The sequence below is a fragment of the Azospirillum sp. genome, assembly GCF_035628975.1.
Classification (GTDB): domain Bacteria; phylum Pseudomonadota; class Alphaproteobacteria; order Azospirillales; family Azospirillaceae; genus Azospirillum.
Window position 1 is genome coordinate 1 of record NZ_DASPIS010000077.1, and the last position, 57,512, is coordinate 57,512.

General features: G+C 63.7%; 51 protein-coding genes and 2 pseudogenes. 26 read left to right on the forward strand and 27 right to left on the reverse strand.

From position 1 onward, the window contains the following. The coding region (locus tag VD964_RS16580) for a transposase (RefSeq protein WP_324869626.1) at positions 1–490 on the reverse strand (490 nt) is incomplete at its 3' end. 399 nt (positions 491–889) lie between these two features. Here VD964_RS16580 and VD964_RS16585 point away from each other — a divergent pair. Both VD964_RS16585 and VD964_RS16590 read left to right on the forward strand, forming a co-directional pair. Then, entirely contained in the window at positions 890–1,513 is a 624-nt protein-coding gene (locus tag VD964_RS16585; protein ID WP_324869627.1) for a hypothetical protein, read from the forward strand. A gap of 601 nt (positions 1,514–2,114) precedes the next feature. Continuing rightward, a complete protein-coding gene (locus VD964_RS16590; protein WP_324869628.1) occupies positions 2,115–2,477 on the forward strand; it encodes a hypothetical protein in 363 nt (120 codons plus the stop codon). Positions 2,478–2,650: 173 nt separating this feature from the next. Here VD964_RS16590 and VD964_RS16595 read toward each other — a convergent pair whose 3' ends face one another. From VD964_RS16595 to VD964_RS16660, 14 genes and pseudogenes are all read right to left on the reverse strand, one after another. Then, complete coding sequence (locus tag VD964_RS16595; protein WP_324869629.1) at positions 2,651–4,870, reverse strand: xanthine dehydrogenase family protein molybdopterin-binding subunit; 2,220 nt, start codon at positions 4,868–4,870, stop codon at positions 2,651–2,653. Beyond that, positions 4,867–5,844 carry a xanthine dehydrogenase family protein subunit M gene (locus VD964_RS16600; protein WP_324869630.1) on the reverse strand — a complete coding sequence of 326 codons (978 nt, stop codon included), beginning with the start codon at positions 5,842–5,844 and terminating at the stop codon, positions 4,867–4,869. Before VD964_RS16600 ends, VD964_RS16595 begins: the two co-directional genes overlap by 4 nt. A gap of 2 nt (positions 5,845–5,846) precedes the next feature. Next, positions 5,847–6,491 carry a (2Fe-2S)-binding protein gene (locus VD964_RS16605; RefSeq protein WP_414637173.1) on the reverse strand — a complete coding sequence of 215 codons (645 nt, stop codon included), beginning with the start codon at positions 6,489–6,491 and terminating at the stop codon, positions 5,847–5,849. Between the two features lie 245 nt (positions 6,492–6,736). After that, entirely contained in the window at positions 6,737–6,862 is a 126-nt protein-coding gene (locus tag VD964_RS16610) for a hypothetical protein (protein ID WP_324869631.1), read from the reverse strand. 109 nt (positions 6,863–6,971) lie between these two features. Next, the gene (locus VD964_RS16615; protein ID WP_324869632.1) at positions 6,972–7,385 is read right to left on the reverse strand and encodes a heme-binding protein; all 414 of its coding nucleotides are present in this window, start codon (positions 7,383–7,385) and stop codon (positions 6,972–6,974) included. Positions 7,386–7,534: 149 nt separating this feature from the next. Then, positions 7,535–10,441, reverse strand: a complete 2,907-nt coding sequence (locus tag VD964_RS16620) for an ATP-binding protein (RefSeq protein WP_324869633.1) — start codon at positions 10,439–10,441, stop codon at positions 7,535–7,537. A gap of 171 nt (positions 10,442–10,612) precedes the next feature. Continuing rightward, complete coding sequence (locus tag VD964_RS16625; RefSeq protein WP_414637174.1) at positions 10,613–11,020, reverse strand: transposase; 408 nt, start codon at positions 11,018–11,020, stop codon at positions 10,613–10,615. A gap of 194 nt (positions 11,021–11,214) precedes the next feature. Then, positions 11,215–11,570 (reverse strand): annotated as a pseudogene (locus VD964_RS16630) (DDE-type integrase/transposase/recombinase); the annotation flags it as partial. A 203-nt stretch (positions 11,571–11,773) separates the two neighbouring features. Then, the gene (locus tag VD964_RS16635) at positions 11,774–12,034 is read right to left on the reverse strand and encodes a hypothetical protein (protein WP_324869634.1); all 261 of its coding nucleotides are present in this window, start codon (positions 12,032–12,034) and stop codon (positions 11,774–11,776) included. Positions 12,035–12,413: 379 nt separating this feature from the next. Beyond that, a complete protein-coding gene (locus VD964_RS16640; RefSeq protein WP_324869635.1) occupies positions 12,414–13,217 on the reverse strand; it encodes an enoyl-CoA hydratase/isomerase family protein in 804 nt (267 codons plus the stop codon). A 13-nt stretch (positions 13,218–13,230) separates the two neighbouring features. Then, positions 13,231–13,977, reverse strand: coding sequence for an SDR family NAD(P)-dependent oxidoreductase (locus VD964_RS16645; protein WP_324869636.1), 747 nt, complete (start codon positions 13,975–13,977; stop codon positions 13,231–13,233). Positions 13,978–13,980: 3 nt separating this feature from the next. Then, entirely contained in the window at positions 13,981–15,126 is a 1,146-nt protein-coding gene (locus VD964_RS16650; RefSeq protein WP_324869637.1) for a thiolase family protein, read from the reverse strand. After that, positions 15,123–15,527, reverse strand: a complete 405-nt coding sequence (locus tag VD964_RS16655; protein WP_324869638.1) for an OB-fold domain-containing protein — start codon at positions 15,525–15,527, stop codon at positions 15,123–15,125. Before VD964_RS16655 ends, VD964_RS16650 begins: the two co-directional genes overlap by 4 nt. 232 nt (positions 15,528–15,759) lie before the next feature. After that, positions 15,760–16,587 carry an oxidoreductase gene (locus VD964_RS16660; RefSeq protein WP_324869639.1) on the reverse strand — a complete coding sequence of 276 codons (828 nt, stop codon included), beginning with the start codon at positions 16,585–16,587 and terminating at the stop codon, positions 15,760–15,762. A gap of 246 nt (positions 16,588–16,833) precedes the next feature. On the opposite strand from VD964_RS16660, the gene gcvA reads away from it, so the two are divergent. Continuing rightward, on the forward strand, positions 16,834–17,718 hold the full coding sequence (gene gcvA, locus VD964_RS16665) for a transcriptional regulator GcvA (RefSeq protein WP_324869640.1): 885 nt from the start codon (positions 16,834–16,836) through the stop codon (positions 17,716–17,718). A gap of 72 nt (positions 17,719–17,790) precedes the next feature. Here gcvA and VD964_RS16670 read toward each other — a convergent pair whose 3' ends face one another. Beyond that, the gene (locus VD964_RS16670) at positions 17,791–19,134 is read right to left on the reverse strand and encodes an MFS transporter (protein ID WP_324869641.1); all 1,344 of its coding nucleotides are present in this window, start codon (positions 19,132–19,134) and stop codon (positions 17,791–17,793) included. A gap of 270 nt (positions 19,135–19,404) precedes the next feature. Here VD964_RS16670 and VD964_RS16675 point away from each other — a divergent pair, with 270 nt between their 5' ends. The 8 genes and pseudogenes from VD964_RS16675 to VD964_RS16715 all read left to right on the forward strand — a co-directional run bounded on the left by VD964_RS16675 (position 19,405) and on the right by VD964_RS16715 (position 26,492). After that, complete coding sequence (locus tag VD964_RS16675) at positions 19,405–20,295, forward strand: NAD(P)-dependent oxidoreductase (RefSeq protein ID WP_324869642.1); 891 nt, start codon at positions 19,405–19,407, stop codon at positions 20,293–20,295. A 47-nt stretch (positions 20,296–20,342) separates the two neighbouring features. After that, complete coding sequence (locus VD964_RS16680; protein ID WP_324869643.1) at positions 20,343–21,557, forward strand: CoA transferase; 1,215 nt, start codon at positions 20,343–20,345, stop codon at positions 21,555–21,557. Positions 21,558–21,586: 29 nt separating this feature from the next. Next, positions 21,587–23,023, forward strand: a complete 1,437-nt coding sequence (locus VD964_RS16685; RefSeq protein ID WP_324869644.1) for an aldehyde dehydrogenase family protein — start codon at positions 21,587–21,589, stop codon at positions 23,021–23,023. Positions 23,024–23,045: 22 nt separating this feature from the next. Beyond that, on the forward strand, positions 23,046–23,441 hold the full coding sequence (locus VD964_RS16690; RefSeq protein ID WP_324869645.1) for a PaaI family thioesterase: 396 nt from the start codon (positions 23,046–23,048) through the stop codon (positions 23,439–23,441). Between the two features lie 74 nt (positions 23,442–23,515). Further along, positions 23,516–24,400: a LysR family transcriptional regulator gene (locus VD964_RS16695; protein ID WP_324869647.1), complete on the forward strand. Its 885-nt coding sequence runs from the start codon at positions 23,516–23,518 to the stop codon at positions 24,398–24,400. Between the two features lie 210 nt (positions 24,401–24,610). After that, on the forward strand, positions 24,611–25,042 hold the full coding sequence (locus VD964_RS16700; RefSeq protein ID WP_324869648.1) for a hypothetical protein: 432 nt from the start codon (positions 24,611–24,613) through the stop codon (positions 25,040–25,042). 525 nt (positions 25,043–25,567) lie between these two features. Then, a pseudogene (locus VD964_RS16710) lies at positions 25,568–25,942 on the forward strand (IS5/IS1182 family transposase); the annotation flags it as partial. Between the two features lie 334 nt (positions 25,943–26,276). Beyond that, the gene (locus tag VD964_RS16715) at positions 26,277–26,492 is read left to right on the forward strand and encodes a DDE-type integrase/transposase/recombinase (protein WP_414637177.1); all 216 of its coding nucleotides are present in this window, start codon (positions 26,277–26,279) and stop codon (positions 26,490–26,492) included. Positions 26,493–26,621: 129 nt separating this feature from the next. Here VD964_RS16715 and VD964_RS16720 read toward each other — a convergent pair whose 3' ends face one another. The 4 genes from VD964_RS16720 to VD964_RS16735 form a co-directional block, all read right to left on the reverse strand. After that, entirely contained in the window at positions 26,622–27,428 is an 807-nt protein-coding gene (locus tag VD964_RS16720) for an SDR family oxidoreductase (RefSeq protein WP_324869649.1), read from the reverse strand. Positions 27,429–27,938: 510 nt separating this feature from the next. Continuing rightward, the gene (locus tag VD964_RS16725) at positions 27,939–28,592 is read right to left on the reverse strand and encodes a hypothetical protein (RefSeq protein ID WP_324869650.1); all 654 of its coding nucleotides are present in this window, start codon (positions 28,590–28,592) and stop codon (positions 27,939–27,941) included. Between the two features lie 2 nt (positions 28,593–28,594). Beyond that, positions 28,595–30,751 (reverse strand): xanthine dehydrogenase family protein molybdopterin-binding subunit, encoded by a 2,157-nt coding sequence (locus VD964_RS16730; RefSeq protein WP_324869651.1) that lies wholly within the window; start codon positions 30,749–30,751, stop codon positions 28,595–28,597. 1 nt (position 30,752) lies between these two features. After that, on the reverse strand, positions 30,753–31,229 hold the full coding sequence (locus VD964_RS16735; protein WP_324869652.1) for a (2Fe-2S)-binding protein: 477 nt from the start codon (positions 31,227–31,229) through the stop codon (positions 30,753–30,755). A 446-nt stretch (positions 31,230–31,675) separates the two neighbouring features. Between VD964_RS16735 and VD964_RS16740 the strand changes: the two genes are divergently transcribed. Continuing rightward, positions 31,676–33,019: an MFS transporter gene (locus VD964_RS16740; RefSeq protein ID WP_324869653.1), complete on the forward strand. Its 1,344-nt coding sequence runs from the start codon at positions 31,676–31,678 to the stop codon at positions 33,017–33,019. A gap of 160 nt (positions 33,020–33,179) precedes the next feature. Here the strand turns inward: VD964_RS16740 and VD964_RS16745 are convergent, their stop codons facing one another. Then, on the reverse strand, positions 33,180–36,173 hold the full coding sequence (locus VD964_RS16745) for an ATP-binding protein (protein WP_324869654.1): 2,994 nt from the start codon (positions 36,171–36,173) through the stop codon (positions 33,180–33,182). Between the two features lie 280 nt (positions 36,174–36,453). Between VD964_RS16745 and VD964_RS16750 the strand changes: the two genes are divergently transcribed. The 12 genes from VD964_RS16750 to VD964_RS16805 all read left to right on the forward strand — a co-directional run bounded on the left by VD964_RS16750 (position 36,454) and on the right by VD964_RS16805 (position 48,742). Beyond that, positions 36,454–37,257 (forward strand): SDR family oxidoreductase, encoded by an 804-nt coding sequence (locus VD964_RS16750; protein WP_324869655.1) that lies wholly within the window; start codon positions 36,454–36,456, stop codon positions 37,255–37,257. A 496-nt stretch (positions 37,258–37,753) separates the two neighbouring features. After that, positions 37,754–38,365 carry an AraC family transcriptional regulator gene (locus VD964_RS16755; RefSeq protein WP_324869656.1) on the forward strand — a complete coding sequence of 204 codons (612 nt, stop codon included), beginning with the start codon at positions 37,754–37,756 and terminating at the stop codon, positions 38,363–38,365. A 302-nt stretch (positions 38,366–38,667) separates the two neighbouring features. Further along, a complete protein-coding gene (locus tag VD964_RS16760) occupies positions 38,668–38,940 on the forward strand; it encodes a hypothetical protein (RefSeq protein WP_324869657.1) in 273 nt (90 codons plus the stop codon). 2 nt (positions 38,941–38,942) lie between these two features. Continuing rightward, positions 38,943–39,788, forward strand: a complete 846-nt coding sequence (locus VD964_RS16765) for an oxidoreductase (protein ID WP_324869658.1) — start codon at positions 38,943–38,945, stop codon at positions 39,786–39,788. Positions 39,789–39,802: 14 nt separating this feature from the next. Further along, positions 39,803–41,254, forward strand: coding sequence for an aldehyde dehydrogenase family protein (locus VD964_RS16770; protein WP_324869659.1), 1,452 nt, complete (start codon positions 39,803–39,805; stop codon positions 41,252–41,254). Between the two features lie 2 nt (positions 41,255–41,256). After that, positions 41,257–42,222: a DMT family transporter gene (locus VD964_RS16775; RefSeq protein WP_324869660.1), complete on the forward strand. Its 966-nt coding sequence runs from the start codon at positions 41,257–41,259 to the stop codon at positions 42,220–42,222. Positions 42,223–42,541: 319 nt separating this feature from the next. Next, entirely contained in the window at positions 42,542–42,793 is a 252-nt protein-coding gene (locus VD964_RS16780; RefSeq protein ID WP_324869661.1) for a hypothetical protein, read from the forward strand. A 150-nt stretch (positions 42,794–42,943) separates the two neighbouring features. Next, positions 42,944–44,728, forward strand: coding sequence for an ATP-dependent nuclease (locus tag VD964_RS16785; protein ID WP_324869662.1), 1,785 nt, complete (start codon positions 42,944–42,946; stop codon positions 44,726–44,728). Continuing rightward, entirely contained in the window at positions 44,725–45,981 is a 1,257-nt protein-coding gene (locus VD964_RS16790; protein ID WP_324869663.1) for an ATP-dependent helicase, read from the forward strand. Before VD964_RS16785 ends, VD964_RS16790 begins: the two co-directional genes overlap by 4 nt. Before the next feature lie 656 nt (positions 45,982–46,637). Next, positions 46,638–47,174 carry a hypothetical protein gene (locus VD964_RS16795; protein WP_324869664.1) on the forward strand — a complete coding sequence of 179 codons (537 nt, stop codon included), beginning with the start codon at positions 46,638–46,640 and terminating at the stop codon, positions 47,172–47,174. Next, positions 47,164–47,349 (forward strand): hypothetical protein, encoded by a 186-nt coding sequence (locus tag VD964_RS16800; RefSeq protein WP_324869665.1) that lies wholly within the window; start codon positions 47,164–47,166, stop codon positions 47,347–47,349. Before VD964_RS16795 ends, VD964_RS16800 begins: the two co-directional genes overlap by 11 nt. Positions 47,350–47,626: 277 nt before the next feature. Further along, positions 47,627–48,742 carry a tyrosine-type recombinase/integrase gene (locus VD964_RS16805; protein WP_324869666.1) on the forward strand — a complete coding sequence of 372 codons (1,116 nt, stop codon included), beginning with the start codon at positions 47,627–47,629 and terminating at the stop codon, positions 48,740–48,742. Positions 48,743–48,777: 35 nt separating this feature from the next. Here VD964_RS16805 and VD964_RS16810 read toward each other — a convergent pair whose 3' ends face one another. Continuing rightward, a complete protein-coding gene (locus VD964_RS16810; protein WP_324869667.1) occupies positions 48,778–49,545 on the reverse strand; it encodes a hypothetical protein in 768 nt (255 codons plus the stop codon). 143 nt (positions 49,546–49,688) lie between these two features. On the opposite strand from VD964_RS16810, the gene VD964_RS16815 reads away from it, so the two are divergent. Further along, entirely contained in the window at positions 49,689–50,687 is a 999-nt protein-coding gene (locus VD964_RS16815) for an IS1595 family transposase (RefSeq protein ID WP_414637178.1), read from the forward strand. On the opposite strand, the gene VD964_RS16820 is transcribed toward VD964_RS16815, so the two are convergent. The 5 genes from VD964_RS16820 to VD964_RS16840 form a co-directional block, all read right to left on the reverse strand. Further along, the gene (locus VD964_RS16820; RefSeq protein ID WP_324869668.1) at positions 50,675–51,136 is read right to left on the reverse strand and encodes a hypothetical protein; all 462 of its coding nucleotides are present in this window, start codon (positions 51,134–51,136) and stop codon (positions 50,675–50,677) included. The two genes, VD964_RS16815 and VD964_RS16820, sit on opposite strands and share 13 nt — an antisense overlap. A 447-nt stretch (positions 51,137–51,583) precedes the next feature. Further along, positions 51,584–53,551, reverse strand: a complete 1,968-nt coding sequence (locus VD964_RS16825; protein WP_324869669.1) for a methyl-accepting chemotaxis protein — start codon at positions 53,549–53,551, stop codon at positions 51,584–51,586. 349 nt (positions 53,552–53,900) lie between these two features. After that, positions 53,901–54,932, reverse strand: coding sequence for a tyrosine-type recombinase/integrase (locus tag VD964_RS16830; RefSeq protein WP_324869670.1), 1,032 nt, complete (start codon positions 54,930–54,932; stop codon positions 53,901–53,903). 614 nt (positions 54,933–55,546) lie between these two features. Next, positions 55,547–55,960 (reverse strand): response regulator, encoded by a 414-nt coding sequence (locus tag VD964_RS16835; protein ID WP_324869671.1) that lies wholly within the window; start codon positions 55,958–55,960, stop codon positions 55,547–55,549. A 483-nt stretch (positions 55,961–56,443) separates the two neighbouring features. Continuing rightward, complete coding sequence (locus VD964_RS16840; protein ID WP_414637179.1) at positions 56,444–56,806, reverse strand: recombinase family protein; 363 nt, start codon at positions 56,804–56,806, stop codon at positions 56,444–56,446. Between the two features lie 127 nt (positions 56,807–56,933). Here VD964_RS16840 and VD964_RS16845 point away from each other — a divergent pair, with 127 nt between their 5' ends. Continuing rightward, positions 56,934–57,200, forward strand: a complete 267-nt coding sequence (locus tag VD964_RS16845; protein ID WP_324869672.1) for a DUF1403 family protein — start codon at positions 56,934–56,936, stop codon at positions 57,198–57,200. The last annotated feature ends 312 nt before the right edge of the window (positions 57,201–57,512 follow it).

Genomic DNA, 57,512 nt, shown 5'->3' on the forward strand with positions numbered 1-57,512 from the left:
CGGCCAGGTGCAGCTTGCGCCAGGTCCGGCGCGCTTTGCCGCCATGCTTCTCCAGGTGCCACTCGCCACCCCCGAACACCTTCAACCCAGTGGAGTCGATGATCACGGTGACTGGCCCATCCGTCGCCGCCAGGGCCGACGCCATCTCCAGGTCGGCGCTGCGCCGGGAAAACGTCGTATGATCGGGAACCGGTAGTTCCAGGCCGAGCAAGCGCATGGGCGAGCCCAGCAAACCCTCGATCTGGCGCCAAGGCCGACCGAACGCCAGCCGCAGCATCAGCCCGGTCTCGATGGCGATGTCGGAGTAGCGCGCTGGCCGACCAGCCTGTCCCGTGGCGGGTGGCGTCCACGCGGCGATCGCCTCCGGCGTCACCCAGATCGTCAGGTCTCCCCGACGGCGCCGCGCCGCATCGTAGGCCGCCCAGTTCTCCACACGGTACCAAGCCTTCGGGATCTTGTGGCGGCGCGGCTCGTTGACCTTGAGGGGCATCGGGGTCTCGGATTCAGTGGGCCGCTTCTATACCCGCTCGCCCTCCCGACAGCCTCCAGGCCGGTCCTTTTGCTCCAACGTCCCTCGGCAGGGAACCGGTAGCTGGAGTAGATCGGATTGGGGCGCGTTGTCATGTCGGCGCTATAACGTCACACCGGCGTCCCTGGCCAGGCCAAACTTGACGGTGCCGTCGCCGCTTATCCATGGCTGCGTCTCGGCACCAGAACCGGCCGAGACCGTCGCCATGCGTGTTCTGCGCAAGTTCGGCCGTTCAGATGCCCAGAAGCACGTGAAAATTAACCAGATAGCCAATTGATGGCAGTGCCCAACTCGCCCTGAAACACTGTAAACTGGAGGGACTTCAGGGCAGGCACCGCCCCCAGGAGGTAAGGAGAGGGAATGTTTGTCGTGAGTGAGGACGAGCGGTCTGCCATTCGTCAGGCGTTTGAAGCCGGGGGCGAGTGGGCTGCTGTGGCCGAACTGCGTCGGTACTTTCCGCTCCAGCGCAATGAGGATGCTCTGTCAGCTGTGCGGGCGATCGTGCGTTGGCCCTCAGAGGCGTCATTGTCCAACCGCAACACCCGCCGCAGGTCGGATCCGCCAAGCCTTCGGGCGACCGCCCCCGAGACCACGATGATCAAGCCCCCGAAGGTCGCTGGGCGCAACGCTGATCTTGTTGGGAACGGGCAGTGGACACCAGCGACCTACGAGGCAGTCGCCGCCGATCCCGCTGGGGGCGACGGTATAATGACCATCATGCTTTCCGGCGACGTGTGCGGTGCCTTTGGGATCGACCAACGTGTGGCCGAGGATAAGGCAACGGTTTGGGTGGTCACGCATCTGTTAACTGGACAACGTCTGCCCCGCGAGTTCCTGACGCGGGAAGCTGCGACCGCCTGTGTGGAGAAGCTCCAGGGGCTGCGCTGCTGGAACAGCGGGGATGCTGCGGCAATGCTGAGCCATCCCGATACACCACTTGCCCAACGTACTTTGCTGATGGCACCGGACAGCCGCGAGGCGTGAGAGGATCCCGTTACCTTCGCTGTTGGAGTAATGGTAGGGGACATTAGTAGTTTTATCGAATGTAACTCAGGCAGTTTCATTATACATACAGCATCGTCGATTGGATATCTTCGGCTTTAGCGGGCGGTGCGATTCCGGTCCGGTGATAATTTGCGCTATCGCCAGCAGGGGAGGGCGGCTATTGTCGTTTGTCGTCGTTGTAAGGCAGTTGATGCAAAATGTCGGCTGTCGAAATAACCTTTACTGAAGCCGGTTCAGCCGGAATCCTGGTCGTAATAACGTGAACTGGCGCGTGCCGCCGGTGCCCCTTCGACCTCAAAAACCTTTCCGGCTCTCTCAATATCCTTGACTGGAACCCGGCCGTAGGTCCACCTTCGGGAGGCACGAGCCGCCGTTTGGCCATGCTGTCGCCCGCCTGAGCGTCGGCTTGACCGCTGTCGGGATGCACTCGGTCCAACAAACGATGTGGTCCTCCGGGGCAGTCTGTCGACATCACGGCGCTCCGGTTAACCTTATTGAGCTCAGGCTGGTGCTTCAGTTTGCGTTATTGGTATCCAGTTAACGATATTGCGACTGGGACAAGTGCTTGGTTCTATGATATTTGCGAGTAAAGGTAATTGAGATCGCTGACACCGGCACCGGGGCCGGTGCGACGCCCTGGACGCGCAACGTACTGAGTCGTATCACCCGCTGCCTCGCCAGCGACGGCTTCATCCCGGCCGCGGCGCTTGTCCCGACCCCGAAGAAGCGCGACAGCGACAGCCTGCTGGTGCTGATCTCCGGCATCATGGCCGGCATGCAGCGCCGGGGCGAGACGGCAACGCGGGCCGCCATCGGCAAGGGGCTGGAGGATCTGCGGCAACGCACGCCACGCGGCGGCACGCGCTGGAGTCGATCCTCCGTGCAGAACCTGCTCGAGCGCGCCAAAGCGCAGGGGCTGGTGGCGGACACTAAAGCGGTGTAAACGCTGTTGCCTCGGTTAGTCCGGTAGGCTGCGGCAAGCAGATCACAGAGCGCGCGGCGTAGCAGGACAGTGACCCGAAGGACGGGTGCGCTTTGAAGCATCGTTCGTCCCAATCCCAAGAGCAGGCCGGCTGTACCCAGAACCCATCGATCACCGACCGCGGCCGTCCCGCCTCATGCGGTGAGGACGTCCTCGATGCGGATCGGCAGGTGACGCACACGCCTACCCGTCGCATGGTGGATCGCGTTGGCGATCGCAGGAGCCATTCCGACGAGGGCGATCTCGCCCAAGCCTTTGACCCCGAGCGTGTTGACGTGCGGATCGTCCTCGTCGACGAACAGCGCCTCGAGTTGCCCGATGTCCAGGTTTACCGGCATGAGGTAATCGGCCATGTGGGCATTGACCGGACGTCCATCGCGTGCATCGAGGGCCGTCTGCTCCATCAGGGCCATCCCGATCCCGCCAATCATGCCACCGGTGCACTGGCTCGAGGCCAGGAGCGGATTGACTATGCGGCCCGCCCCATAGGCGCCAAGGGCCCGCCGCACCCGGATCGTGCCGACGTCCGGGTCGATCGCAACCTCCGCGAACACCGCTCCGAACGAGTGCATAGAGTAGCGCTGGGCGGCTTCCGGATCACGGGAGTTGGAAGCATGAGCTTCGATTGGCTGCCCGCTGCTAGCGAGGATGTCGCGATAAGGTTGTCCTGTCGAGGCATCCCCAAGCCGACGTACGTTCCCGCCGATCCACTCCACCCCTTCCAGGGCTGCGCCGAACACAGGTGAGCGCTGGTCGGCGATCGCACGCCGCGTCACCTCGTCCCGCGCCGCAAGGCAGGCGGCGCGGACCGCCGAGCCGACCGAGGCCATCGTCATCGAGCCGCCATGCGGGGGTGCTGGTGGAAAGTCAGAGCGCCCGATGCTGACGCGGACCCGTTCGATGGGGATTCCGAGCGTCTCGGCGGCCACCTGCGTCATCGAGGTGTAGGTGCCGGGCCCCATGTCGCTGGCCGCCACCTCGACCGCGGCGGTGCCGTCCGCAAAAAGCCGGACGCGTGCGCTCGTGGGCAAATACCAGACGGGGTAGGTGGCGGACGCAACACCCATGCCCACCAGCAGCCGACCGTCGCGCATGGAACGGGGTGCCGAACTGCGCCGGGACCAGCCGAAGCGCTCGGCTCCGCGTTCGTAGCACTGCACCAGCGAGCGGCTGGAGAACGGCTTGTTCTCGCCCTCGTCGACGATCGGCTCGTTGAGGCGGCGCAGTTCGATCGGGTCGATGCCCAGTGCGTAGGAGAGTTCGTCGATTGCGGACTCGAGGGCGAACATCCCGCTCGACTCACCTGGCCCCCGCATGTGGTTGGGCGTCCCAATATCGAGCGGCGTCAGCCGGTAGCTCGTACGCACGTTGGGGCACGAGTACATGTAGCTCGTGGCGGAAAGCAGCGCCTCGGTGAACTCCTCGTAGCGGCTCGTCTCGCCGTTGCCCTCGTGGATGATGCCGGTGATCCTGCCGTCCCGGTTCGCGCCGATGGCGACGCGTTGCAGGGTGCGCGGCCGATGTCCGGTGGTGAAGAACATCTGCCTGCGGGTCAGGACAAGTTTGACGGGGCGTCCGACCTGCCGCGCCGCCATGGCCGCGAGCGTCACGTGCGGCCATGTCCGCAGGGACGTGCCGAAGGCTCCACCGATGAAGGGGCAGTTCACCTGCACGTTCTGGACCGGCAGGCCGAAGATCGCCGCGATCTCCGACTGCTCGTTCACCACGAACTGACTTTTGCTCCACAGGGTCAGCCTGTCGCCGTTCCAGGCGGCGACGACCGCGTGCGGCTCCATGGGGTTGTGGTTCTCGCGTGCCATGTCGTAGGTCGCGTCGACCTTCACGGGAGCTTCCGCCAGCGCCCGATCTGCGTCTCCGCGGGCCGTGTGGGAATGCCCTCTCGAACCGGATGGCTCAATGGCCCGCGCCTTTGGATCGTGCGGATCGACGACGGGCCGCTCGGCCGCATAGCTGACGCGCAGCGCGTTGGCAGCCCGCTCGGCATGATCAAGTGTGTCCGCCACCACCACCGCGATGGGCTGGCCGTAAAACCGGACCTGATCGTCCTGGAGCACATGCAGCCGTTCCCCAACCTCAGGATCGATGAACGACTTGTGAGGGCCATAGGCCAAGCGCGGGGCGTTGAGGTGACTGATGATCTCCACGACGCCCGGCATGGCCCTCACAGGAGCGTCGTCCAGCACCGTCACCCGGCCAAGGCCGGCGGTCGCGCTGACGATGACGGCATGGAGTTGGGCGCGCTGGTTGAAGTCGGCCGCATAGCGCGCGGCGCCCGTGACCTTGGCCCGTCCGTCGACGCGGGTCACCGGTTTCCCGATCAAGGTGATGGTCATGCTCTCCCTCCCGCCATCTCAAGCGCGCGGACGATCGTCCGCGGCAGCAAATCGACCTTGTAGTGGTTGTGCGAAAGCGGCCGGGTTCCCTCCAGTGCAAGGTGGGCCGCCGCCTCGAAGGCATCGCGGTTCGTGGACTTGCCCTTGAGAGCCTCCTCCACAGTACGCATGCGCCACGGGCGCGTGCCCACGCCGCCCACCGCAACACGGGCCTGGCGGATGGTGTCGCCTTCTATCTCCATGGCCACGGCGGCCGAGACGAGCGCGAACTCATAGGAGGCACGGTCGCGGACCTTAAGATAGCGGGCCTGCCGGGCGTAGGGCCCGCCCGGTACCCGGATCTCGACGATCAACTCGCCCGGACGCAGGGTGTGCTCGAGATGCGGCGTGTCGCCGGGAAGCCGGAAGAGTTCCTCGACCGGGAAGGTGCGCTCGCCGCCGGGTCCTCGCACCCGCATCGTGGCGCCGAGGGCGACTAGGGCGACGGCAACATCCGATGGATGCGTGGCGACGCAGTGGTCGCTGGTCCCGAGAATGGCATGGCCGGCATTGAGGCCGTCGATCGCGGAGCAGCCCGACCCGGGTTCGCGCTTGTTGCAGGCCGCGTCCAACATCCGGAAGTACGGGCAGCGCACCCGCTGCAACAGGTTGCCGCCCATCGAGGCCATGTTGCGCAGTTGCGGCGAGGCTCCCTCGATCAGCGCCTCGGCGATCAGGGGCTGGAGGCGCTTCGTCTCCGGGTGGGCCGCGACATCGCTCATGCGGGCAAGAGCCCCAATCACGAGGTCGGCACCATCCGCACGGATTTCGGCAATCGGCAGGGCATTGATGTCGACCAGACGCTCGGGCCGCTCCACCTCGTCGCGCATTAGATCGATGAGCGTGGTGCCGCCGGCAATGTAGCGGGCACCCGCCGCGGCCGCGCGGATCGCGTCCTGCTCGGTCCGCACCTTCTCGAACTTGAAGGGAATCATCGTCAGGTCCTCCCTGCTGCGTCGCCAACCGCCGCGACGATCCCGGGATAGGCAGCGCAGCGGCAGATGTTGCCGCTCATCCAGAACTGGATCTCCTCAGGCGAGGTGGCGTGGCCCTCGGCGATGCAGGCGACGCCCGACATGATCTGGCCAGGTGTGCAGAAGCCGCACTGGAACCCGTCGTGCTTGATGAAAGCGGCCTGGAGCGGATGGAGCTCGTCACCGGTTGACAAACCCTCGATCGTGGTAATCTCGGCACCGTCGTGCATGACGGCCAACGTCAGGCACGAGGTCACACGCCGTCCGTTCACGAGCACGGTGCAGGCCCCGCAGGCGCCCTGGTTGCAGCCCTTCTTCGTCCCCGTGAGGTCCAGCCTCTCTCGCAGGACGTCGAGGACCGATTGCCGGGGATCGATCTCGAGTTCCCGTGCGCTGCCGTTGACGACCAGTCGGACGCGAGCCGCGGACGCGACCGGCGGATGCTCCGGTGCGGTGGGCTGCGCGGTCGCTCCGGTGGCGGCAAAAAGGGAAGCGGCTCCTCCTGCCTGCAGGACCGAGCGGCGTGATATCCCACCGCTGGCTGCGCCGTTTTCCGGAGTGGATCGTGCCTGGTGTGAAGCGGTTCTATCATGGTCGGACATGGTCATGCGGGCTCCTGATCGCTGTGCCGGGCTTGCCCGGACGAAGGCATCGACACGTGGGGTTGCATCACCTTTTGGGCTGCGCCAGCGAAGTGATGCGAACGGCGGGGAAGTCCCGCCGCCGACAAACGGTCAGATCTGATTGTTCCAAGCCGCGAGCTGATGGTTGCGCGGCAAATCCTCGATCTTTCACTGCACCACGTTGCGGAACTTGCCGGTGTCCGCAGGAGCGATCTCGATCATGTGGTCGATCATCTCCTGCGGTCCATGCGGCCTTCCTGGGTCGCGAAGAGGTCGTCGATGTCGAGCGCCTTGGCCTCCTTGCGCAGCGGCGTGACCTGCGTGGTGGCGATGATGCCGTGGCCGTTCCAGGCCATGCCGATGGGGGCGCCCTTACCGAAGCCGGAGCCCGCGCTGGTGAGGAGTGGTCTTTGGCATGCCTGGTCCCATTCCTGATTTATGATCGACTTGGCATCGGCTTTTGGCTCACCGGGTCAGGGCCGCAAAGGCGGCGAAGCCGGCCTTCGCGACATCGGTGTCCTGCGCATCGGAACCACCGGCTACGCCGAGCGCCCCGATGACCTGCCCATCTGCCCCCTTGAGCGGGATGCCGCCGCCGAACGGGGCCAAGCGGCCATTCGTCAGTTCCAGGCCCGGTGCGGGAGCGCCCGACTTGCAGGATTCCCAGACGTCCTCGCTGTTGCATTGGAACAGGACGGCGGTCGAGGCCTTGCAGAGAGCGATGTCTATCGAGGCCAGGACGGCCCCGTCCATGCGGCGGAAGGCTTTGAGATGGGCACCGGCATCGAGCACTGCGATAACGACGGGAAGTCCCATCTGTCGGGCCTTACCTTCGGCGCCGTCAATGATTGTGCGTGCTTGATGTGAGTTGAGTGGCATGGCCCGGTCTCCCGTAACACGTTGCACTCGCGACGGTGCCAGAGTGGGACCGAATTGCCCTTCCTGCCAGTTGGAGGTTGTGAAATGGCGTGAATTCTTGTGAGAGCCGGCAGCGTTTCGTCGTAGCGAGGAGGAACGGCCAGTGGTTTTTATCGGCGCTCCTTGATGACGGCCAACCTATCGAGCAGAAGTCTCGCCTGCTGGAGATCTTCCGTCTTGAAGCCCTCTGTAAAGGCTGACAGGACTTCCTCCAACTTTGTGTGCGCCTCCCTGCGGCGCCCCTGCCGTAACGCCAGACGACTGAAGCTTATCGTCGTCCGAAGTTGCCAGGACAGGGCAGCCTGCTCCTTCGCTACCGTGATCGACCGAAGGTACTGGGCCTCGGCTTCCGTCTCGTCGCCTGCCATGGTCAGTAGGTCCCCATACACCCGGAGGAGTTCCGGCAGATAGTAGGCCCCTCCGCGCCCCAGGACGGAATCGATTTCCACGCGCACGAGGTCGAGTGCCTGGTCCCAGTAGCCCCGGGTGGCCAGCCCCTCCGCTAGGGTACACCGGAGGCAGGGGAGGAAAAGTTCGAACCGGTCCGCTTGCAACTTGGCGATGTAGTCCCGAATTACGGACATGCCGGGTCCAACGTTCCCTCGTCTCAGGGCAACCTCTCCCTTGAAGGCCATACCCAGCCATTCATATGGGGCGAGCGACGCTGCGCTCGAAAGCCGAATCAGACGGTCGAGACGCTCCTCGAATAGCGCCCAGTCCCGCCTCAGACGGAACAGTTCCATCGCGAGAATAAGGGACTGACAGATCGAGAGATCGTTCGTCGGCTCGAACCGCTCCGCTTCCCGGACGGTGTCGGCGGCCTGATCGGGATAACCCTGGAGCCAGAGCGTCTGCGCCATGATCAATTGCGCCTTGGACTGGAAGTCCATGAGTTTGTGCGACGCCTGGCCGGGAAAGATCTGGTGCCGGATTGAGCCGCTCAACGTGGTCTGGGCGACTGCGAGGTTCCCGACGAGGTGATGGGACGCGCCGAGCATCAGATTTGCCGTCGCCGTTATCATGGAATCGGAGAGGCTGGCCGCGATCGACACCGCCTGCTCGGCCATTGGGACAAGGCGGTCGAAGACCGCCGCGCGGCGGTAGTGGATATGCAGGTCGTTCAGGGTCCTGAACCGGTAGACGCCTTCGTTCAGCGTCTCGGCGATCTCCAGGGCGCGCTGGAAGTGCGCCTCGGTATCGCCGCCGGAGTTGTCCGTCAGCAGCAGGGCGCGCCCAAGCGAGCCGTGCAGGACCATTTCATGACGTGTGCCCGATAGCGAGGCGTCCAGGACGCAGAGTGCGCGTTCGCATGTACGACGGCACTCCGTGAACAGGTTGAGATCGAGGAAAAGCTCCGCCGCAAGGGCTGCAAGTTGGACGTGGATCTCGGCCATGTCCGACTTGGACGAGCTCCAATCCAGCGCCGAGCGGATGTTGCCCAGGTGGATCGCGCTGGGAACACCGGCCTCGCCTCCCTGCCCCCCGACCTTCGTCAACTCATGTGCGAGCCAAGTCGTGAAATAGGTCGCGTGCCGTCGCGCGACCATCGCCTCCTCGCCGCTCTCGGTGAGCTTGCCTCGTGCATAGGCCCGGGTCGTGTCCAGCAGCCGATAGCGTGCCGGCTCCACGTCAGGATCGACATTGACGAGGGATTTGGAGACCAGTCGCGCCAATGCATCGATGACTTCGATGCCGTCCAGGTCGTCGCTACTGGCTATCGTCCGTGCCTCGTTTACCGTGAACGGTCCCACGAGGACGGACAGGCGGCGCAGCACGGCCTGCTCTTCTGGGGAGGTCAGGTCATGGCTCCAGTCCAGCGTCGCGTTCAACGTTCTGTGGCGCGCCACCGCCGTGCGTCGTCCCTGCCACAGCAGCTTGAGCCTTCCGTCGAGCAGTGAGGCCGTTCCCTCCAGGCCGTGGACGCTCACCCGTCCGGCCGCAAGCTCCAGCGCGAGCGCGATACCGTCGACCTTCCGACAGATGTCGGCGATGACCTGTGCATCGAGGTCGTTCAATGGTCTCCGCAAGCCAGCCGCGTAGGCCCTCTCGATGAATAAGGAGGCGGCGGTATAGCGCAGCATGTCATCGGCGCTGATGACCATGCCATCGGGAGGAATGTTGAGGGGCGCGAGCGCATAGACATGCTCGCCTCCAGCCAGCAGTGGCTCACGGCTGGTTGCCAGCATGCTAACATGCGGGGCTTCCTGCATGATTGCCTCGGCCAAGGGGGCGACCGAGTCGATCACGTGCTCGCAGCAATCGAGTACAAGAAGGATGCGACGGTCCCGCAGATAGGCGACGATGGACGAGGTTGGATCGCCACTGCGGACTGCGACGCCCAGGGCGGTGGCCATTTCATCGGGGACGGGATCACTCGGACGGAGCAATCCCAGATCCAGGAAGCACACCTGGTCCTGAAACCCCTCCAGCAACTGGTTCGCCACTGCCAGAGCGACAGTGGTCTTGCCGATCCCACCCGCACCATGGATGGTTACGAACCTATGGCGCGCGAGAAGCTCCGAAATGGCCCTCGTGTCCTCCTCACGGTCGACCATCGATGTCGAACGGCGAGGCAATGGGGTCCCACGACGCCTGATGGGATCGATGGGCGATGAGGGATGTGGCGTACCGGGTTCCGTCAAGGGATGAACGAAGCAGTATCCCTGTCCGGCGACGTTGATGATGTATCGCACTCCGTTCACGCCGTCTCCCAGGACCCTTCTGAGGGACGCGACCTGCGCACGCAGTCCGCTCTCGTCGATGCTCACGCCTTTCCAGACCTGGGCAATGAGTTCCTGCTTGGTCACCACCTTGCCGGCATTCCTGACCAGCAGGAGAAGGATGTCGAGGGCCCGACCTCCCAGCGGAACCGTTTCTCCCTGTTTGGTGAGCCGCCGCTCGGTGGGGAACAATCGGAACGGCCCGAATTCGGAAAACGGCGCCGCTGGCCCTCCACCCTGTGGCCCGGCGCCCAAGTCCGCGGCTCCCGATCCTGACGTAAAGTTACCGAGGCTCAAGGCTCCCTCCTTGCCCTCGTCCGGCTCCATCGATTGAACACATCGTCGGGCTAAGGCCAGACATTTGGAAATTGGTGCTCCGCCAAGTGTAGCGTGTCAATCGGCTTGATAGGGGACTATTCCAAGTGTTGTATGGGTCACCGGTGCGTGTTTCACCTTTTGGTGTTCGCGTCAGGCGTGACCGAGAACCCGGACCTGCGGCAGATCGAAGCCAGCCCGGTTATACATCGGGCGCTTGATCGGCTTCAGCCGGTTGACTTGGCCCTCGACCTGCCCGCTGCTCCAGGGCTCGCTTAGGGCAGCGCGTACTGCGTCCTCGTGGTGGCGGATCCCGGCGGTGAACGGTGACAGCGCGCTGACCTCTGCCTCGCGCAGCCAATGATCGAAAAGGTCGGACAACTTGCCCGTCACAATCACGCAGAAGCGGGTGATGAGATCGGCGGCCGAGGCAATCGACGGCGAGCGCTCCCGCAACGCCTGGACAAAGCGGCGGTCCTCGTCGGCCAACCTGTCGGGATCGCCAGCCAGGAGCCGAACCGCACGCTGGGGCGTTGGAGGTGCGGACTGCTTCGCCGACACCGGCTATACGAGGTTTTCTGCGGTTCGGCGGGCGGATCCTGTCGTCGGCGCCGGGTTCCCCACAATCCCACACGACGCTGTACGGCTTTGTCATACGAACTGAACCGACGCGCAGGAAGCCCAGAGCCCCCGACGGGTTAAGGCCGCGGAGGTCGCGGCCCGCCGATTGGGCATCGCCTGCGCCCGAAAGGTGTGATCTGGATGGGTGCGAAGCCCTGTTTCCTGAGCAGCTTGCGCATCAGCTTACCGGCCGCAGCCTTGTCCCCTCGGCGTTGGACGAGAGTCTCCAGTACCTCACCTTCGTCATCAACGGACCGCTACAAGTACCAAGTCGACCACTGGTGCGCATCACCGTTTCGTCCCAATGCCAGCACGGGCTGGGCCTCGGCCGAGGGCGCCGCAGGTTGCCGGCGACCGCCGGCCCGAACGTTAAAACCCACCGACGAACCGTCTTGTAAGACACGTCGACGCCGCGTTCAGCCAGCAGCCTCTCGACATCGCGATAGCTCAGCGTGAACCGGAGATGGAGCCAAATCTCGTGCCGGATAATTGAAGGTGGGCCGCTGTGGCGAGACCGGCGCCCAAGCTATGGCCAGAGAAGCCTGCCGGCTTGGGCAACTCGGCCCGAACGGCGCTGTCCTTGACCAACCGGGCCACCACCTTGTCGGACAGCGGCTTGCCCGTGACGCGCCCGTTCTTCAGCACGTTGCAGAACAATGGGTCCTCGGGGCGCAGGGCGCGGAGCGCGGCGAGTCAAGTGTAGAGGGTGCGCAGGGGCCAGAGGTCCGGGTCAGCGGCTGCGCAGATGGCTACCGCGTCCCCGCGCCCGCGCTGGTCGGTCTTGGAGCGACGCACCGTTACCTCGAAGCTGCGGTCGGGATGGTTGACGACATCGGCGACGCGCAGCGCCACCAGCTCGGAGCGCCGGAGCGCGGCGCCGTAGCCAATCAGCAGCATGGCGCGGTTGCCCAGGCCGAGAGGTCCGTCGGGCTGCGCCGCGAGCAGGCGCGGCAAGGCGTCGAGGAGAACCGGCGCGGCCTAGCCGCGGGTGAGGCCGTCGAGCACCAGGGCGATGCGCGGGTGCTTGAGGTCGACCGGAGCCCCAGCGACACGGCGACCATTGGCGGTGGCGGCCGAACAGGCTGGTCTCGATGGCGACTGCAGCGTCGTCTGCGAACTGTATGGCCGCCGCGGAGCCCTTCGTATCGGAATTGGAAGGTCGACCGCCGTGGTCAGACATGCAAACCGTCCGCCTGGGCGGGCATGGTCAGCGGTAGGTCGGCGATTCGTTGCAGAAGCACCTCCTCCTGCAGTCCATGACCGCGGCGCCTTGCTCATTGCGACTGCGCTGGAAACCAGAGAGATTACAAGTGTCCGGCACTATTCAAAACCATCAGCGGCCAATGTAAACTGGCTTACGTTTTTCGACAAAGGCCTGCCGCCCCTCGCGGCGGTCAGCCGTGTCGCGCAACAGACCCCAGGCCAATTCCGTCAACTGGAATGCCTGGAGACTTGGCAGCGTCGCGGTTTGGCTGGCCAGCATCTTAACCATCTGAACCGCCAGCGGGCCATTGCTGGCGATACGGTGTGCGAGCGCATTCGTTTCGTCGGCAAAGCGCTCCACGGGCCAGACGTCGCTGACGAGACCGGCGGCGAACGCCCGTTGGGCGTCGATGCGCTCGCCGGTCAGCAGCATCCGCATCGCGACGGCGCGCGGAACGGCGCGCATCAGATTGGTTGCGCCGCCACCGCCAGGCACGCTCGCCACAACCACCTCGGGCAGCCCGAAGGACGCCGCGTCCGAAGCGACGATGAGGTCACATTGCAGGGCAAGCTCCAATCCGCCGCCAAGACAGTATCCGTCGACGGCAGCGATTACCGGCTTGCGGATCTGCAGGCCGGAGAGGTCAAATAGGCGGATGTAGAGACCGCTCTCGCCCGATTGCTCGACGTCCATGGGAAAGGCTTCGGCGACGCCGGTGCCACCTGCAGGGGTGGCCGTGAGGTCCGCGCCGACGCAGAAGGCCCGGCCACCCGCACCGGTGATCACGATGACGTTCACGCCCGGATCGGACGAGAGGTCGGCGAGTTGATGCCGCAGTGCCCGCAGATGGTCTGGGTCGAGGGCGTTGAGTTTTTCGGCCCGGTCGATCGTGATCGTGCCGATCCGATCCTCGACATTGCTGGTGATGGTCATGGCGCGCCCCTTCTCAAACGCTGGGACTGGAGAGCGACCGGCCGCCGCACACGTAAAGAAGCTGGCCGGTGATGTAGGAACTCGTGCGTGCGGCGAAGAAAAGGACCGCCTGGGCGATGTCCTCCGGCGTGCCGATCCTCTGCACGGGAACGCTCGCCTTCAAGCGTTCCTGCACCTCCTCCTTGAACGTGCGGAACAACGGCGTGTCAACAATGCCCGGAGCGACCGCGTTCACGGTGATCCCCTTCGCGGCGAACTCGATCGCCAAGCTGCGTGTGAGGCTGACCACGCCGCCTTTGGCTGCCGAGTAATTCGCCTGTCCAAAGCCGCCGAGCCAGGCGCGCGAAGAGATGTTGACGATCCGGCCATAGCCGCGCTCGACCATGCCGGGCAGGACTGCCTTGCAGGTGAGGAACTGCGATTTGAGGTTGGTCGCCACCACGGCGTCCCAATCCTCCTCTTCCATAGCGAAAAGCCGCTTGTCGCGGACGATGCCGGCGTTGTTGACCAAGACGTCGATGCGGCCGAACTCCGCAATGACCGAGGCAACGGCTTCTTCGACCTCGGCCCGGCGGGTGACATCCACGGCCACCGGGACCGCCCGCGCGCTGCCGCGCAACGCGGCCGCCGCCTCGTCTAGCGCCGCTCGGTCGCGGTCGAACAGGGCGATGTCGTAGCCCTCATCGGCCATGCGGCGGGCGATGCCGAAGCCGATGCCGCGTGCGCCGCCCGTGATGACGGCGATGTTCCGCTCTTCCATGGCTCACACCCCCAGAATGTGGACGGAGGACGCCGCATGATCGACACCGGCGATACCGCCGCCGGTGCATTGCGTCAGACCGATGCGCGCGCCATCAACCTGACGCCCCTCGGCACGGCCCTGAAGCTGCCAAGTGATCTCCACCATCTGCGCGACGCCGGTGGCGCCTAGAGGGTGGCCCTTGGCGAGCAGGCCGCCGCTCGGATTGACCGGAACGCGGCCACCGAGCGCGGTGTCCCCGCGTCGCAGCATGTCGGCGCTCCCGCCCTTCCCGCAGAGGCCGAGCGCTTCGTAGTAGAGAAGTTCGGCAATGGTGAAGGCGTCGTGCAGTTCGACGACACCGACGTCCTGCGGGCCGATGCCTGCCTCCTCGTAGGCGAGCCGCGCCGTGCGGGCGGTGATCTCGGCGTCGAGGATGTCGTCGCAACCCGCTTCGAGATGGCCGGACTGGACGGCGGAGCCGAGAACGCGCACCGGACGACGGGCGGAGGCCGGCTTCACCGTCGTCAGCACGAGGGCGGCAGCCCCATCCACCTGCGACGGGCAGCATTGGAGCAGAGTCAGTGGCTCCGCGACGGGGCGGGAATTCAGCACCTCCTCAACCGTCACCTCCTTGCGTTGCTGGGCGTAGGGGTTGCGCGCACCGTGGGCGCGGTTCTTCACGGCGATGCGGGCGAGAATCTCCGCCGTCTCCCCACGTTCATGGAGATAGCGGCTGCCGCGCATGGCGTAGACCGTGGGCAGCGTCATACCCTGCGCCGCGTAAAGCTCAGTCTTGTAGTCGTTGCGCTGGAGGGGGATCGTGCCGCCGCCCAGCCGGGTCAACTGCTCCACGCCCCAGACGAGGACGGTGTCGTACAGGCCGAGACGCAACGCCTGACAGGCGAGATGCACGGCGGTGGCGCCGCTGGCGCAGGCATTCTCGACGTTGTAGAGCGCCGGCCCGGTGATGCCGAGATCGCGCATCAGCACCTGCCCCAGCACCATGCCGCCGTAGACGTTGGCGTTGTAGAAGGCCTGGATGCGATTCTGGTCGGCGTCGGCGAGCGCCCCCAGTACGGCGGCCTGCGCCAGATCCTGCATGGATCGGGTGTCATGGCGCCCAAACGGTGTCATCGCGGCCCCGGCGATGAAGACGTCGCGGCTCATTGACCGGCCTCCTCTGCGGGAACGAACACATAGCGGGGGTTGCCATCCGCGGATTCGTCGATGACGGCTTCCAGCCGCGCTCCGATGACCGGGCGTGTGCCCTCCGGCAGGTCCAGTGGTCCGAAGACACGGACCCCTTCCGGAAAATCCGCATAGACGAGCGCGAACGGAGTCCGGCCGGTCTTGGGGTTGGGGTGGATGACGGTGTGGCTGTAGAGCCGGGCATAGGACGACAAGGTCACCGGCTCGTAGCGCGGTGCCGCCGGCGACGTGGCCGGCACGCGCGGAAACACGCAGCGGCCCGTTTCCAGGTGGCGCGAGGCGGCAAGCTGGGGCACGCCGTCGCTCCGGTCGAGCCAGGACGGCTGCGGGTTCGGGTTCTCTCCGTTCGGTCTTTCCATGGATCCTCCCCTTCCTTCGGATGAGCAGCGCAGCGCTGCGATGGTGGAAGGATAGGTGAGGAACGCCCGGCACTCAGAACGACAAAGCGGCAGGCTTCGTTGATCAAAACTCAACAGCGCTTCCGGCTGCCGACAGCTGGGCGGGACGACGAAAAAGACCGTGGCCGCCGGGAAAACCGGCAGCCACGGTCCTTCGTTCAAGTGGTGATTTGCGCCTGCGACGCGGGAGGCGTTACGTCGGGAAGTCGGTTGACAGCGACAGCTCCCGCCATGCATCGAGTTCCTTCGCGACCGCCGCGTTCTTGCGCTCGATGTGGGCCACCGTGTCGCTGCCGACCGCCAGCCGCAAGGGTGGGTTCTCCGCGCCGGCGAGCGTGAGCATTGCTTTCGCGAACTTCGCGGGATCGCCGGGCTGGGCGTGGTTGGCGTCCACGGCGAAGCGGCGCATGGCGCCCACCGTCTCGGCGTAGTCGGCGATCTCCGCAGTCACCGCCAGCGATTGCCCGTCCAGAAAGTCAGTGCGGAAGAAGCCCGGCTCCACGACGGTCGCCTTGACCCCGAGGGGCGCGAGTTCGGCGGATAGCGCCTCGGTGATGCCTTCCACCGCGAACTTGGTGGAACCGTAGACGCCCCAGCCGACGAAGGCCCCATAACCACCGATGGAGGAGATGTTGATGACATGGCCCGAACGCTTGCGCCGCATGTGCGGCAGCACGGCACGGGTCACGGCAAGAAGGCCGAAAACGTTGGTCGCGAAGAGCTTCTCGACCTCGGGGCCGCTCGACTCCTCGACCGCTCCGAGCAGGCCGTAGCCCGCGTTGTTGAACAGCACGTCGATCCGCCCGAAACGCTCCACCGCCGCCGCCGCGGCGGCCTGGGCCTGGGCCTCGTTCGTTACGTCGAGTGCCACGGGAAGCAGATTTGGCTGATCGCCGAGCCGCTCTATGACCGCCTGGAGGTTGCGAGCGGTCGCGACGACCGCATCGCCGGCGGCGAGGGCTTCGGCAGCGACGAGGGAACCAAAACCGCGGGAAGCACCCGTGATGAACCACACGCGCATGGAGCGTCTCCTCATGTCAGGAACAATCGAACGAAGGGTGGCTTTCTTGTGTCGGAGAAGGCGGGGATGAGGGCCCGTCCGGTTCTTCCGGCCCCGCCGGTCCGGCGTGGTGAGGGAAAGCTATGCCCCGGAACCGGCACGAACAATCCGCCGCCTTCTTCACGGGCCGTTGCACGGCATTCAGCAATGGCGTGCGGGTCCGAAATCACCGTTGACCTAAGCTCGGCGGCGGACAATCCTTGAACCATGGATCGGCTTCCCCCTCTCAACCCGCTGCGCGCCTTCGAGGCCGCCGGCCGGCTCCGGAGCATCCGCAAGGCCGCGGATGAACTGGCCGTCACGCCGGGTGCGGTGAGCCGTCAGGTGCAGAGCCTGGAAAGCCATCTCGGCACGCCACTCTTCCGCCGGGAACCGCGGGAGATCGTCCTGACGCCCGAAGGGGAACGGTATCTGGCGGCGATCACGCAGCATTTCGACGGCATTCGCGAGGCCACGCGGAAGCTGACAGGCCAGACCACTATTGAGGTCGTCCGCATCCGCGCCTACACGACCTTCGCCGTCAAGTGGCTGATCCCCCGGCTGTCGTCGTTCCATGCGGACAACAGGACCACCGAGGTGCGCCTCACGACCTCTGTCGAAGCGGTGGATTTCGAGCGGGAGAATGTCGACGGCGCCATTCGTCTGGGAGACGGCGCCTGGCCAGGTGTCGAGGTGGACCGGCTTATCGCGAACGAGCTGGTCCCGCTGTGCAGCCCTGCCCTACGACGGCGCGCGGGTTTGAAGAAGATCGGCGACCTTGCGGGGCAGACGCTGCTTCACTCACTGGTGAGGCTCGACGACTGGCGCTACTGGCTGGAGGCGGCGGGCGTCGAAGGCATCGATCCGTACGCTGGGCCGAAATACGCGAGTTCCACGCTCGCTTATCAGGCGGCCCTGGAAGGTCAAGGCATTATGATCGCCCAGAAGGCGCTGTTTGCCGAGGATCTGCGCGCCCGCCGTCTGGTGCAGCCCTTCGGACCGCCGCTCGACCGTGGGGAATTCACCTATTACTTCATCTATCCCCGCAACCGGATGCGCAACCCGTCCTTCCGCCGGTTCCGGGAATGGCTTCTGGCGCAAACTCGGACTTAAAGGTCAGCCGAGACATGCCGACGGCGGCCGACGGACATCCGCCTGCCGCCGTCGAAGCGCGGTGGGAACCGGTCAGGGAAGCGGCTTTCCCTTGGTCTCAGGCATGAGCGTGTAGACGATCCCACCGATCATGCTGATGACCGCGAGGTAGATCCACACGAGGTGCCCATAACCCCAGCCACCCATGGCCGTGATCAGGTAAGGCGCGGTTCCGCCGAACAGCGTGACGGACAGGGCATAGGGCAGAGCGATGCCGGTGACGCGCACCTCGGTCGGAAACTGCTCGGCCATCGTGACGGCTCCCGCTCCGGCGAAGCCGGTCATGAGCACCATGGCGACCGTCTGGATCGCCACGAGTTCGGCAAAGCCGGTGGTCGGGGAGAGCAGCGCGAGGCTCGGCCATGCGTAGAGGGCGGAGCTGAAGGCGAAGGCCATCAGGACCGGTCGCCGCCCGATCCGGTCGGCAAGCATGCCGACGAAGGGAATGAGGATGAGCGACACTGTGACCGAAACGATGCCGGCCAGGAGCGTCTGGTTCATCGGCAGGCCGGTGACGAGGTGCGCGTGGCTCGGGTAGTTCACCATCCACACGTAGTTGAGCAGATTGCCGGCCATGGCGATACCGATGACGCGAAGGGCGTCGCGCGGATGCTTGCGGAACACGTCGATCATCGGATGCCGTTTGACGCCCTCCGTGGCCGCCTGCTTCTTGAAGACCTCGGTCTCACCCACGGAGAGGCGAATCCACAACGTGATCAGGCCCAGCAGGCCGGCGATGATGAAGGCGGCGCGCCATCCCCAGGAGGACAGCCCCCCGTCGCTGTCGATGACCGTGAAGGAGAAAGCGAGCAGGAAGGAAATCAGCGTTCCCGCGTTGATGGCGAACCATTGCCAGGACCCGGCAAAGGCCCGCCGGTCCGTGGGCGCGGATTCGATCAGGAAGGTGGAGGCGGAGCCGAACTCCCCGCCGGCCGAGAACCCCTGCGTCAGGCGCGCCAGCACGAGGATGATCGGAGCGGCCAGACCGATCCGGTCATAGGTCGGGCAGACGCCGATCACGAAGGACGCGCCCGACATGAGCAGGATCGACAGGGTCAGGCCCTTCTTGCGCCCATGCCGGTCGGCGAAGGCGCCGAGGACCGCACCGCCGACCGGTCTCATGATGAATCCGACAGCGAAGATGGCAAAGACGGAGAGAAGAGCGGCGAAGGAATTGCCCGCCGGAAAGAAATTGTTCGCGAGGATCGACGCGAAAATCGCGTAGATCACCCAGTCCGTGTACTCGACGATCGTCCCCGCCGTCGCGGCGATGATCGCCTTCTTCTGCGCGGCGGTCAGCTTCCGGACCGCCGTGTCGCCGGATGGCGCGAAGATCGCTGCGGAATTCGGCGCAGGCGCCGTCTCCAACCGTTCCATGTCCTTTTCCTCCCCAAGCAAAGCTGACGATGCGGCGACCAGCCGCGTCGATGGGGAGAGGGTGATTGTTCGGCAGCCCAACAATAAGCGAGCTTTTCGCCGGGTGCTGTTGAGTTCAGCTCAACGACACCCTCCGGTGGCGCCCCCATCCCGTTGAGGTCAGGTCAACGGACTGTGGCCGGAAACTCATTTGCCCTGCGAACGGTCGTGCCGCAGCGTGGTCGGCAATTCAGGCGACCCGGCGGTCGCGTCAGCTGATGGGAGGAAGGCATGGGAATCGGTTTCATCGGGCTTGGCGCGATGGGCGCCCCAATGGTGCGCCATCTCGTGGCCGCAGGCCAGGAGATGCATGTTTTCGACACCAACACCGCCGCCCTCGACGCCGCCGAGGCACTCGGGGCGAGGGTCTGCCCGTCAGCGGCAGCGGTCGGCGATGCGGCGGAAGCGGTGCTGGTCTGCCTTCCCACGCCTGACATCGTCCGAAAGGTCCTGCTCGGCCCCGGTGGCGTGATCGAGGGGGGCAAGGTGCAAATCTGCGTGGACCACTCGACCACGGGGCCGAGCGCCGCCCGCGAAATCGCAGACCGGCTCGCCGCTCGTGGGGTCACGGCCCTGGACGCACCGCTGGCCGGCGGCGTTTCCGGTGCGCAGGCCGGCACTCTGTCCGTGATGGTGTCCGGCGAAACCTGGGCCTACGAGGTGCTCGCCCCCGTCTTCCGGAGCTTCGGGCGTCACGTTGTCCATGTCGGCACGGGCGTCGGCCAAGGACAGGCGCTGAAGCTGATCAACAACATGATCGTGGGCGCCAACCTCGTCGCGGCCAGCGAGGCGATTCTGTTCGGGGTCCGCTTCGGCCTGTCCGCCGACACCATCCTGGACATGCTCAACGCCAGCACCGCGCGCAGCTTCGTCACGGAGAGCATCCTCGCGGGCCGCATCCTCGACAGGCGTTTCGACTTCGGCTTCCGGCTCGAGCTCATGCGCAAGGATCTGCGGCTGTGCGTGGCCGAGGCGGAGGCCGCCGGCGCGCCGATGCTGGTATGCGCGCTCGCCAAGCAACTCTACGAACTGGCCCACGCCCATGGCGGCGGGCAGGACGACATGACGGTCGTCGTGAAGGAACTGGAGCGCGCCGTCGGGGTGGAGATCGCCCGTTCCTGAAGCCGGAGGCGGCACGCCGCCTCTCCTCGAACGAATGGAGTCATGCCATGATGCGTCATGCCCTCGACGGCCTGATCGTTCTCGATTTCACGCACATCGGCGCGGGACCGACCTGTACCATGCTCCTGGCCGACATGGGCGCCCGCGTCGTCAAGGTAGAGCCCCCGCAGGGCGAACTCGGCCGCCAGCTCGGCCCCGCCTGGATCGGGGGTGACAGCGCGCTATATCACGCCTTCAACCGCAACAAGCTGGGCCTGTCGCTCGATCTCAAGACCCCGCAGGGCGTCGAGGTCGCCCGGACCCTTGCTCGGACGGCGGACGTGCTGGTCGAGAGCATGCGGCCCGGCGTGATGCGGCGCATTGGCCTCGGCTACGACGTGCTTTCGGCGCACAATCCTGGGCTCGTCTACGCGTCGATCTCGGCCTACGGGCAGGACGGTCCCTACGCCGAACGCCCCGGCGTGGATGGGATTATCCAGGCCGATAGCGGCCTGATGAGCCTCATTGGAACGCCTGCGAGCGAACCGTGCAAGGTTCAGGCGCCGGTGGTCGACGTGTTCACCGGCTACGTCGCGGCGCTTGGCATCCTGGCCAAGATGATGGAGCGCCGGCGCGACGGCAGGGGCGGCCACCTCGACATCAACCTGCTGAACGCCGCCCTGGCGCTCCAGCAGCCCTCCATTGCCGGCTACTTGGCGGACGGTGTGCTGCCGAAGCGCCAGGGCAGCGCCGCGCCCTATTCGGCCCCCAACGAGGCGTTCGAGACCGCCGATGGATGGATCATGGTCGCGGCCTACAACGGCGGTCGCTGGGACCGGCTGTGCGAGGTGCTGGGGCGTGTGGATCTGATCCACGACCAGAGGTTCGAAACCTCCGTAGCGCGGGTCGCCAATCGGGAGGCGATGCGCGACACACTCGGCCCACTCTTCAAAGCGCAGCCGAGCGAACATTGGCTGGCCGTCTTGCGCAAGGTGGACGTCCTGTGCACACGGGTGGCCGACTACGCAGACCTTGTCGGGCATCCGCAGGTGGCGGCCAACGCCATGATCGCCGAGATGAACCATCCCGCCTTGGGAACGATCCAGGTTCCCGGCTTCCCCATCAACAGTCGCGAGTCCAACGCGGTGCCGCACGCTCCCGCCCCCGCGCTCGGCGAGCACTCCGCCGACATCCTCGCGTCTTTCGGATTTTCCCGCGGCGCCATCGCGGACCTGCTCGACCGCAAGGTGATCGGCTCCCGGCACCCGCGGACGGACCCATGATAAGACCAGATTACGGGAGGACAGAAGCCATGCCTGCGACCGTCGACAGCTACATTGCGGGACGCTCCGCACCACCGCTGAAGGGCGGCTATCTCGATAAGTTCGATCCGCGCACCGGCGCCCGAATGCAGCAGGTCGCCGACAGCACGCCTGAGGATCTCGACCGGGCCGTCGCTGCGGCGTCGGACGCACTGGCCGCGTGGCGCGACACGCGGCCGTCCGAACGCGGCCGCATCCTGGTCGAGACCGCGCGCGCAATCCGCCGCAACGAAGAGCGGCTCGGCGCCATCGAATCCCGCGAGACCGGTAAGCCGGGAATCGAGATGGCCCAGCTCATCGACCTGACCGCCCAGTACTTCGAGTTCTACGGCGGCATCGTCAACGTGATGGACGGCGAGGTGATCAATGTCGGACCCGGACATCACGTCTACACGCGCCGTGATCCGTTCGGCGTGATCGGCGTAATCCTGCCCTGGAACGCCCCGCTTCATCAGGCGGCACGGGCGATCGCGCCGGCGCTGGCGACGGGCAACACGGTCGCCGCAAAGCCGTCCGAACACACGTCGGGTTCACTGGTCGAACTGGCCCGCGTCGCGGTCGAGGAAGGCGGGTTGCCGCCCGGCGTGCTCAACGTGGTCGTGGGCCGGGGCAGCGTGATCGGCCCGGCGATGGCCAACCATCCGGAGGTGCGCAAGATCTCCTTCACGGGCAGCGTGCGCGTCGGCCAGGAACTCGGCCGCATCGCGGCGGACCGCGTTCTTCCGCTCACGCTTGAACTCGGCGGCAAGTCGGCGAACATCGTCTTCGACGACGCCGACCTCGATGCCGCGGCCATCGGCTCGACGCGCGCCTTCACTTGGAACAGCGGGCAGTGGTGCGCAGCGGGCACGCGCCTTCTGGTGCAGGAGAGCATCCATGACCGCTTCGTGGACAAGTTGCTGACGGCCGTGGCCGAACTGCGCGTCGGTCCCGAGCATAGCGCGACGTCTGGTCCCATCACCACCCACGCGCAGTTCCTGAAAGTACAGAGCTACTTGGAGGCCGCGGCGCGCGACGGGTTGACGGCCGCCATCGGTGGCGGCGTGGCCGACGATCCCCGCCTAGGCGGCGGGTGGTACATCGAACCCACGGTCTATACCGGCGTCACCAATGACATGACCATCGCGCGGGAGGAGATCTTCGGTCCTGTGGTGTGCGTCATTCCGTTTAAAGACGAGGGCGACGCGGTGCGCATTGCGAACGAGTCCGACTTCGGGCTGGCCGCAGGAATTTGGAGCCGCGATGTTGGGCGCGTCCACCGCGTCGCCGCACGGCTGGAAGCTGGGCGCATTGTCGTCAACGATTACAGCGGCGGCTTCGTCCAGACGCCCTGCGGCGGCTTCAAGCACAGCGGCTATGGGCGTGAGCAGGGCATCGATGCTCTGTCGCACTACACCCAGCTGAAGTCGGTCATCATCAAGCTGTAGGCGGCGGATTTCGGAAGGCATCATGAATCTCGATCATCACAACAATGCATTCCTTACCATGATCGGCCTCACGCTCTCGCGGTGGGAGCCGGGCTTGGCGGAGTTCGACCTTCTGGTCGATCATCGCCACACCAACCGACAGGGCATCCTGCAAGGTGGGGTTCTTGCAACCATGCTTGATGCCGCCTGCGGCTATGCCGGCCTCCATGACGGGACCGGCGTGACCGAGGGTCAAGCCGTGACGCTGTCCTTGATGGTGAACTATCTGGCGCGTGTGGAGGATGGTCGCTTGCGCGCCGTAGGGACGGCCGTGGGTGGTGGAAGGCGCATCTATTTCGCAAACGGGCTTGTCTATGCCGCCGACGGCTCGGTGGTCGCAACGGCGCAGGGAAGCTTCAAGCGGATGGCGCCGCGTTGACCTCCGATCCTTGGTGTCGGCCACCTGCCTCGGCTAGAGTTGGGTGGTCATGACGCTGATGAACGGATTTGGCAATGCGCGCGTCCGAACTGTCTGAGCTGGCAGCCTTCGTCTCCGTGGCCAAGACACGGAATTTCCGGCTTGCCGGCCTCGAACGCGGAGTCACCGCATCGGCGATCAGCCATGCGGTGACGAGCTTGGAGGAACGCGTCGGGGTCCGCTTGCTGAACCGCACGACGCGCAGCGTGTCGCTGACCGACGCAGGCGATCTCCTGAACGCGCGGCTGGCCCCGGCGTTTCTGGAGATCCGTGATGCCGTAGACAGCCTTAACCAGTTTCGCGATGCGCCCTTCGGAACGGTGCGCATCAACGTGCCGCACTCCATCGGTCGGTTCGTTCTCGGCAAGGTCATCGGACCCCTGATCCGGAACAATCCCGCGCTCCGTCTTGAAGTCATCGCGACGGACCGGATGGTGGACATCGTCAACGACGGGTTCGACGCCGGCATCCGGCTGGGCGGAACGATTTCGCAGGACATGGTCGGTGTGAAGCTGCAACCACGCCTGCGCCTCGTCGTCGTGGGATCACCAGAGTATTTCGAAACTCGCCCACTCCCGCAGTTGCCGCAGGAATTGCGACAGCACACCTGCATCCAGAATGTGTACCCGAGTGGCATCTCCTACCCCTGGGAATTTGAAAAGGATGGTGAGCGCATTGTCTTCGAGCCGAGCGGGCCGCTGGCACTCGACGACAACGAACTCATGATAGAGGCTGTGTTGGGCGGCGTGTGCCTGGGCTATGTTTGGGAAGGCTACGCGCGCCCCCATATTGAGGCGGGACGATTGATCCAATGTTTGGACGATTGGTGCGCACCGGAGGATTGGCTTTATCTGTACTATCCCAGCCGGCGCCACGTATCAGCGGCGATGCGCGCGCTGATCGAGGCGATCAAGGCTTGATCCCTCGGTCGGACGGGCGTATCGCAGCAATCATCACTGTTGAATCCGGCTCATCAAGGAAAGAAGCAATCGCTGGGTTATGGTTCCGGGGCAAGCGGTGTAGAACCGCTTTCAGGCACAGCGTGCCGTGTCATTACGGAACAGACGCCGGCTCGGTTGCGTGATTTATCGTGGCAAGAGCCTTGGTGTTATTCCTGCTCAACAGGCGGAATGACGATGTCCATGCTAGGTAATGTCCAAATCGTAGTTGCCGAGGCCAATCCCGCAATTGTGTCAGGCCTCCGCCTGATGCTTGAACAGTGGGGTGTGGGAGGGTGCGAAGCGGTTTCCACGCGCACCGAGTTGGCTGCGGCGCTGTGCGAAGCTACACCCGACGTTGTACTGTTCAACATCGACTTGGTAAGCGGTGTGGACGAGATCGAAACCCTGTTGCGTCGGCACCCGAGCGGCGCAATCGGCTTGGCGGCAGATTTCCTTACGTCAGATTGGGCGATGCAGGACAAGGTGCCGATTCTCGAAATGCCATTCAGCGTCGACAAACTGCTGTCGGCAATTTTGTCGGCAGCACGAAGAACTGGTAAGGGTATCGCTTCGACGGTGGGCGAGGAGGTACGATGGCCGGCAACAGCATCGCAACGATGACCCCCACTGTTCACACCTCGGAAGATTTGAAGGCTCTGCTGCAAAGTTTGCCGGCAGGCGCGAGGTGATGGTTGCGGGCATCACCGCCGACGTTATGCGTCCTGGAGTTCGAGCTGCTGGCTGATGAACTGCATCGCTTCCGCGAGCACACGAGGCGCAGAGTTGAAGGCGCGTTCGACAAGGCGCCCCTCGCCCGGTATGTCACGGGTGATGTTGAAGCTGGACGCTTGGCCTTACGACAAACGTTGCGTGACGACACACCCGACATGGTCTTGGTTCATGAAATATTCCGCTGATCGCAGCGAAACCGTCTCAAACCTGGGGGGAGGATGGTAAAGCGCGCTGGGACAGCAGCGAACCGGGGGCGCATTGAAGTGGCGGGTCATGGTGGAGGTGACAGGCGAGGCCCGCGCGGTGACGCAGCACGTGATCTCCGAGGGTGAGCGCACCGGGGCTGGTCAAGCGACAACGCTCGGGCTGGGTCTGAGCGAGAGCGAAATCACCTCGGAGCTCACGACCATGTAGGACGCCGATGCCTCGCTGATTGGCCCGCTGCTCGACCTGATCAAGCGCTCGATCGGATCGGTGCTGGGGGACAGCGTCTATGACGGTGAGCCGGTCTACCGCGCTGTCGCCGCCCACACACCCGACGCCGAGGTGATTATCCCGCCGCGCTCCACCGCGGTGCCTTGCCGAGCGTGGTCGCCAGGGCTTGCAGTGGGACGTCCGCTACGGTCGCCGCTCCTTGGGCGAGGTCGCGATGATGCGCGACAAGCAGCTAAAGGGCGCACCCTGCGCGCCCGGAATCTGTCTGCCCAACAGGTCGAGGCCGCCTGCGGCTGCAAAGTCATGAACATCATGACCAGCTTGGGCATGCCCGCCTCCCGCAGGGGCGCCTGATCACCACCGGCCGCGGGTGGACTCCGCTCTCATGCCAGTTTGTGCGCAAAGTCTCTTGACGAAGCTCAGCAGCTTGTCTTGGACTAGTTGCACCCGCCCGGCAGGTGGCCTTGCTTGAGAAGAACGACCTGAGCGAAGGTGCGGTGGATGTCGAGGGCAACCATGCGCATTGGTTCGCCTCCGCTTCCAGCAACGACAATCACGGGAGCTGGCGGGCTACACGACCATGTAATTACGGCCTGCCCACCATCCATGCTCCCGGTGCCCCTGTCTCGGTACGAAGAAAACATCCGAATGGCTCTCTCGGCTCCGATTAGGGGGCACCGCCTGATTCATGCCGGATAATAACATCGTTGAACAGGATCGCCGTCGCATCAAGCGGCTGGTCCGGTCGGGGCTTGGGTTCAAGAGCTTCCACACTGCGTGGCGAACCATCGCCGGTTATGAGACCTTGGCGATGGTGCGGAAGGGGCAGGTGGCCGCCATTTCCGCCAATGACATGCCCACCCAGGCGAGCTTCATCGCCAGCCAGTTCGCAATTGCCGGCTGAAGACCCTGCTCCTGCTGCTCACCGCGCCCGAAGACGTCCCATTCCAAATCCCGGTTGTTCAACTCATCGGGACCTAGTTTTGCTGGCGATTGAGGCGCGCTGATCGATCTCGATCAGCTGTGTATGATATCAGATCAATTTTTCCCAGGCGGCCAGCTGATGTTCCTTCAGCATGTCCTCTATCGCCTTCGGAACCACGTTGCGGAACTTGCCGGTGTCGGCCGGAACAATCTCGATCATCCGGTCGATCATCTCCTGCGGATCCATGCGACCTTCCGGCGTTGCGAAAAAGTCGTCGAAGCCCTTGCGCAGGTCAGCGCGCTTGGTGAAGTGCTTGCTGTCGTCAAGCCAGCGGAAAGCATTGTCGGCCATGGTTTCATTATAGCCGGTATAGTAGGCACCCGGGTTGATGGTCTGGACTTTGATGCCGAAGGGGCCAAGTTCCTGTTGTAACGCTTCGGCGATTGCCTCAAGCGCGTGCTTGGTGGAGACGTATGTCCCCCAGTTGGCTGGGGTAAATAGTCCCCCCATTGACGAGGTAAAAACCACCTTGCCTGCCCTGTTGTTCGCGATCCACCTCTGGACGACGCCCTGGGTCAGCACTAGCGGCAGAAAGACATTGATCTCGTAATTGCGTCGAACAAGGTCAATTGGGATTTCCCAAACCGGCCCGCTCTCGCCTTGGCCGGCGTTGTTCCACAAGACGTCAAAATCCATGGATTGCGCCTGAGCAACGTCATAAGGATCGGTTAGATCCAGCCTCTCAACCCGGAGATTGCTGAGTCCGAGTTCTTTGGCCTTGTGGCGCAAAGGCATGACCTGAGGTGATACCTGCACAGTAGCAATGACGTTGTGGCCGTTTTTAGCCATGCCAATGGCGGCAGCTTCGCCGAAGCCGGATCCAGCGCCCGTGATGAGAATAGTCTTCTTGGTCATAGTCGTACTCCTTGTTCTTTGGGGTGGATACTGGCCGGCGCACGCAGGACCGGGGCGTTACTGCATGATGAGACCTTCGGGCCTGCAATGGAGGATGTGACGTGAACCGGTACTTCTTAATGTCGAAAATGGCGGGGGGCCCGTGGCGGGCATCCGTATCTGGGTCAGCCGGATGGAGGGCAGGCTGATCGGTTCAAAAGAAGAGCCCCTGTTACATTCAGGCTTATAGATCGCCGGACTCTCTTTAACTTCGGGAAATTGTCGCTTGTCAGGATCAGGATTGATCGACGAGGCTATTGGTGATCTGAGGCACGCGCGTCTGGAGGCGTTTGATCATCGCACGGCAAATATAGACCTGAGCATACGAGATTTACTCTAAGTTAACGCGGGTCATTTTTGATTTCATCATTTTGACCTCTGCTCTAAACACTGTGCACAGGCACCAAGACAACACTTAATTCATATGCCGCATATTGAGTCTCCTGGCTTGGAGCGAAGCAACCAAAACCCTCACGGGCACTCGGCGCCTGTTTCGATCCAGGCAGAAATAAGCGCCCCGAATTCGGCTTGGCTGCCCGGGGCCGGGCGGCGTCCCTCGCCGGGATGCCATGCCCAACCCACGAGATGGTCCTCGGCCATGTGCTGGCGGATTTGGGCGAGGGAGCGGCCACCGTTGCGGGTCGGATCCTTGATTTGGCGACAGATGGCACCGAGCGTCAGACCCTGCCAACTCATGCTCTCCGGAGCGAGCAGCCAATGGGCGCTGCCGGGAATGGAGCCGACGCGACTACCAAGAAGGGTGTTGTTGTCCGTGCGATGGCACGTGTTGCAGGTCAACCCATTCACGCCGAAGCCAGTTAAGCCCGCTTGCATGAAAGGAACATGCGGATGCATGTCGTCGCCTTGCGTCGGCTGACGACTGGCTGGGTGGCAGTTCATGCAGCGCGGGTCAGTGATGACCTTTGCCGCTTCATGAAAGAGCGCGCGCGAGCGCGCCCGAGTATCCTCAATCGATTGGAACGCGGTGACACTCTTCAAGGGGCGTGCCGCGTCCACACCCGGAGGCGCCGGCTCCGCGCCGCCGTGCCCGGGTCCGAACGCGATGGTGGTGGCGGTGATCGAGGCGAGGGCGAGCAGGACGAGATGGCGAGAGCGCTGCACCATGATCACGGCCTCCTCAGCAGATGGGTGTTGATTGGCAATTCTCGGAGCCGCTTGCCGGTAGCCGCGAAGACCGCGTTCATGAGTGCGGGCGCGACCACGGGCGTGCCGAGTTCGCCGACACCGCCTGGTGCCTCGGTGCTCGGCACGAGATGCACCTCGATCGGGGGGCATTCGTGGATGCGCAGGACCGGGGAGTCGTCGAAATTGCCCTCGACAACAGCCCCGTTTACGATGGTGACGCGGCCGTAGAGCGCGGCACTCAGGCCATAGATAACACCGCTCTCGACCTGCTGCCGCAGAATGTCGGGATTGATCACTTGCCCACAATCGACAGCGCAGACGATGCGCTCAACCCTTAGGCTGCCGTTTTGAGCGACATGCACCTGTGCGACTAAGGCGGCAAAGCTCCCGAAATCTGCCAACACGGCCACACCACGGCCACGTTCAGGTCCCAGCGGCGTTCCCCATCCCGAGCGGTCGGCGGCGAGATCCAACACCGTGCGTAGCCGCACATTGCCGCCGAGAAGTTGTCGCCGGTACTCCACGGGATCACGGCCGGCGCGGTGAGCCGCCTCGTCGATTCCGCCCTCAATGGCCGGGGCATTGCGGGTGGGGCCGACGCCACGCCAGTTGCCGGTCAGCATGCCGTCAGGTCCCTCGTGCCGCACGTACTCCACGCGCTTGTTGGGGATGTCGTATGGGCTCTCCGCACCGCCGGTAATGTCGAGATCAATCCCATCCTTGAACAGGACCGGTAGGAAGCGTGCCATCACTGCCGGGCCAACGACGCGATGGCGCCAGGAAACCGGCATGCCGTCCGGACCGAACCGCACAGTGAGCCTGCTGAGGTTGAGATAGCGGAAGGAATCGTGACGGATGTCCTCCTCGCGGCTCCACACCACCTGCACGGGCCCGTCCACCCGCTGCGCCACCCGGGTGGCCATGACGATGCCATCGTGGTCCAGGCGCCGGCCGAAGCCGCCACCCAGCAGGTGGTTGTGCACGACCACCTTTTCGACCGGCAGACCAATGACCTGCGCGGCCGCCTGCCGGGCGCGCCCTGCCACCTGTGTGCCGACCCAGACCTCGCAGGCGTCGGGGCGCACATGCACGGTGCAGTTCATCGGCTCCATGGCCGTATGGGCAAGGATGGGCAACCGGTACACCGCATCGATGCCGTCGGACTTGACCGCTTCGGTCTCGGTTACGTTGCCGCTGTCGTGCGCCACGAGCGCTTCACCAGCCATGGCGGCGTCGGCGCGGCGTTCAAGCTCGGCGGTGGTGAGGCCGCCGTTTCCCCCTGGGTCCCAGGTGAGTCGCAACGCGGCGAGCCCTTTGCGGGCGGCGCCGGTGTGGTCGGCGACGACAGCGACCGCGTCGCTGAGCCGGACAATCTGACGCACGCCCTTGATACGGAGCGTCGCGCTGTCATCCATTGCCTTCAACGTTCCTCCGAAGGTCGGGCAGATAGCGATAGCAGCGAATTTCACGCCGGGCGGGCGGGCGTCGAGGCCGTAAACCGCTTTGCCGTTCACCTTGTCCGGACTGTCGATACGCGGCAGCGACTTCCCGATCAGCTTGAACTCCGCCGCCGGCTTCAGATTGACGCGCTCCGGCAGCGGTTCTCGGGCAGCCTTCTCCGCGAGCGCGCCATAGGGCAGACGGCGGCCGCTCTCCGGATGCAGCACCTCGCCACCTTCGGCTCGGCACGCCGGGGTCGGAACGCCCCATTCCCTCGCGGCCGCCGCGATCAGCGTCATCCGAGCCGCGGCGCCTGCGTGACGCATCGGTTCCCAGAAGCCGCGGATGGTCACCGAGCCGCCCGTCACCTGATCACCGAGCATCGGGTGCGCGTAACGTGAGGGATCGGCCGGGGCTGCCACGATCCGTATCTGCTCCAGCGTGACCTCCAACTCTTCGGCGATGAGCGTGGCAATGCCCATGTAGACGCCCTGACCCATTTCCGCAGAGGGCACGATCAGCTCGATTGGGCCGGCCGGTGGAATCCGGATGAAGGGGTTCGGAACGAACGTCTCGGCGGCTGCGGCCGGCGAGATGAAGCGCGGGCCGATCAACAGGCCACCGCCGGCGAACGTTGCCGAGATTAGGAATGCGCGGCGGGAGAGCTGGTTGAAAGCGGCTGTGGAGGGACGGCTCATCTCATTTGCTCCCCTCGGTGAGCACCATGGTCGCCGCGTGCTTGATGGCGGCACGGATGCGTGGATAGGTGCCACAGCGACAGATATTGCCGGCCATCACGGCGTCGATGTCCTCGTCGGTTGGCGAGGAATTGGCGTTGAGCAAGGCCGCCGCGGCCATGACCTGCCCGGACTGGCAGTAGCCGCATTGCACGACCTCGTTCCTGAGCCACGCCTGTTGAACGCGAGCGCCTGCATCCGTTTCGCCGATCGCTTCAATGGTCGTGATGGCCATTGATGCAGCGTCCTCGACCGATATGACGCATGAGCGGGCCGCCTGTCCGTCGAGGTGGACCGTACAGGCACCGCACATAGCGATGCCGCAGCCGAACTTGGTCCCGGTCAAGCCGATAACGTCGCGGATGGCCCAGAGCAACGGTGTGTCGCCATCGACATCGACCGAATAGCTCGTGCCGTTGATGTTTAGATTGTATGGCATCCTGCGCTCCCGCGCTGGTCGTCATTTCCCGCTGTCCAAGCAGCGGCGATTTGCAGCCTAGACGGGGTGGTTTGGACAGGCGAGTTAGGCTTTGTGAGTTGGTGTGAGCATCATGTCCTGTGGCGTGATGTATAAGGCGCGAAGCCGGCCCGTATGCTGCAGTTGGCAAGGAGCGCAAGGCGGGACGGGAACCGGCGCGTTTGATGGTTTCGGCAGCCTTCAGTGACAGGCTGGGCGGGCTTCTGCTAAGCTCGGCCGTGGCCGGAATGAACTCCGTGGATCCGTGGTGAAACAGTTCCGGCACCAGAATCGTACATGGTTTCAGCGGCTTACATGCACACTTGTCAGCCCGACCCCAGGCTTGATCAATCATCCGGTCCAGGGATTTGCGCCATTCAAAAAGAGACGGGACGCTTTCTGAATCCAAGGACAGAACGGAGCCAATCATGACATCGTCCAAGATTAGCTCATCATCGGAAATGAACGTCTATAATATATATACTCGACACGCTCTTCTCGTATTGATGCTAAGTTGCGCCCTGAATTTTCTGGATCGGCAAGTCGTCAACATTCTTGCTGAGCCGATCAAACAAGAGTTCAGCCTCAGCGACACACAGCTTGGCATTCTCACGGGATTGGCGTTTGCCGCCTTCCATGCGACCCTGACCTTGCCCATGGCATGGCTAGCAGATCGGGGCAACAGAGTGCTCGTGATCGCCGCTTCGGTGGCAGTCTGGAGCATTGCCACAGTAGCATCGGGCATGACCTCTGGGTTCGGACAGTTGCTTGTGGCCCGCATGTTTGTCGGAGTTGGTGAAGCAGGCGGGATCGCCCCCGCGCACTCACTGATCGCTGATTATGTATCAAAGCGGAAGCGGGCTACGGCGATTGCCTTTTTCTCTGTCGGAATTCCGCTGGGAGGACTGCTAGGGCTAGCTCTCGGCGGCCTCGTGATGGACGCCTATGGTTGGCGCACTGCCTTCATCGTTGCGGGCGTACCGGGCCTTATCTTAGCCCCGCTGATGGTTTTGACTTTGCGCGACCCAAAACGCTCAGGGAGTGCGGTTATTACGAACGAGCCTCCAATCCCATTTACCGAAGCGCTCCGCGAAATTTTCTCCAAGAAGGCTTTCCTGCTTGTCGCGGCCGGAGGCGCATCCATGATGTTCGTGAACTTCGGTCAATCAGCCTTCATCGCCTCGTTCTTTTTCAGAGCGCACGGGGAAGCACTCAAGTCGATGGCAACTGACCTTGGCGGCCTCCTTGGAATGGCCTTAGGAGCTGCGGCTTTCCTCGGTCTCGCTTTAGGCTTGGCCAGGGGCCTGACCGGCGTGCTTGGAGTCATCGCCGGCGGTTGGATCACAGACCGGATCGACGGTGACGGCTATCGCGCCTACGCTACGCTTCCAGCCATCGCGGCTCTCATCCGCATCCCGGTCTTCACCTTGGCTCTCTTAATATCTGATGCCGTGGGTGCGCTCACGCTGCTGGCTGTTCATTTCCTTATAAGCGGGATCGGCAGCATCGGCGGCTTCACCGCAGTACAAGGGCTTGTACGCCCACGGGCGCGCGCAACCGCAGCCGCTATATACGGTTTGGGCGTCAACCTGATAGGCCTTGGGCTTGGCCCACTGTTTGTCGGACTTACGAGCGACGCACTCGCAACATCGGGCTTGGGTACCATCGAGGGGCTTCGCTGGGCGCTCGTCGTCAGTTCCGTGCCATTGCTGGTCGTGGCGGGGCTGAACTGGCGGGCTCGTGGTTTGATGTCGGTCGAAAGCGTCAGCTGAAGACTATGCCGGCCGGAGCGGAAGTTCCCTTCGGGAACGCGGGGCCGACCGCGCCATCCGAGACCCGGCAACCTTCGTGTTCCCGATGCGAAACCGGATGGTGGCACGTGGAGAACGTCTTGGGCCTGAAACGGCCAATGGCTTGGTCAGGATGGCGTGCTCAACCTGATCCCGTCTTGCTATCCACGCTTCCTTGTGAGGCGACGGATTTGCTTCGCCCGGGGGCAGAATTGTCTCTGGTCGGCGCAGAAAGGCGTGTCCGCGGGCGATACTCCGCGAGCCGTTGCTCGGCTGGATCGCGCATGTCGATCTGTGAAACTCCAGTGGCGGTTAGATCGTCGAGCAGGCTGCGCGCGACCATGAGATCCCGTGTCGCGAAGCCCTCCGTGAAATGGGAATAGGTATCGGACAAGATATCGTGTGCTGCGTAAGAGCCATCACGACAGAGTTTCAACCGTGCAAGGCTCATCGATGCACGTAGCCGCCACGAGAGCGCGCCTTGCCGACTAGCAAGCTCAATGGCTTGGCGGAAACTGGAGATCGCTTCGACCTCGTCGCCTTGGTGCACCTGAATCTCGCCGCGAATGCGCAGCAGTTCCGCGAGTTCAAGGGAGGTGCCGTGGAGCAGAACACGAGCCAGTACGTCATCAATAGTCGTGCGCGCCACCGCGACACGACCGGACGTAGCGAGGCCCATGGCCAGCCAGCCTCCGAATCCTGAGGTATAAAGTTCGTACTGATCCGCACGAAGCGCTGTAATGGCGCGCTGTAGGAGGTCAATGCCGTCATCGACCTGCCCAGCTTGGATCAGGGATTCTCCCTGCAAGCCAAGGGCCACCGCCTGATACGGCCGAAGGGAATGGCTGGTGGCATAGAACATGAGGCGGTCCCTCAGCTCTTCGACCGCTTCCCAATCCCCAACCCATTCGAAGACCGCAGCCCCCCAGATCAGACTAATGCAATACGTCACCACATCCGTCGTCGTGTCGGTTGCCAGGGGTTTTGCCGTCGCGATCGCTTGCTCCGGATATCCCTGGAGCCACAGGGTCCGTGACAGCGCAATGTAGGGATTGCGGTGGAAGGCGAAGTGGCTTGGAGTAACGCGCTGGAACTCGGCCAGATGAAGCGCCCTCGCCAAATGCTCGTGCGCGGCGTGTTGGTCCCCGACGAGATGATGCGAAACGCCGAGCAGATTGTGAGCCGCCGCGATGCCGGTCGAGTCCCCCATTTGCATGGCGAGGCTCTCGAGGCGTCGCGCAATTGGTATCAGCAACGAAATTTCGCCCCTTCGCCGGTAATACATGTGTAGGCGGCTCAGGAGGCGAAATTGGTTGGGTTGATCCCCGATCCGTTCAGCAATTTCCAGCGCGCGCTCCAGCGCAGATCGCGCCTGTTCGCCATTGCCCTCGATAAACATTAAGGAGTGTCCGAGCGCGGCTTGCAATTGAAGTTCGACAGCGGTGCCTCGAATGGCATCGTTGAGCGCCGAAAGCGCCGCTTCGCCCCAATGGCGAGATTCGTTCAGAAGTGACAGTCCATTGAAAAAGCTGACCGCAGCCGCAGCCAGACTCACAGCCAGTTCGCAATTGTTTTGACCAGAGAAGCTCCATTTGAGTGAAGCGCGAACGTCCCCGAGAAAATCTCTTGGGTCGACAAAGTTTTGCGTGCAACTTGCCGCCGATGGAGAAGCCTTCATTTCCTGCAGCGCATTGCAAACGTAGACCGCGTGACTTCTGCTGACACGGTCCAGTTCTCTACTCTCGACCAGCTTCACGTTCGCGTAGGCTCGGGTCGTATCGAGCAGCCGATACTGTGACGTGACGGCACCCTGTTTGACTGAGACAAGAGATTTGGAGACCAGCCCCTCCAAAGCCTCAACGATCCGTACCGCGTCGAGGTCATCGTCTGATGCAACGGCTTCCGCGGCCAAGCGGACGAACGGACCGATGAAGATCGATAGGCGACGCAGAACCGTCCGCTCCACATCGCTAACTAGGTCGTAGCTCCAGTCGAGCGTTGCGTTGAGCGTCTGGTGACGCGGCAGTGCGGTGCGTCGGCCCCGCCATAGGAGCCGCAGTCGGCCGTCGAGAAGCGACGCCGTCTCGCGCAGCCCATGGATGGCCACTCGGCTGGCGACCAACTCGATGGCGAGAGCGATGCCATCGAGTTTGCGGCAGATTTGGGTCACGATCGCCGCGTCGGCATCGGTCAGTTCAGCGCTGTAACCGCTTGCTGCAGCGCGATCAGCAAAGAGATGCGTCGCCGGGAAGCTCAGGACCTGCGATATGGTGAGGTCGTCCCGGTCAGGCGGCCTTTCCAAGGGGCGCAGCTCGTGGACGTGCTCGCCCTCAACCTTAAGGGGCTCGCGACTCGTGGCAAGTAGGGCCACCGCTGGCGCGTCCTGATGGATTTGCTCGGCCAACGCCGCCGCGGCGCCGATGACGTGTTCGCAGCTATCAAGAACGATGAGAGCCCGACGCTCGCGCAGGAAGTCGATGATCTCCGGAATTGGATCAGCAGCCTGTGCTTTCAGGCCGAGCGCTGAAGCCAGCGCGTCGCTCACGAATGCGGGATCCGCAAGCAAACCCAGATCCAGAAAGTACACCGCGCCGCCAAAGGCGTCCAGTTGGGCGTGCGCCACAGCCACAGCCACGGTCGTCTTGCCGATGCCGCCAGGCCCGTGGATTGTCAGGAACCGCTTCCTGCTCAGGTGATCATTGATTCGGCGGACGGTCTCGTCCCGTCCAACCATTCGGGTCAACTGGCGGGGAAGTCCGTGTGGCGTGCCCGTTTGCTCCGTGCGCGCCACAGAGGCACGAGGTGTCGCGTCAATCGACACCGTCGGCATTACCAAGCAGTAGCCGCGGCCCGCCACGTTTGAGATGTAGCGGGCACCAGACTGCCCGTCGCCGAGCACCTTGCGCAGGCCCGCGATCTGGAACCTGAGGCTACTCTCATCCACCGTAAGGTCTGGCCAGGCCCGGGAGACAAGTTCTTCTTTTCCAACGATGTCGCCGGCCTTTTCGACGAGGGCGGTCAAGAGATCAAACGCCCTGCTCCCCACCGGAACGGGATTCCCATCCTTCTCGAGGAGCCGCTCGCTCGGAAAGATGCGGAACGGCCCGAACGACATGCCATGGCGAGTTTGATGCACGTTGTGGTTCCTTCGAGATCAACTCTGGACGGTCGTGCCACAATCCACCTCGAAGATATCACCTATTGCCCGGCTCTGTTCACGCTTTTTTAAGCGATCATCACGCGCACACAAGGCTAAACAACACCTAACAAGGCCTAATTGGCTTAAAACGGCCTTCGTCGGACATCCTAGGGTCCAGCAAAACGACTGGCATTGCGTCGCTGTGTCGGCCAAGCCGTTGAGAGATCGGTCGCGACGATGACGCACCTCGTCCGTCCTTGCTCGAAAGGCCCTGAATATGACGAAGACCATCCTCATAACCGGCGCCGGCTCTGGCCTCGGCGAGGGAGCTGCGATCGGCCTCGCGCACGCAGGCCACGATGTCATCGCCACGGCGCAGATCTCGCCGCAAGTTACCATGCTGCGAGAAAAGGCACTCGCGCTTGGCTTGTCGAATCTTAGGGTTGAGAAGCTCGATCTTCTTGATCCGTTTGACGTTACTCACGCACTCACTTGGGACATTGACGTCCTCCTCAACAATGCCGGCATTGGCGAGGGCGGGCCGGTGAGCGAGATCCCGGTTGAACTCGTGCGTCGGGTCTTCGAGAACAACCTCTTCGCTCCTCTCGCACTTACCCAGGGATTCGTGCGTAAGTGGATCGAAGGGAATAAGACTGCAAAAGTCATCTTCATGTCGTCTATAGCTGGTTTGTTCACGCCGCCCGGCTTCGGCGCATACGCCTCAAGCAAGCATGGGCTGGAGGCAATTGCCGAAGCCATGCAGCAGGAACTCGGTCCCTTCGGCATCAAGGTTCAAACGATCAACCCCGGAACCTTCCTGACTGGGTTCAACGAATCCATAGCCGATACGCCTTTCCGCTGGCTGGACGATGCACGGAATTTCACCATGTCGGCGACCATGCGGCAGGTCTACGACAGTATATTGAGCACGCCGCAGGGCCGAATGGACCCTGCTGAAATGATTGAGGCAATGATTGAGATTGTTCCGGCGGCCGATGGCAAATTCCGGAATGTTGTTCCCAAGCACGTGGAGGAGATGATTAAGAGAAAGCAGGCCGAAGCATGGGAAAAATGCTTTTAATGATTGCTTCTATACCAGCACGTTCAATAAAGTTCGAACGTTGGTATAGTCCTGATGCTGTACTTCCATCCGTTGTGGCCGCTATTCGGTGCACTTCACGATCCAAGGCAAGCCACGCGCTGAAGCCCCGGCCGGAAGAGGGCTAGACCTGCCATGAAGCTTGTTTCCCATGCCCTGGACAGCGATGGAGCGATCCATAGCATTCTGGACATGATGTACGCTAGGCCACCTTGCCTGGGATTGAACACGGCGTGCCCGTCTATTCCACTGTATCGGGGTTGATCCAACCCCGACCAGCGAACTGCAATCACCAGCCTGAAGGGGGCTTCGCTCCGCAACAGATGGCGATGACAAGCTGCAGGGAAGCCTCAGGATATGCTTCCGAATTATTGTGCTACTAATGATATGACAAAGAAAATCTATGACTGAGTGAATGGAAGTTCTGACATCGGGGAAATATCAAATGCGCGATGTCTTTTCCCAACGAGGGGTTGGAATGAACATGATCGATCGCGAGCCGATGGTAACGGCTCCCAAGGGGCTTTCGATCGACGGGGTCGCGTTTTCCCCCGTGCCAGAGGCCAGCGCCGGCGGTACCGTGTCAGCGGCGGAGTCGTTGCTGAAGGTCGCCCGGCACATCTTGGGGCGGGACCACAAAACGATCGAGGAATGCCTCCTGTTGGCGCTCACACAAGTGCAGATTTCCAACACCAAATTGGTGTTGAAAACGTCCGAAGCCGAGATGTCCGTTCCGTTCCGGACCGGCCTTGCCCCGTGGCAGGTGCGGCGAGTAACCGCTTATATCGACGGGCATCTGGAGTTGGCGATTCGGAACAAGGACTTAGCGGCTATCGCTAAGATGAACTGCAGATGTTTCCACCGGGCGTTCAAGAATAGCTTTGGCCTTCCGCCGCACGCCTACATCATCCAGCGGCGTGTCACCCGCGCAAAGGAAATGCTGGAGACGACCAACGAACCGCTGTCTCAGATCACACTTAGTTGTGGGTTTTCCGACCAATCGCATTTCTCGCGGATTTTCCACCGTTTCGCTGGCGAGACGCCACGCATGTGGCGCCGTAGGCATCAGCGCGAACTGGTTCATATCTGATGGCCGGCGGGTTCCACCCAGCAGCCTGACACAGGGCACACCTCCGGCGTTTCCAGGTATGTCCCCCAAATCCCCGAACTCCGGGCAGGAGGTGCCCTTCGAACGAAAGCAAAGGGGACGGACCGCGCCGGCGTACTGGCGCGCGCCACCCCACCGCCATTGCCACGCGTGAGCTTCACATGTGGAGAAACGGAGCGATAACAATGACAGGACGAGCAACGGATTGCAGACCGTCATCAGGCTCAACCCAAAACTGGCGGCTTCGGCGCGACCTTGCCTTCATGCTCCGCATACAGGCCAGGATGCTCGACGAGGAGGGCGAGCACGCTGCGGCTATGCTGCTGACGGTGCAGGCGCACCGCCTGGAACGGGGATCGGTTCCGCAGCGGCGCCAACCCGGCATCTTAGCCGGTTACATTGCCCTCAGCGCGTGTTCGAAGACGTCACGCGCCGTCGGCCTGCCGCATCAGCCGCTTGCAACGCTGAAAGAGGATCGAGACGGCGGTGATTTCGATGAGGGCGTCGAGGTGCTTCGTCGTCCGCTCGAACACGGTGTTCAACTAAAAGGAGGTTGATCATGAAAACTTGGTTCATTACCGGCGCATCACGCGGCTTCGGCGGACGAATCGCGCAGCTGGCGCTTGAGCGAGGTGACAACGTGGTCGCCACGGCGCGCAAACCTGCCACCGTGATCGAACGGTTGGGGAGCCATCCGAACTTGCTGGCGCTGCCGCTCGATGTGACCAGCGAAGAGCAGGCCCGCGCAGCAACGGCCCGCGCCTTCGAAAGCTTCGGCCGCATTGACGTCCTGCTCAATAACGCCGGATTCGGTCTGCTTGGCGCCGTCGAAGAAGCGACGGCCCAGGAAGTCGAGGCGCTGTATCGCACTAATGTATTCGGTCTGCTCAGCGTCACCCGCGCGGCGCTTCCCTACATGCGGGCTCAGCGCTCCGGCCGCATACTTAATATCTCGTCGATTGGAGGCTATCGTGGCGCGGCGGGCTTCGGCGTCTATTCCTCGACAAAATTCGCGGTCGAGGGACTATCCGAAGCGCTGCACGCCGAGCTTGAACCGCTCGGCATCCATGTGACGGTGGTCGAGCCGGGCTATTTCCGCACCGACTTTCTCGACTCGAGCTCGCTCACGGTAAGCTCGCTCCGGATCGACGACTATAATGACACTGCCGGCGCGGTGCGCGGCCGAGCCGGCGACCTCAATCACGGCCAGCCCGGTGATCCGGAAAAGTTGGCGCACGTGCTTGTCGCCTTCGTCGATGCGCCCAATCCGCCGGTCCGTCTGCCGCTCGGCAGCGACACTGTCAACGCGATCGAAGCCAAGCATGCAGCCGATTCCGCAATCCTCGCTGAGTGGCGCCATGTGTCGGTCTCGACCGACTTCGCCGCCGCCCCCGTGACGGTCTGAGAGGAGGAGAGGCCATGCTTGACACAACCGCCCTCGAACGCGTCGATAGCTATGTCGGCGGACGCTGCTTGCCGCCCAGTGGCGGGATCTATTCCGATAAGATCAATCCGCGCACCGGCGTGCCGCTCAAGCGGGTCGCCCAGAGCAATCTCGAAGACTTGGTCCAGGCGGCCGACGCCGCCGATGTCGCGCAGCAGGCTTGGCGCGACCTGCGCCCTTTCGAGCGCGGCCGGATCCTTGTCGAAGTCGGCCGGGTGATCCGACTCCATGGCGAACGGCTCGGCCAAATTGAAAGTGAGGAGACCGGCAAGCCGGCGCATGAGATGCCCGCACTGATCGACCTCACCGCCCAATTCTTCGAATTCTACGGCGGCATTGTCAATGCGATGGACGGCGAGGTGATCAATCAGGGGCCCCACTATCATGTCTACACCCGCCGCGATCCGTTCGGCGTGATCGGCGTGATCCTGCCTTGGAACGCGCCGCTCCATCAGGCGGCCCGGGCGATCGCCCCGGCGCTGGCGGCAGGCAACGGCGTGGTTGCCAAGCCCTCGGAGTTCACGCCTGGCTCACTGGTCACGCTGGCGCGGCTCGCGGTCGAGAAAGCCGGGCTCCCCCCCGGGTTGTTCAACGTCGTGGTCGGCCGCGGGACGGTGATCGGCCCGGCGATGGTCGAGCATCCCGCGATTCAGAAGATCTCACTCACCGGCAGTGTCCGCGCCGGACGGGAACTGGGCAAACTCGCCGCCGACCGGATCCTGCCGTTGACGCTAGAACTCGGCGGCAAATCGGCGAACATCGTGTTCGACGATTGCGATCTTGATGCGGCAGCCAGAGGCTCGGTGTGGGCCTTCACTTGGAACAGCGGGCAATGGTGTGCAGCTGGGACGCGGCTTCTCGTACAGGAGAACATCCACGACCCCTTCGTTGAGAAGTTCGTCGCGGAAGTGGCAAAGCTGCGGGTTGGGCCCGAGGACGACGCTACGTCCGGTCCGATCACGACCCGCGCGCAATATGAGAAGATCCGAAGCTACTTCGACATCGCCGAAAAGGAGGGGCTCACCTGCGCAATTGGCGGCAAGGCGCTCAGCGGCGGCCGTTTCGGTGACGGCTGGTACGTGGCGCCGACTGTCTATACCGGAGTTTCCAACCATGACTTGCTCGCGCGTGAGGAGATTTTCGGCCCCGTCGTGGTGGTGATCCCCTTCAAGGACGAGGCGGATGCGATCCGTATCGCCAACGACAGCGACTTCGGCCTCTCCGCGGGAATCTGGAGCCGCGACATCGGCCGGGTTCACCGTGTTGCGGCGCGGCTCGACGCAGGGAGGATCGTCGTCAACGAGTATGGCGGTGGCTTCGTCCAAACGCCCTGTGGCGGCTTCCGGCAGAGCGGCTACGGCCGCGAGCAGGGAATTGAGGCTTTGGGCCACTACAGTCAACTCAAGTCGGTCATTATTCGGTTGTGACTATGACAACCATTGCATCCATAGCCGCCACGCCGGAGGGAGGCCGTTCGCGCGAGCGCCGCGGTCTCGCCTACGGCTTGGTCGCAGCGCTGATCTGGGGCGGCTATGTTGCCGTCTCGCATCACGGCATCGAGGCGGGGCTTGACCCCGCCGACCTCGCGTTTTTGCGGTACTCGGTTACAGGCATCGTGCTGCTGCCGTGGCTGCTTCGCAACCAGCCTGCCTCTCTCGCGGGTCTCGGCTGGGGACGAGGCATGGCGCTGGCGTTGTTTGCTGGCCCTCTGTTCGTGCTCGTCGGGGCGGCAGGCTTCGCCTTCGCGCCGCTTGCTCACAGTGCGCTGATTCAACTCGGCACTGTGTCGTTAATGGGCATTGTGCTCGCCGCGCTGGTGGTACGCGAGCGGCAGAGCGCCACACGGGTTGCAGGTCTTGCGGTGATCGTTACCGGACTGGCCATTGCGGCCGGCCCTGGACTGCTCGGCGGTGGCTCACAAGTTTGGAAGGGCGATCTTTTGTTCGCCTCGGCCGGTACGATGTGGGCAGCATTCACTGTGTTGCAGCGTCGGTGGCAAGTGAGCCCTCTGGTGGCAACGGCTGCCGTCTCGGTGCTCTCCGGATTGATCTATTCGCCGCTGTACCTCGCCTCGCGGGGGCTATCGACGCTTTCCGCGGCCGATCCTCAGGTGCTGATCCAGCAGGGCCTAGTCCTTGGGGTCCTATCAGGTGTGGTCGCATTGTTCGCATTCGCCCGAGCAGTCGAATACATAGGTCCCGGCCGTGCTTCGCTCTTCCCAGCGCTCGCCCCGGCGATCGCCATTCTCGCCGGTATTCCCATCTCCGGCGTGATCCCCACAACTTGGCAGGTCCTGGGGCTGGTGGTGCTCTCTGCTGGTCTGCTCCTCGCGGTCCGGACAGCCCCGGCTTCGCGTACCTCGAAAGAAGAAGGCACACAGGCACCGTCGAGTTAGGGTTCGCTTGGACGCAGAGGGTGTCGGTATAGAGGACAGCGCGATAGGTGTTAGCTAAACAACGCCGCCAATATCAACCAAAGATAGCTACGGTGGACGGGGTGCTAATCCCGCCCTCCTTGGTCCGCCGGAGTTGGCGGCCTACAGCATGACGAAAGTCGACCGGAATCTGGAGTGCTGGGGAAGCACGGGTGTCGGCTGCCGAAATAGCCTTTACTGAAGCTGCTTCAGCCTGAATCCTGGTCGCAATAACTTGAACTGATGCGTGTCGCCGGTGCCCCTTCGACCTCAATAACCTTTACCGACCATCTCAATAACCTTGACTGGAACCCGGCCGCAGGTCCGCCTTCGGGAGGAACGCGCCGCTGTTTGGGTATGCTGCCGCCCACGCTACACCGGCCCCTCTCTGCGCGCCGGGCTCGCTATCGCGGCGGCTGAAGCCAAGGCACAGTTCCATGACGTCATGCGCCAGACCCGCCACACCTCCGTGGAGGTGGCGCGCCGCTACATGTGCTCCGCCGATCTCTGGCGCAACAACGTGACCGAGAAGGTCCTGCGATCGCGTGGATGAGCCTGGAGACGGGGCGGAAAGGGGCAATCGGACCCACGGTCTATTCGCGGCATGTGCGAAGGGCAGATTGGAGTTCTCAGGGTGATTGAGAAAACGGAAGCTCTGCCGTATCTTTGCCTTGGTTGTCGCCATACCGAGGATGCTTTTTGGATGAGGATTTCGGATCTTTCCATCGAGAATTTCCGCGGCATCCGGCGTGGCACCGTCCGCTTCAAAACCCACACCATCATCACCGGTCCTAACAACGCCGGCAAAACTACAATCATCGAGGCGCTCGCCCTGCTGGTCGGGCGAGACCGGCTGGTGCGGGAGCTCACCGAACATGATTTCACCGGGGCCGACCCGAAGCCGGCCGATCGGCTGCGTCTGATCGCCACAATCACCGACTTCGACGGTGACGACCCCAACGCCCACCTCGATTGGTTTCGCGATGGTCGGGCGGTTCCGAAATGGCTAGACGCCGCGACCGGCGCCGTGCATCCGGTGCGGCAGAACCCGGCGTGGCTGCTCTGCTGCCAGATCGGCTTCCAAGCGCACTTCGATCGTTCAGCGCTGTGCGTCGAGACCGCCCGCTACTTTCATGACCACAACCACCCCATCGACCCGTTCGTCGAGGACCTACCGGTCGGGGTGCCGGCGAAGTTGCTGCAGAAAGTCGGCTTCTTCCTGGTCCGCGCCAGCCGCACCTGGGACGGAGTGCTGTCCTTCGGGTCCGAACTGTTCCGGCGGACGGTGCGCGCAGCCGATGGCCAACCCGCCGCAGCCATTCTGAGCGAGCGCGACCGGCTGCGCCATCCCGACCGGCCGATCGAGGGCGACCCGCACCTCGCGCCCCTGGTGACCCGGATCAACGCGGAGCTCGCGCGCTTCCTTCCCCGTGGACCAACCCTGAAGCTCCGGGTCACCGGCACCGACAGCCGGGCGGTCCTCGATGCGGTGGTGGCGCACTTCTCGCCAGCCGGCGCTCCCCCGATCCCGGCGGCCCGGCAAGGCAGCGGTCTGCTGTCGCTGCAAGGCTTGCTTCTCCTTCTGCAGCTCGGCCGCGCTCGCGCTGACAACGGAGAGGGGTTCCTGATGGCGCTGGAGGAACCTGAGCTTCATGTCCCGCCGGCCAGTCAGCGGCAGTTGGTTCATCGCATCCAGGCGCTGTCGACCCAGACTATCACCACCACCCACGCTCCTGCTGTCGCCGCGGCCAGCGATCCGACGGCCCTGCTGCTCGTCCGCAACGACAACGGCATCCTCAGCGCCGAACCGCTGCTGACCGAAGCGCTGACCGCCGCCACGCCGGCTTGGAAACGGAAGTTGATGCAAAGCGGACGGCCGGACGTGATTGCAGCTCTCATGCATGACATGGTGCTGATCCCCGAAGGGCGGTCGGACCACGAGCTCCTCCGGGCAATCTTGTGCGCCGTGATGCTCCGGCAAGGCTGGACGGAGGACAGTCGGCACTCCTTTGCACTAGAGGTTGGTCTCATACCAACCGTGGACGCGCAGGTGGTGAGAACCTATAGCCTGCTGTCGCGCCTGCACGGGAGCTTGTGCTGCCTGGTTGACGGCGACGCAGCGGGTCGTGGGTATGTGCGTGAGCTCCGCACCATGGACCCTCCGCCGGCGGCCATTCTCCGCTGGGCGGATGGCTGGACCATCGAGCACGTGGTGGGGTGGCTGCTGGAGGCTGACGAAGCGGGAACGCTGGCTGAACTCAGTTATTTGTCGGATCCGCCAACGTCCGTGGCGGATGTTGTGGCCCGCTTGGCCGGGAACAAGAACGACATCGTGCTGTATGAAGCGGTCGGCGAAGCGATCGCCGACACCCCGGCCGGCGCGTTGCGGGCTGTCGAGCTGTTTGCCGGCATGGCCGCGGCCTGTGCGGGTGAGCCGACTCCTCTTTTTGGCACGGAAGCGCCGGGCGTCCGCGTGTTCCAACCATGACCATACGGGCGTTCCAGGGCGCCGCCGGCTGCGGCAAGACACATCGCTTGATGCAGACGTTGATGGACGGTCTGGAACAGCGCCCATTGCAACCTGGTCAGCGCATCCTGGCGCTTACCTACATGCATGGATCCCGCCGTCGCCTTGACGGTCGTTTGCGTGAATTGCGGCTGGCCTTTGAATGCTCAACGATCGACAGTTTAGCGTGGCGTATCGTCTCGCGTTGGCGTGGCCTCGCGGAGCATCTCGACAAAGCCCTGCCAGCGGAAACAGACTATGAGGCCGTGTGTGCGGTGGCTGGTGCCTTGCTGGAGCAGCCGGTCGTTGTGGACTGGGTCGGCGGTACGCATCCCATCGTGGTGATTGATGAAGCCCAGGATTTGTGCGCTGTACGTCTGCGCATCGTGCAGGCACTGGCGGCTCGGCTGGACCTCCTTGTGGCCGCTGACGAGTTCCAATGTCTGGATGAGACGCTGCGGCCAAATCCCTACTGCTCCTGGATCATGGCGGCGGCTGAGGTGGAGACCTTGGAGATCCCCCACCGAACGAACGTGCCGGCCTTGCTGACCGCAGCTGCTGCGTTGCGGGCCGGTGCGGTTCCGCAATCGCAACGCCCGTTTGAAATCCGCCTAGCACCTAGCCCGGCTTTCGCAGGAGCGTCTTTGTCCAACCAGATAGGGTGGTATCGCCGGGGCGGGTCGGTGGCCATCCTGACGCCGAGCGCCGGGCGCTACGCCAAGGGCGCGGTCGAGTGGGCGACTCTCAACCAAACCAGCCGAAACCAGGGTCCACATCGCATCCGGTGGGAACAGGCTGAAAGGGAAGTCGTCGCAGAACTCCTGGGCCGTCTGACCCTTGCAGATCGCTGCAACCTCGCGGAGGCTGATGAAGCGATTGGCAAACTCGGTATCCGATCCGTTATTGCGGCGATGCGAGAATGGCTGTCTATCCAGCAGCGTGCGCTCGGTCGCCAAGAGGTGGATCGGTCCGAGGTGGAGGACGTTCTTCGCCGCGTCGTCTCCCATGGGCGCCGCTTTGCCCGCGGTGATGTGGGCGGTCTTCTCGCCATGACCGTGCACGGCGCCAAAAACCGAGAGTTCGACGGGGTGGTCGTGCTGTGGCCTCACGACATGGGCGGGGATGACGAAGCCAAACGGCGCCTTCTCTACAACGCAGTCACACGTGCCAAACGCTGGTGTCTAGTTCTAGTTGAGGGTGAACGACTGCTCAATCGACCGCCATTCGCCGTCTGACAATCAAGGGACAAAGTGGCCGATTGATGGTCGGGTTTGCTTGCGGCATGACCGCCACCGTGACGACGTTCCATATCGACATTGTCCGGGGATCCTGGGAAACACGGACGAGTTGAAATTGCTTGAACCTGAGTCCAGCGATCCCGGAAAATCGGCATTTCAGGATCCGTCGTCTGTCGAAATAGCCTTTACTGAAGCAATTTCAGACGGGATCCTGGGCGCAATAGCAGCGCTTCGAGTGAGTAAACCGCACATCGGCAGGGCAGGGGATGGCGAGGAAATTACATAAAAAGAGGAACCAGCCAGCCAAATTCGGCTTGGACGATGGCTCGGGTTTCGCAACAGGACGCGTGTCAGGCCGCACTCCAGGGCGCCCGAAAGGCGTCTCCAAGCTGACGTTCAAATCAGCTCGCCTGGCTGAAGGCCCCTACGTTAAGTTGGCGTCTGGCAACGAGGAGACCTGCCAATACGGACACCACTGGCAGCGCAGCGACGATGTCCGAACCTGCCCACACTGCTACCGGGCGCTCGTTCAAGGCATCAAGCCGGCCGCATATGTGGTCCCCGAACCGGTGTCCCGGCCGGCAACACGAGTGGCGCCACCCACGCCAGGTGAGCCGCCGCGGGTTGAGCCGTATCTCGTGCGGGATGAGCGGATGGAGCGGATCGCGCGGAACCGGCAGCGAGAGGAGGAAGACGAGCCAGAGCGCCTTCGTCCCGCAATTCTTACGTCCGCCCCAAACGCGCCCTCCGCAACGTCCGTCACCGCGCCGCCACCGCTCGCGGCTACGCGGCGCAAACGGTCTGATCTGACCTTGGGAGAAATCCGCGTCGTCTTGGTTGAACCGCAGAGCCGAATGAAGCGGGCGGCGGTCGCCGCGCACCAGCGTTCCGGGAAAGAGGTGCGGCTCGTCTGCAAGCAGAAAGACATCAATGTTGGGGCGATCGAACAGGAGATCTTGCGTCTCTGGACGGCAGCAAACGGCCGGTGTGCCCGCACGGGTGTCGTTTTCGACGAGACGTCTCACTGGCTGCACGCGAGCCTGGATCGCCTCGATAGCGGCCGTGGCTACGTCCTCGGCAACCTGCAGATTGTCACCTGGTTCTACAACCGCACCAAGGGTGCACTGTCCGACGCTGGGCTTGCCAAGCTGGTCAGCCTGCATTTCGGAGACGCAGCGCATGGCCGTTGACGATCTCGTCCTCGTGTTCGGCGTGACGTTCGAGAACCCGCTGGTTCCGCGAGACAATGCGGCTCGGCTGGGGCGTGATGCGGCGGTGCAACGTCTGGCCGAGCTGATCGGCAAGACGAAGGCCAAGAACGACCTCATCGCCTACGCTAGCATCGGCCGACGAAATAGCCTCTAGTGAAGGAGGGCCAGCGAAAATGCTGATCGGATCGCTTCGGCCTCTCGCATCCACCGTTCCGTCAGCCGGTCCACGCGAAATGCTGGCGGTTCATGCGGATAGTTCGAACCTGCCGGCAACCGTCTCTAACCCTCTCACAGCCTGATCCATGACCGTCCAGCCGCTCCTTCCCGCCTTAATTGGGTCCAGAGACGACAGTTCTCCTGATCGCGCCCTCGCTCTCGACGGAGTGATCCTACCGCACGCGCCGATCGCCCTTGCGGTTGCGCGGCGCCTGGTGCCCTGGTGGAGGGCGCTTCAGCGCAACGCGCCGGCTAACACCGTCCGCGCCCTGTGGGCCGATGCCCGCCATTACATCCGCTGGTGCGGGTTCAACGGCCGCGTTGCGGTCCCTGCGGCGCCGGAGACGGTAATCGCCTACCTGACGGCACTCTCCAAGAACGGCGGCCGCGACGGGCAGCCGGCCGCCTATGGAACGGTGGCAAGGCGGAAGTCCACCATCGCAACTCTGCATGAGGCTGCCGGCCTGCCGGATCCGTGCAAGGACCGGCTGGTGCGGCTGGAGATGAAGGGGTTCGCTGGCCGGCTTGGTCGGCGCCCTGCCCAGGCGGTCGGGCTGCGCCGCGAGGACGTGCAGGAGATTCTCGCAGCCCTCAATCGTGAGGAGGGGCCACACGCGGTGCGTGATGCGGCGCTGATCGCCGTCGGCTACGACACGCTACGCCGCCGGGCCGAGCTGGTGCGGCTGACGGTCACCGATGTCCAGGCTGAACGCGACGGCAGCGGCCGGCTGTTCGTATCCCGGTCGAAGACCGACCAAGGTGGGCAGGGCCGCTGGTGCTGGTTGGGTCCTGACACTATGGCCTTGTTGCAGCGGTGGCTGCGTCTGCGTGCCCGCCTGCTCGACGAAGCCCTGGCAGAGGGAGAGCAGCTGATGCGCCGGTGCAGCCGCGGGCATACCGCCCGCCGTGAGAAGCTGGAGCGCAGGCAGACCCGTTTGGAATGTTGTCGCGCGGTCCTGTGGCTGCAGATCGGCACCGACCGGCTAACCCGCGGGACGGACGCTGTGTTGGGACCGTTGGCGGTGTCGGGGCCGGACCCTGGCAAGCGGGTGGGCGAGATCTTCAAAGCGCGGGCCAAGGCTGTCGGGCTGGAGGGCACCGGCGTGCCGGGGGAGGGGGCGGTGTCGGGCCACAGCCTGCGGGTTGGCGCTGCCCAGGACTTGGTGGCCGCCGGGTTCGGCCTGCCCGCCATCCAACAGGCAGGAGACTGGACCTCTCCCACCATGCCCGCCCGCTACGGTGAGCGCATCGCCGCCGGCGCCGGCGCGATGGCGCAGCTGGCGGAGAAGCAGGGGCGGGGTGGTGCCGGGGGTGACGAAGATGACTTATAAAATGGCTTCAATGGGAGGCGGCACCGATCTTGGTATCAGTCAACGTGCAGCTCCGGATCACGGTTGGGATCGACCGTCACCTCGTTCCGAACACCTTCAGCCAGTTCGAAGACCTCATTCCGCACTTCCAATGTCTCTTCCGGACTGCCATGGAAGCTGATGTCGTCGAGGAAGCCGAGCACGATCGCATCAAGGAACGAAGGAAAGACCTCGATCGTCGAAGGCGCGTGCTTGGTCGATGCGACGGCGTCGGTGAAGAGCCGTCGACCTGCGCCGGCGAAATCCATGTTGCTGATTTTGGCGTGGTGTTCGATGCGGATCGGCAGGTGCGCCCATTCAGCCGGTGGGGAGAACGACAGCGAGCAGTAGAGGTCCTGATGACCAGTGTGATCATCCACTCTGGGCCAGGCGAAAACTCCCAGAGTTTCCCAGGCGATGTCGAGTGCCCATTGTCCGGTGCGCTCTGCAGTGGCCGTGATGGTTGGAGTGATGACCATCTCCGCGACCGGTGGCTCGTCTTGCGCCGTAGGTTTGCCATCGGTGTCGCCAACCAATCTAAGGTGGGGCGGGGCTAACGCGCGGTCCCAGGCGTCGAAGTCGCACCAGCCCATGCGCGACAACACCTCAGCCCAAGGCCTGAGGCATCGCATGAGTTCTGCAACGGTCAGGCCCGGTTCGAATTCCGGCAATGAGCGGACATGGCCCAGCAGAGCGAGACGGTCTGTGGCGTCCATGATCCGATCCGGTTCACGGTGCTCGGCGATGATGATCGTGCCGCTTCGCATCAATCGCACAGTGGCCATGTGATCAATCTCCCGGACTTATGTAGCATCCGCCACCATGGCCGGCGGGTGATCTGGCCGGGTGAGTACAAATCATGAACTTGACGATTCACAGCGGAGTCGTGGCCGGGTAGACTCGGGCAATCACCGTGTCGGAGATCGCCATGCCCCGTCGCACCAAAAGCCAGCACTTCCTTCTCACCGCCGCGGCGCGCACGCTGTCGCTGGCGACCGTGCTGCGCCTGTCGGACACGGAAGCCGAGACGGTGTTCGCGGCGATCCGCTGGCCGGAGACGAACGGGCGTCCCGTGTGCCCGGCCTGCGATTGTGATGCGGTGTACGACTGCCGCCGGCCGAGCGGTGCGCCTCGCTGGCGCTGCAAGCGGTGCCGCAAAGACTTCTCCCTCACCTCGGGCACGCTGTTCGCCTTCCACAAGCTGGCGCTCCGGATGTACCTCGCCGCCGTGGTGATCTTTGTCAACGAGGTGAAGGGCAAGGGCGCGCTGCCGCTATCGCGCGACCTGGGCGTCCAGTACAAGACGGCGTTCGTGCTGGCCCACAAGATCCGCGAAGCGATGGCCGCCGAGAGCCGCGGCGTCGCAATCGGCGGCACGGGCAAGGCGGCGGAGATCGATGGGGCCTACTTCGGCGGCCACGTCCGCCCGGAGAACCGTAAGACGGAGCGCAAGGACCGCCGGCTTGCCATCAACCAGACCGGCAAGCGCCGGTGTGTCGTCACCATCCGCGAGCGCGACGGCCGCACCCTGACCGGCGTGTTCCCGTCCGAGGACGCCGCCGGCACCTTCATCCGCTCGCGCGTCGCCAAGGGCACCGAAGTGCATGCGGACGAGTCCAGCGCCTGGAACGACCTGCACGCCCGCTACCCGATGCACCGCATCAACCACCAGGACGCCTACAGTCAGGACGGCGCCTGCACCAACGGAGCGGAATCCTTCTTCTCGCGCATCCGCCGCGGGGAGATCGGGCACCATCATCACATCTCGGGCCTTTACCTCCACCGCTACGCCCAGGAAGCCGCCTTCCGGGAAGACCACCGCCGGACCAGCAACGGCGAGCAGTTCCGTGCTGTCCTCGCCCTGGTGACGCGCAATGGCCCGTCAGTGGACTTCTGCGGCTATTGGCAGCGCGCTTACGCGGCGTGATCGGCGGGTTCGGCCGGAAGGCGCCAGCGGGCGCCCAGACCATTGCCGATCTTCTCCACCGTGCCCTTGCCTTTCTGGGCGGTCAGGGTGTTGAGCACGCGCTGAATGAAGTCGGAGCGGGTCTTGCGGTCTTCCGGATCGAGCCCTTTGTCGCGCATGGCGGCGACGGCGATCTCCTCAGCGGCAACGACACGTCCCTCTGCCATGCGCAGCGCCTCCAGGCAGCGGCGCGCCAGCTCGCCGGTGGCGAAGTAGTGGGAGCGCGCCGCCGGCGGCCTCTTCGGCGCGATGCTCTCCGGCTCCAGCTCCGGGGCGAACAGGCGCAAGGTGGCGTCCAGATGCACCAGGTCGGCCCGGTGCTGAGCCATTCGCTTCTCAAGCTCAAGGATTGCCCCGAAGATCTCAGCCCGCTTCTCCCGCAAGGCGCTGACGACGTGCGGCTCGCCCATACTCCATGCCCCTCCTGTTCGGCTTCAGGGCGACAGGGTAGCTGGCAGGGCGGCGACGCGGCAGGATCAGGCGGTGGCGGGTGCTACATAAGTCCGCGAATTCGCGTCATGGGCCGGGGTACCTCCGGCCCATGACGCGCCGAAACTTTCGTTTCAGGTGGAGGAGTTTCGGGGAGAGGCTCACTGCCGACATCTTTTTTAGAACGTAACTGCGCGTTCGGCGCGGGCCATTAGTGGGCATTGGCATCGGCTGATCAGCTTGAATACACAAGAGAAACGATGAGAGCTGTCGAAGGAGAACCCCGCAGCTCTCCCGACAGCCCTCAACCAGTTCTGTTAGTTGCTCTTACGCGCCTATTATAGCGTCAGCGCACAGACCAGCCTGCAGGCGATAGGCAAACCAGATAGCGATGTCCAGAGCCATGCTTTTGCCATGCAAGCAGCCTCTTAGCTGGCGCGCACGCGTATTAGGAACCGCCCCACCTCATCGCTAAGAGTGTTGGCTTGGAGGGCTAGCTCGCGAATGCCCTCCAGCACTTCGAAGGACACCTTGCCGCTGCCGTCGGCTGCATCGTTGACGCCGACGATGCTGCGCGACGTCTCCTGAGTTCCCTGGGCCGCTTGTTGCACGTTGCGGCTGATCTCGCGCGTGGCGGCGCCCTGCTGCTCGACGGCCGAGGAAATAGAGGTAGCAACCTCATTGATGCGCGTGATGACGCGGACGACGTCCTTGATCTCCTGGACAGCCTCCCCCGTCGCCGCCTGGATGGTGGCGACCTGCGCCGCGATGTCGTCGGTCGCCTTGGCAGTCTGCGTCGCCAGCGTCTTCACCTCGGAGGCAACGACGGCGAAGCCTTTCCCGGCTTCGCCCGCGCGGGCAGCTTCGATGGTGGCGTTCAGGGCCAACAGGTTGGTCTGACTGGCGATGGAGTTGATCAGCTCGACCACCGCCCCGATCCGCTCGACCGCGGTGGCCAAGCCTGCGACCTTCTCGTTGGCCCGGCCGGCCAAGCTCATCGCCTCTCCGGCAATCTGCGAAGAGTGGCCGACTTGCCGGCTGATCTCCGCGATGGAACTGGAAAGCTCCTCGGACGCCGCGGCGACGGTCTGCACGTTGGCCGAGGTCTGCTCGGTCGCGGCGGCGGCGTTGCTGGCAAGCTGGCCGGTCTGGCTGGCGGCGCGGGCCATCTCCTGAGCTCGGACTTCCATGCTCTCGGCCCGTCTGGTAACAGCGCCAATGACTCCGCCGACGGTTCGCTCAAAGCTGTCGGCCAACTGGCGCATGGCCTTAACCTTCTCCTCCTCGGCGTGCGCCTTGAAGGCGGCCTGTTCCGCCTCGAAGTTCTTGTTGTCCACCAGACTCTGCCGGAAGATGCCCAGCGCCTCCGCCATCTCGCCGATCTCGTCTGTGCGCTCCCGCGCGGGGATCTCGGTTTCGACGTCACCGTTGGCTAGGCAGCGCATGGCCTGCGTGATCCGCGTGATCGGCCGCGCTACGAGGCGGTAGATCAGCCCGCCCAGCGCCAGGACCAGCAAGACCACCATGCCAACGGAAATGACGACCAGGAGCGTCCGGAAGCCATTGATCGGCTCCATGAGCTTCGCCCGGTCCATGCTGATGCCGACGTACCAGGTGACCGACGACAACCCTTTGATGGGGAAGAAGCTCGTCATCGTGCCGTCGCCGCGCTCGACGGGACCACCGGTGGCGGCAAAGCTTGCGGGATCGACGTTGTCGGCCAGCTTCTTCATCACTCGATTCTGGTCGGGATGGACGAGGACGGTGCCCTCCGCGTCCACAAGGAAGGCAAAGCCCTTGCCATCCAGGGACAAGCCGGAGAGGAACTCGTTAATGCGCGTCAACTCGAGATCGCCGCCGGCGACCCCAGCGATGCCTTCCTTGCCGGCGACCGGACGTGCGATGGTGATCGTCAGCACCTTGGTCGAGGCGCTGATGTAAGGCTTGGTGATCACAGTCCGCTTTTCCGTGGCGGCGCTTTCGTACCATCCCCGCTTCCGTGGATCGTAGCCCTCCGGAAGCTTCGTGGCGGGTTGCCGAATGAAGACGCCGTCGTTCCTACCGAAATAGACCGGCACGAAGCTGTCGGTGAGCGCCTTCGTTTGCAGCAGGCGGTCGACACCTTCGGTTACGCCCGCAACCTCAAGGGTCTGCGCTAGGTTTTCGAGCAGGCGCTGGCGGCCATCCAGCCAGTTTGTGATTCCCATCGCGGCGGAGTCACCGATCAGGCGCGTCTGCGTCTCGACTCCCTGCAGGAGCGTCTTCTCGGCAATTGACACGCTCAGCGCTGACAAGCCGCCAATGCCAGCCATCATGAGAAGCGAGGCGGCGATCAGGATCTTGTAGACGAACTTGGTCTTCTTGCGCTTGGCGACTTCGTTCAACCCGATAGGCATGCGAACCTCTGCAATGGATCCTCGCCAGCTGGCCCAGCGGCGTTCGTTGCTCAAATACCTGCCATACGGCGGCATGGTAGCCGGCGGGACAGGACGTCAAGGCGCAGCTGCATAATTAATATACTAATATTACAATCATATTTTATTAGATAGGATCCTAAGTGATTTTCCCGGCTCGCGTGCGGCGAATTGCCTCACTTTTGCGAGAGCGTACCCTCCGTCGCCCTCAAGGTCGAGTAGGGGTTACGCCGTAGGGTGGAGGAATCAAATTGACGGTGCCTGCGCCGGGTTTTCCAGAGGGCCATCAGTTTAAGGTTGACTGTACCGGCAACTGCAACCAACGGCTTTATTACAGGCCGGCTGCCTGGGTGAGATTGATGCGGAAGCGATCGCGGCGGCGCTGGTAGCGCCGGGTCATCTCGGCCGAGGTGTGGCCAAGATGCCGCTGGACGAAGCGCTCCTCCGCCTCGGCTGCAGTGGCCAGCCCTGCGCGCAGCGAGTGACCGGCGAAGCAGTGGCGGCGCTCGCCCTCCGGCAGATCACCGCGAATGCTGGCAGCCAGGGCGGTCGCCTGCACCAGGCGGGCGACATGCTTGTCGGACAGCCGGTCGCTCAGGGTTCGCTTCCCGTCGCGGGCGATGCGGCGGAACAGCGGCCCATGGGCAATGCGGCCCAGCTCCATCCAGCTCTTCAGCGCCGCCACCGGGCAGCGCAACGGCGTGCTGCCCGGCCCGACCTCGACCTCACGCCAGCCGGTCTTGCCGCGGATGTGCAGGACCAGCCCGCCCTCCAGCACCTCGACCCAGCCGCGGCCATCGGCGGTCTCCTCAGCGCCATGGTCGAGGCCAACGATCTCGCTGCGCCGCAGCCCGCCGGCGAAGCCGAGCAGCAGGATGGCGCGGTCGCGCACGCCGCGCAGATCGCTGCCCAGGCAGCCGAGCATGCGCAGCAGGTCGGCGGCGAGCAACGCCTCCTTCTGGACGGGCGGACGGCCGTGGCTGCGGCGGATGCCGGCCAGCACCTCCTTGATGTGCCGGTCACTGCGGTCAAGCGGATACCCCCGCTGGCGGACGGTCCAGGCAAGGCCGGACAGCCGGCGCTCGACCGTCGCCGCAGAGCGCGAACGGCGGCCCACTGCCGAGGTCTCGGACGCGAGGTCGGCGAGGTAGAGGCCGATCGCCTGCGGATCGGGTGGCAGCGGGGAGACGCCACGGCGCATGCACCAGGCGCTGTAGTGGCGCCAGTCGGCGGCGTAAGCGCGCTGCGTGTTCTCGGCCTTGGCGTTGCGGGCGTAGGCGCGGGCCTTGTCAGCCAACTCGGACAGGTGGTCGAGCGCCTGATCCTGCGGGAGGGCGGGAACGGGGACGGTGTCTGAGGCCATGGCCGATCGGGCATCCGGAGCGGAAAAGCTGTCGGTTTTCCGGGATCGGTAGACTCAGATTCAAGCAAATCCAAGTCGTCCGCGTTCCCAGGATCGGTGGAACATTAACCAGGATCACCGGATTGATGTCCAGGATCACCGGACGATGTTGATAAAGAACGTCGTGACGGTGGCGGTCATGCCGCAGAGCAAAGCCGATCATCACTCAACCACTGACGAAGAATGATGCGAGGCGGAGCGCTCGGAACGCGTCTTGTCGGACGGAAGCAAAGCGGCCGCAATCTGCCTCGGCTTCCGCAGGCCGCCAGCCGTCGTGCCGCGGCGAAAATGCCTTCCTTGAGAAGATGCCGGGACAATCTGAAGGACGAGAGGGGGTGACGCTGTGAATCGGCAGGGGGTTTCGCCGCCGATCGGCATAGTAACCTGCTGAAAGCACGAGATCCCTTGGGGGCTTACCTGCGTGCTGTTTCGCAGTGGAGCCCTATGTTGCCTCCAGGTTCACGTTTCCTCCCGAACCAAAACTAAAGATCGCGCCTTCTTGGCAGCGGCCTTTTTCTTTTCCGTAATTTTTGAACGGGCTGCTGCATAGTCGATCCCCCGCCCCTGGAGGGTGTTTAGAGGCATCCCCCTATCCTTTCCAGAGCCCCCCTGGCGCGGCATACCGGTGGGGGATAGCGCAGAAAGGCCTCAGCATGTCGGACCAACGTGGACATGGAGAAGGGTTTCCGTAGAACAACCAAACGACCCGGGTCATCGTCAGGAAGGTGTTCACTGTACCCAGTCATGACGATGATTGGAAGGCTCGGACGCCTCTCCCTCAGGGTTTCGATCAAGACCTTCCTACCAAGGACTGGTATTCTCATATCGGTCACCAGCAGATCGGCAGGGCCAAATGCATCAGCATCTATCACTTCCTGCCCGTTATAAGTCATGGTCACCCGAAATCCTTCGGCCTTCAATACCTCTGCCAAAGCCATTGCGACGAGATCTTCGTCTTCAGCGACGAGGATGTGAACTCCGCCTGCCATCGTTCACTCCCGCGTGCAATGATGAACTAATTTAGCTCAATAGCTAAACAACCTTGCGTAGTCTAGTGTCTGTCTGCCTATCGGCAACAATGCCGCAGTTAACTTGTCGTTGATAGCCGGCTCGCTTACGCGACCACTGGGCCACCTCGTTGATCCCAGCGCAAAGGAAGTCACCACTAGCCGATAACGGCCACTATCCATGCCACAGCGTCGGCGATATAGGCGATTTTTTGAACCGTGAGGGCGTTCTACCTCTCATCCGGCACCAACCCAACTTCGGCCAGGAGCGATTCCCACGCCATTCTGCGAAGAATTCGGAGTTGAGGGCATATCGCTTCAGGACAGGGAAACATGTCGCCACCTCTGATTGTTCAGAGGGTGAACCAATTGGGTTCGTATCTATGGCAAGCTCCTCCCGATCCATACTGAAGGCCGCCTGCATCTCCCGCTAGGCGGCCTTCATTTTGTCCATGCCCCCTCGCACTAAACCGTCGGCATGTCACCCAGCAGCCGATAGACGCTGGCCCGACCGATGCTTAGCCGCCAGGCAATCTCCGCTGCCCCTACTCCTTCAGCCTTCAGGCTGCGCACCTCTGCCACATCGATCGACGGCTTCCGCCCCTTGTAGATGCCTTCGGCCTTTGCCTGAGCAATGCCCTCGAGTTGGCGCTCCTTCCGCAGATTCGCCTCGAACTCGGCGAACACGCCCAGCATGTCGAGGAACGCCTTGCCGGCCGCGGTGCCGGTGGGCTGCTCGGTAGTGCGGAGTGAGGCGCCCTTGGGGTGCTTGAGTGTAGCCGGTGGCCGGGTCTCTGTCATGTCCGATAAGCCAAGCTTATCGGACATGACCCGCGCTCCCTTAGCTCCGGCGCTTTCCTGTGCTATAACCCGGAAAAAGCGCCGATCCCCGTCCGGCCGATCCCGAAAACGCTGTGTCCCCCAACCTGCCCTCCTCCCCCTGCCATCCTGGTCCATGACGCCGCCCTCCCCCACCGCCGTCCCCCCGTTGCTCCTCCCCGCCTGGGCGACCCGCTGCCTGTCCGACCGCAGCGGACCGGACCAGGCCACCCCCGCCGGGCCCGCCCAGATCGGCGCCGCCCTCGCCGTGCTCGATGCCGCGGTCACGGCGGCGGCCCCGCACGCCGGCGCCTGGGCCACCCGTCTGGCGCTCACGGCGGCGACCGCGGCCGTTGCCCGCAGCGGGCGTCCCGAGGACGAGGCGGCTGTCGCTTTCTCCTGAAAATTTTCACTGAAGATTTTCAGCGTCAAACACTCTTGATCGCATGACCCGAAGCCGTTCGGACGTCTGCCAAGTTCAATGGAATCAACGGGCCGGCAGCCAGGAAAGATATGAATTGCAACGTTGGTCGGTGCCACAGGGGCATTCACTCTGCCTGCATATTTCAGCCGCCCGCTAGTTTCGCTCGTCCTTTCCCCGCCGCACCCGAGCCACCGCCCCCCGCGTCGCCCGCAGGCGCTCGGTGTAGCGCGCCGGCATCACCGGCGACGTCCACCGCCCCGCCTGCATCAGCCCGGGCAGATCGACGCCGGC

Bases quoted from the DNA above. Each gene is read 5' to 3' on its own strand.
- VD964_RS16585 (WP_324869627.1), top strand. From the start codon at position 890: ATGTTTGTCGTGAGTGAGGACGAGCGGTCTGCCATTCGTCAGGCGTTT.
- VD964_RS16595 (WP_324869629.1), bottom strand. From the start codon at position 4,870: ATGACCATCACCTTGATCGGGAAACCGGTGACCCGCGTCGACGGACGG.
- VD964_RS16600 (WP_324869630.1), bottom strand. From the start codon at position 5,844: ATGATTCCCTTCAAGTTCGAGAAGGTGCGGACCGAGCAGGACGCGATC.
- VD964_RS16605 (WP_414637173.1), bottom strand. From the start codon at position 6,491: ATGACCATGTCCGACCATGATAGAACCGCTTCACACCAGGCACGATCC.
- VD964_RS16610 (WP_324869631.1), bottom strand. From the start codon at position 6,862: ATGGCCTGGAACGGCCACGGCATCATCGCCACCACGCAGGTCACGCCG.
- VD964_RS16615 (WP_324869632.1), bottom strand. From the start codon at position 7,385: ATGCCACTCAACTCACATCAAGCACGCACAATCATTGACGGCGCCGAA.
- VD964_RS16640 (WP_324869635.1), bottom strand. From the start codon at position 13,217: ATGACCATCACCAGCAATGTCGAGGATCGGATCGGCACGATCACGATC.
- VD964_RS16645 (WP_324869636.1), bottom strand. From the start codon at position 13,977: ATGGAAGAGCGGAACATCGCCGTCATCACGGGCGGCGCACGCGGCATC.
- VD964_RS16650 (WP_324869637.1), bottom strand. From the start codon at position 15,126: ATGAGCCGCGACGTCTTCATCGCCGGGGCCGCGATGACACCGTTTGGG.
- VD964_RS16655 (WP_324869638.1), bottom strand. From the start codon at position 15,527: ATGGAAAGACCGAACGGAGAGAACCCGAACCCGCAGCCGTCCTGGCTC.
- VD964_RS16660 (WP_324869639.1), bottom strand. From the start codon at position 16,587: ATGCGCGTGTGGTTCATCACGGGTGCTTCCCGCGGTTTTGGTTCCCTC.
- gcvA (WP_324869640.1), top strand. From the start codon at position 16,834: ATGGATCGGCTTCCCCCTCTCAACCCGCTGCGCGCCTTCGAGGCCGCC.
- VD964_RS16670 (WP_324869641.1), bottom strand. From the start codon at position 19,134: ATGGAACGGTTGGAGACGGCGCCTGCGCCGAATTCCGCAGCGATCTTC.
- VD964_RS16675 (WP_324869642.1), top strand. From the start codon at position 19,405: ATGGGAATCGGTTTCATCGGGCTTGGCGCGATGGGCGCCCCAATGGTG.
- VD964_RS16680 (WP_324869643.1), top strand. From the start codon at position 20,343: ATGATGCGTCATGCCCTCGACGGCCTGATCGTTCTCGATTTCACGCAC.
- VD964_RS16685 (WP_324869644.1), top strand. From the start codon at position 21,587: ATGCCTGCGACCGTCGACAGCTACATTGCGGGACGCTCCGCACCACCG.
- VD964_RS16690 (WP_324869645.1), top strand. From the start codon at position 23,046: ATGAATCTCGATCATCACAACAATGCATTCCTTACCATGATCGGCCTC.
- VD964_RS16695 (WP_324869647.1), top strand. From the start codon at position 23,516: ATGCGCGCGTCCGAACTGTCTGAGCTGGCAGCCTTCGTCTCCGTGGCC.
- VD964_RS16700 (WP_324869648.1), top strand. From the start codon at position 24,611: ATGACGATGTCCATGCTAGGTAATGTCCAAATCGTAGTTGCCGAGGCC.
- VD964_RS16715 (WP_414637177.1), top strand. From the start codon at position 26,277: ATGCCGGATAATAACATCGTTGAACAGGATCGCCGTCGCATCAAGCGG.
- VD964_RS16720 (WP_324869649.1), bottom strand. From the start codon at position 27,428: ATGACCAAGAAGACTATTCTCATCACGGGCGCTGGATCCGGCTTCGGC.
- VD964_RS16725 (WP_324869650.1), bottom strand. From the start codon at position 28,592: ATGGTGCAGCGCTCTCGCCATCTCGTCCTGCTCGCCCTCGCCTCGATC.
- VD964_RS16730 (WP_324869651.1), bottom strand. From the start codon at position 30,751: ATGAGCCGTCCCTCCACAGCCGCTTTCAACCAGCTCTCCCGCCGCGCA.
- VD964_RS16735 (WP_324869652.1), bottom strand. From the start codon at position 31,229: ATGCCATACAATCTAAACATCAACGGCACGAGCTATTCGGTCGATGTC.
- VD964_RS16740 (WP_324869653.1), top strand. From the start codon at position 31,676: ATGACATCGTCCAAGATTAGCTCATCATCGGAAATGAACGTCTATAAT.
- VD964_RS16750 (WP_324869655.1), top strand. From the start codon at position 36,454: ATGACGAAGACCATCCTCATAACCGGCGCCGGCTCTGGCCTCGGCGAG.
- VD964_RS16755 (WP_324869656.1), top strand. From the start codon at position 37,754: ATGAACATGATCGATCGCGAGCCGATGGTAACGGCTCCCAAGGGGCTT.
- VD964_RS16760 (WP_324869657.1), top strand. From the start codon at position 38,668: ATGCTCGACGAGGAGGGCGAGCACGCTGCGGCTATGCTGCTGACGGTG.
- VD964_RS16765 (WP_324869658.1), top strand. From the start codon at position 38,943: ATGAAAACTTGGTTCATTACCGGCGCATCACGCGGCTTCGGCGGACGA.
- VD964_RS16770 (WP_324869659.1), top strand. From the start codon at position 39,803: ATGCTTGACACAACCGCCCTCGAACGCGTCGATAGCTATGTCGGCGGA.
- VD964_RS16775 (WP_324869660.1), top strand. From the start codon at position 41,257: ATGACAACCATTGCATCCATAGCCGCCACGCCGGAGGGAGGCCGTTCG.
- VD964_RS16785 (WP_324869662.1), top strand. From the start codon at position 42,944: ATGAGGATTTCGGATCTTTCCATCGAGAATTTCCGCGGCATCCGGCGT.
- VD964_RS16790 (WP_324869663.1), top strand. From the start codon at position 44,725: ATGACCATACGGGCGTTCCAGGGCGCCGCCGGCTGCGGCAAGACACAT.
- VD964_RS16795 (WP_324869664.1), top strand. From the start codon at position 46,638: ATGGAGCGGATCGCGCGGAACCGGCAGCGAGAGGAGGAAGACGAGCCA.
- VD964_RS16800 (WP_324869665.1), top strand. From the start codon at position 47,164: ATGGCCGTTGACGATCTCGTCCTCGTGTTCGGCGTGACGTTCGAGAAC.
- VD964_RS16810 (WP_324869667.1), bottom strand. From the start codon at position 49,545: ATGGCCACTGTGCGATTGATGCGAAGCGGCACGATCATCATCGCCGAG.
- VD964_RS16815 (WP_414637178.1), top strand. From the start codon at position 49,689: ATGCCCCGTCGCACCAAAAGCCAGCACTTCCTTCTCACCGCCGCGGCG.
- VD964_RS16820 (WP_324869668.1), bottom strand. From the start codon at position 51,136: ATGGGCGAGCCGCACGTCGTCAGCGCCTTGCGGGAGAAGCGGGCTGAG.
- VD964_RS16825 (WP_324869669.1), bottom strand. From the start codon at position 53,551: ATGCCTATCGGGTTGAACGAAGTCGCCAAGCGCAAGAAGACCAAGTTC.
- VD964_RS16830 (WP_324869670.1), bottom strand. From the start codon at position 54,932: ATGGCCTCAGACACCGTCCCCGTTCCCGCCCTCCCGCAGGATCAGGCG.
- VD964_RS16835 (WP_324869671.1), bottom strand. From the start codon at position 55,960: ATGGCAGGCGGAGTTCACATCCTCGTCGCTGAAGACGAAGATCTCGTC.
- VD964_RS16840 (WP_414637179.1), bottom strand. From the start codon at position 56,806: ATGTCCGATAAGCTTGGCTTATCGGACATGACAGAGACCCGGCCACCG.
- VD964_RS16845 (WP_324869672.1), top strand. From the start codon at position 56,934: ATGACGCCGCCCTCCCCCACCGCCGTCCCCCCGTTGCTCCTCCCCGCC.